The following is a 57,363-nucleotide window of genomic DNA, read 5'->3' as shown; positions in this document are numbered from 1 at the left end:
TACAAGCTGCGGTGTTATCGCTGAACTGCATATTCTGGCTAAAACCCAGCGCCTGATAAAATTCGATTGCAGCAGTTAAGTTGCTGCAGGGTAAATTGACAAAAAGCATTTTGGCCATAAGCCCTCCTGTTGCTGTGTAATGGATTTATGATTCACACAGCTTAGTCGGACCGGGGGGATGAGTATCGACAACACCACGAAATTTCTTTTTTAAGCCCGCTTGTCTCTACTCAGGCCGCTGAGTTTTTTCGTGTCGATTGAATTGTGGGTAGTAAGGAAAAATCAGGCTAAAGCAGGTACCTTTACCGAGCTCTGATTCAAAGTCGATACTGCCTTGCATCATCTCCACCAGTGTTTTACTAATATTTAAACCTAAGCCTGATCCCTGATTGCTGCGACTGTCTGAGCTGTCGGCCTGAGCGAATTTCTGAAAAATCTTGCTTCTGAAGGATTCGGCTATGCCTGCACCCTGATCTGTCACCTGGATCACCAACTGCTGTTGTGTTAACTGATAACTTAAAGTGACGACCGAATGAATGGGCGAAAATTTAATGGCATTAGAGATTAAATTCGACAGAATTTGCAGCAAGCGGAATTTGTCCTGATACAAATAAACAGGCTTGGTATCTGATGGCACAACTAAATCCAGTCGTACTAAATATTTATCAGCATAAGCCTGATTTTGCTCTTTGGCTTCCTGCAATAAAGCCAGCACTTCAACCTCTGAAGGCTGCAGCTTTAACTGGCCAAATTCCAGCTTTTCTATATCCAGAATATCGTTGACCAGACGGGCCAAACGGTCGGTATTCGTTTTGGCTATTTGCACCAGTTGCTGCGCTTGTGGGGGTAATTCGCCCACTACACCTCCAGCTAATAAGCCTAAAGAGCCATTTATAGAGGTCAACGGAGTACGCAGTTCGTGACTGACTGTAGAGATAAACTCGCTTTTCATCCGGTCAATTTTTTTGCGTTCACGCAGGTCATGTAGCATCAGGGTGTATAAATGTTTATCTGCAACATCAACCCGGCTTAACCCCATTTCCAGCGGTATTTGCTGACCATCTTCGCTCAGCCCCGTGATCTCCACTGTGTGGCCTACCCACAAGTTCAACTGGTCGATAGTTAAGGGTTGTAGTAGCTGGTGATTTTTATGTTCGGGTAAATACGCCAGTAACTTGCTGACGGGCTGACGCAACAACGCAGGCATTGTGTAGCCAAACAACAAGGAGGTTTCTTTATTAACACGCTCTATGATGCCCTGCTGATCCACTATGATGATGGACTCTACTGCGTTATCAAGAATCGAACTTAACTCTTTAGTACGCTGTGCTATTAAGTGCTCAATACGGGCTGAGCGGCCGGTCAGAACCAACAGAAATATGCCTAATAAACTGCACAACACCAATCCACCACTCAGCACATACCAGCTTTGATGGCCAGAACTTGCAGCCAGTATTTTGGGGCCTGGGACCAGCTGTAACTCCATGGTCCGGCCGGCATAAGACCAGAAATTAACCCAGTTCAGCCAACTGGCACCTGATGAAGCTACTGGTGTCCCGTAGTAAAAATCTCCCGTTCCTAAATCTTTAATCTGTAACTGGAATTCTGAATTGTCATACTGGCTTAAGCTAGTTTGTATCAGCACCTTTGTCGAAAAAATACCACAGACAAAACCACGTAGTTGTTGTCTGCGCTCGGCCAGAGTTTTAGGCTCTGTACCATGTTGATACACAGGAATGAAAAACAGCACTGCATCATCCCCATTCACCAGCTTGACCGGGGCTGTCATACTGATATCACCCAGATCTCTGGCGTAGTCCATGGCCTCTTTGCGTTTAGCTTCAGCGCTTAAATCCAGGCCAATTAAATGGCGGTCGCCCGCTGCTGATGCCATATAGCGGATAATACTGTAGTTGGGTCTGAGCGCGGCAGGTCTTACTCCGGGCGTGGCATATTCCAGAAAAGGGAACTCAGATTCAAGTTCAAGCCGCCTGGCATGGCTGACTTGTTCGACCCAATCAAAATACAAGACACCAGACTCCTGCCAAGGATAATTACGCAGAAACTGCTGAAACATTGCCTCTGTAATTTCAGGTTGTGTTGCAAATAAACGCTCGAGCGACTGCATTTTTTGCAGAACTTTGCTGACCCGGAACTGAAGGGTGGCATTGATTTGGTCTGCCTGGTCAAAAAAACGTTGCTGCTGAGAGTCCTGATATTGAAAACGGGCGCGAATAGACAATGCGATTACCAAAATAGCACACACCAGCAAAGGCAAACCAACGGTCAGCCAGCGCGACCGCCATAAAGCCCTGGGTCTGGCAAACAACATAAAAGTTAAAGGCAGAAAGATCATCACGCCCAACATGTCACCTATCCACCAGGTCAGCCAATTCTGTTGGATATTGTCGACACTGAGTAAATTACCCTGCAGTAAAACCGCAGTAGATAAACCTGAGCTGACCAGGCAAGCAACAGGGCCTGCCAGAATAAATAAACCAATGATGCTGCGTTCGTGGGTCAGTGCGGTGTGAAAGTCAGCAAAACGTCGAACAGACCAGACGGCTACAGCGACAGTGAGCACAGTGATAGCCGCCATGCTAAAACAGTGCCTTAGTTGCTCCTGCCATAAGCTGCTGTCCGGCCAATCGCCGATGCTGAACACTAATACAAAAGAGCCAATGAAAGCGCCAAACAGCATGGAGTACCCCCACAGCAGAGTGGCTGCGATGGCAATACCAATAGAAGGAAACACTGCGGTGGCCAGACCCGGAGCTATGGCCTGTATCAAGGCAAGATATCCAAACGAAAAGTAACCAACAGCCAGCAAGAGGCTACGGATTAAGGCGGTACTGAAGGCTGAAAGAGAGATCAAAACTGACAATTCACCTGACTTGACTCCGGTCTGTACCGGCAAAGTTCTAGCTTACTCCGTGCCCATAAGAAAACAAATGCTCCGGTCTTTGCTTTTTGGTAAAAATTACGGTTAAATTAACTGTGTTTTCATACAGTGATTTGCCAATGAGATTGTATATTGCCGAAAAGCCCAGTATGGCCCGAGCTATCGCCGACGCCTTTGGCTCACATCAAAAACAGCAGGGGTATCTGCAGTTAGCCAATGGCGATAAAGTCAGCTGGTGTCTCGGCCATTTGTTGGAGCAGGCCGAACCTGAAGCCTATGATCCAAGCTTTAAAAGCTGGCGACTGGAGCATTTACCTATAGTGCCAGACCAATGGAAGCTGGTGGCCAAAACACAAAGCAAAGCCCAACTGAAAATTCTGACTCAACTGATTAAAGAGGCGACTGAACTGGTGCATGCTGGCGATCCGGACAGGGAGGGCCAGTTGCTGGTGGATGAGGTGCTGCAACACAGTAAAATCAGTCAAACTAAACTGAAGCAAACCAAAAGGTTGTTGCTGAACGATTTAACTCCTGCCGCTGTGCGTCTGGCCTTACAGCAGTTAAAGCAGAATTCTGAGTTTGCGCCTTTGTCGCAAAGTGCTCTGGCGCGAAGTCGGGCAGATTGGCTGTATGGTATTAACTTAACCCGGGCTTATACCTTACATGGCCAGAGGCAAGGTTATCAGGGCGTGTTATCTGTAGGGCGCGTGCAAACTCCGGTTCTGGGCTTAGTAGTGCAGCGTGATTTGCAGATCGAGAACTTCGTCAGTCGTGATTTTTATCAGGTCAAAGCGCATTTAACCGGAGCCGACTGGCCTTTTACTGCCATCTGGCAACCCAGTGAGGCTTGTGCGCCTTATCAGGATGAAGAAGGCCGGATATTGAGTCGCGAACTGGCAGAACTGGTGCAACGTAAAACCAGCCATCAAGTCGCTGTAGTAGAGCACGTGCAACAACTGCCGAAAAAACAGTATGCGCCTTTACCTTTTAGCTTGTCAGCTTTACAAATTGAAGCCGCAAAACTTTATGGCATGACAGCACAGCAAGTGCTGGATACCTGTCAGCAATTGTATGAACGCCATCAATTGATTACTTACCCTCGTTCGGATTGCCGGCATTTACCAGAGCAGCAATTTAGCCAATCTGCTGCTGTTTGTCGCGCTGTAGTGGCCAATAGCCCACAACTTGCAGAGATGCAACTGCAAGCGAATCTGAGTCTTCGTAGCAAAGCCTGGGATGACAGCAAAATTACCGCTCACCACGCTATTATTCCAACCGACAAGGCATTGAAATCAGCCAGCCTGAATAGCAGTGAAGCCAAGCTCTACTGGCTGATCGCCCGCCAGTTTTTATGGCAGTTTTTCCCACCCTTTTGTTATCTGGAGCAGCAGGCGCTGCTGAAAATTGCCGGAGGTTTATTTAAAGCTCAGGCTCGTTTGGTGCAGTCTTTGGGCTGGAAAGCTTTTTATAAGGCCAGTCAGAAAGAGGAGCAAGACGAGGATACTGATGAGCAACAAAGTTTGCCGCCTTTAACCCAAGGTCAAGAGTTACAGTCAGGCCAGTCGGAGTTAATGTCGAAACAAACCCAGCCGCCGGCTTATTTCACTGATGCGACTTTATTGGCGGCCATGACAGGGATCAGCCGTTTTGTCACTGACCCGGAATTAAAACGTATCTTAAAAGAAACCGCAGGTTTAGGCACTGAAGCGACCCGGGCTGGTATTCTGGAGCTGTTATTTAAGCGCGGTTATTTGCAGCGTCAGGGTAAACAAATTCGGGCCAGCCAGCTCGGGCGTGTTTTTATTCAAAGCTTGCCACAACGTATCACAGCACCGGATTTAACGGCGTTATGGGAAGCTCAGCTGGAGCAAATTTGTCATCAGCAACAAGACTATCCAGAGTTTATGGCGCAGTTGCAGCCAGAAATTATCAACCTAGTGCAACAGGCCCGGGTGTCCGCTGATATCGCCAAAACGGCCCCTCAACAAAAACATGCGTATAAGAAGAAAAGACGCTTTGCGGCAGCGGGAGCAACAAGCAAAAAGGTTAATAAAGTTACTTAGTTCGTTACCAATTGTAATGCAGCTGGATTGAGTTCCGGTTCTTCGATTAAAGTCTGGTCACTTTAAAATCAGAGAGCCATACCATGTTGAAAAAATCTGTACTTGCGGCGACTTTTACCGCTGCTTTAGCGGTCAGCCATAACGCCGCCGCTACTATTGTTTTGGTAGAAACCAATATGGGTGATTTTGAAATCAACCTGTTTGACCAAACCACCCCAAAAACTGTGACTAACTTCCTGACTTATGTCAGAGATGGTGCGTATAACAACTCTGTCATTCACCGATCATTAAAAGACTTTGTGATTCAAGGCGGCGGCAAGCGCTACAGCGGCAATAACTCTGCACCTTTTACCGATATTCCGGCACGTGGCCCGGTTGATAATGAACCCAAATTATCGAATGTACGTGGCACTGTGGCTATGGCAAAAATAAACAACAGTCCGAACAGCGCTACTACGAATTGGTATGTGAATATCAAAGATAACTCTGCAAACCTGGACAAAGACAATGGTGGTTATACGGTGTTTGGGGTAGTGACAGGAACAGGCATGTCTATTGTTGACAGTATCAATACTCTGTATGTACCAGGAGGCGCTTTTAGAGAAGCCCCGCTGCGTAATTACAGCCTGACGGATTGGACGAATAAGGTACCGGTAACAGCCAGTAATCTGGTAACTATTGAACGTATGACCATTATCGATGACAGCCCAACTACAGCGGCCAACCTGAATCCCAAGCCAAATACGCTGATAGGTCAGGTGACTGACAGTGGTTCAAGCAGTGGTTCAATGGGTCCTGCTTTATTACTGGTTTTGGCTGGTTTCGCCTTCTGGCGTCGTCCTAAGGTTTAACCCCTTCGTACTTGAAGTTGCAGCTCAGTTGACTGCGTGCTCTGGCTGCAACATCCATTACCTTGGGTAAAAACTATTTGGTTAATACACGCAGGTGAGCCACTAACAACTCACCAGCCTGCTGAATATGCTGCTGTAGTAAAGCTATGGCAGCCTCCAGTTGCTGAGCTCTTAATAACTCCAGCAGTTGCCAGTGTTCCTGATGGCTGGTATCTGCGTAATTCATGCTGATTTCCTGGAAACCTAAATAACGTTCCACTTGCTGGTGCAGGCTGTGCAGTAAACGCAGTAAATGTGGTGACTGGCTGGCCTGATACAACATCAGGTGAAACTGCCAATTAAGTGCGCCTCTGTCCGCTGCAGATAAATGCTGATCCTGCTCAATTCTTTGCAATAAATCTTCAGCCTGGCCTAGCAGGCTAAAACTGAGCTGGGGAAAAGCACGGCGTAGTGCCATAGGCTCCAGTTGCAAGCGGATTTGGTATAACTCTTCAGCTTCCGCTGCTGTCAAAGGCGGCACCATTAAACTGGCTTTACCTGCCATCACCACTAAAGCTTCAGCTTTAAGTTGCTGTAATGCATCCCGCACCGGAATACGACTGACCTGGTAATGCTCTGATAACTTTTGCTGATTCAGCACCGCACCCGCAGGCCAGATACCCTGACGAATATCCTGCTTTAACTGCTGATATAAACTGGCTTTGGTCATCTCAGGCCGCCTGCTTTTTTGGGAGTTTAAGTGCCAGTACACAGAGTAACCCAGCCACTAAACCCCAAAAGGCTGAAGCTATACCAAAAAAACTGACGCCTGAGACTGTCACCAGTAAGGTGATTACCGCTGCTTCTCTGTCGGGCCCTGCTTGTGTGGTCAAGGCTAAATTCGTGCCTATAGTGCCAAGCAAAGCCAGGCCAGCTAAAGCTGTGACTAAAGTGGTGGGAAAGGCAGCAAATAAAGCCACAACAGCAGCGCCTGCCAAGCCTGTTAGCAAATAAAAAATACCGGCAGCCACACCTGCGCTGTATCTTTTTGCTGGATCGGCATGGGCTTCAGGGCTGGCACAAATAGCGGCAGTAATAGCGGCTAAGTTAATAGAGAATGCCCCTAGTGGCGCCAGCACTATAGTAGTAAAAGCGCTGGTATTGATCAGGGGTGATACCGGCAGGTTGTACCCGCTGCTTTTAAACACCGCTAAACCCGGAATATTTTGCGAAGTTAAAGTGACAATAAAAAGTGGTAAGCCCACGCCAATTAATGCACTGATGGACCACTCTGGCCAAATCCAGACTGGTGCTGGCCAGTCAAAATGCACCTGCGCCAGGCTCAATTGGTCTTGCAGACTGGCATAAAGCACCGCCACCAGCAACACCAGTGGAATAGCGTAACGGGGCTGATACTGTTTGCTGATCAGGTAAGTGACACACATCAAACCCACCAGCCACAAGTCTTGCTGCAAAGAGGTAAATATCGACAAACCAAAATTAAATAAAATACCAGCCAGCATGGCGGAGGCAATTTGTAGCGGAATTTTATCGCTGAGTTTTTCAAACCAACCTGTCAGGCCCAGCACTAAACTTAAAGCTGCAGCGAAGATAAATACACCTACGGCCTCGGCTAAGCTCAGGCCTTGCAAGCTACTGACTAAAAGTGCGGCTCCGGGCGTGGACCAGGCGGTTAAGACTGGGGCTTTAAAATACAGAGACAAACCAATGCAAGTCAGGCCCATACCCAAACCTAAGGCCAAAATCCAGGAGGCCATCACGGCCTGATCGGCGCCAGCCGCAGCGGCCGCCTGAAATACAATAGCCACTGAACTGGCAAAGCCCACCAAGACAGCCACAAAACCAGCAGCTATGGCCGATACGCTAAAGTCGCGCCACATCGAAGTTCACCTGATACATAATTTTTGAATACATTAATTTAATTTGTATACAAAATCCAGTTGCTAACCCTGGTTTGTTAGCCGCAATTGTCTTTTTTTTCTCTACAGCTTGAACAAGCGGGGGAATTAGCTTAAGAAAGGAACCAGAGACAGCCAGATCTATGGAGTATGAATGGGCGCTAAAACTGTATTGCTGGTTGAGGATGATGAGCTGATTGGCAAATTGTTAGTTTTTATTCTGCAACGTGATGGTTATCAGGTGGAATGGCTGAAAGATGGTCAGCAGGCGCAGGAGTTGGTGTTATCCGGTCGCGATTTTAGTGCTGTGGTACTGGATTTAATGCTGCCATTTTTTGATGGCTTATTTTTGCTGGAGTTAATTCGCAATCAGGCAGCCATGGCTAGTGTTCCAGTGCTGATTCTGACGTCTAAAATGGGCGAAGACGATATAGCGCTAGCCTGAAAAAAGGTGCAGATGATTATTTAGTGAAGCCCTTTCAGCCGCCTGAGCTCAGTGCCCGTTTACGTCGTCTGATAGGGAAACAAGGATGATGAAAAGCTTAGTTTTAGGGCTGGTTACTCTAGCGCCTGTGTTTTGTGCGGCGACTGATAGTTATCAACTGGAAACCGGTGCTGGGTATGAACAGTTGTCGAATAGTTTTGCCGATGGCTCGTTTTATTATGCCGGATTACGCCATGCGACCACAGATTATGGCTGGGGAGCCCGCTGGCAGCGCAGTAAGCGTTTTGACTTAAAGGATCAGGAATGGCTGACGGATGGCTACTATAAAATCAGTGATAATCTGACCTGGTTGGGGCAAGCCGGTTACAGTCCGCAAAACAGAGTACGGCCTGAATTATCTATCGGTAATCAATTGGCCTGGCAATGGACTAAAGGTTGGGTGGTGACACCCGGAGTGTCGGTTGCCAATGATGACCAGCAGGACAGTCGCAGCTATAGCCTGATGAACGAACATTATCGGGGTTCATGGCGCTATGCCTATACCTTGTATCACTCCAGACCTGAAGACACAGGCTCAGCCAATACCCATCTCATTCAAGCCAGCTATTACTTTAACGATACGGATTCACTGACTGCTTTGCTGGTCAAAGGTAAAGAACTGGAACGTTTGCCAAACCGTGTATTGGTGATGGATGTCACTCGTATTGGCTTATTTGGTCAATTTTCTTTTACGACCGACTGGAGCTTGTTATACAACCTGAGCTGGTCTGAACAAGATGTGTTATACGAAAAAACCGAGGTGGGCTTAGGTGTCCGATACACACTCTGATGTGATAGTACAGTTGGTGTGGTACAGCAGCGCTGTGTTGTTACTGATGACACTGGCGCTGTTACTGTTGACGCTTTTTATGCATTACGAAAGGCGGCAGCGCGAAAAAAGCCGCCTGCAGGCCACTGAACAGTGGACTCCAATTCTGTTTTCCTGGATTTATTCACCGGAAGAAAATACGGGGCCTTTACCCCAGCTCAATGCGGAAGGTTTTGGTTTTGTGGTGCAATTATGGTTGCAGCTTGAACAAACGGTCCGCGGCAGTGCATCCAGTCGTTTGGCCGAACTGGCTCAGCGCTTACATCTGATCCCGGTAATGAAACAGTGGCTGCATGGTTACAGTACAGATAAAAAACTAACCGCCATTATGGCGCTTGGCATAGTGCAGGAGAAATCGGCTTTTGCTGAGCTGCTGCCTCATGTACTGGATAAACGAACGATTTTTTCTTTGGTGGCAGCCCGGGCTTTGTTGTCGATAGATGCCAAACTGGGTTTACCTGTCATTTTAAGTCAAATTTACCGGGACGATTGGTCTGTTAGCCGGGTCGCTGGTTTGTTGGTGCGTTTGCCTCACGACCTTATAGTCCGGTCTATTACAGAATGTGCCGAAAAAGCCACAGCCAAAGAGCTAAGGCGTTTAATTAAGCTGATGTATATTTTATCGCCCATCGACAGTCAGCCTTTGATCCAGCACGCTTTAGTGCATTACCCGGATGAAATGGAACTCTTGACCACAGCTTTTGCCTGCGCAGTATCTCCCGACTTATTGCCGTTGTTACGCCAGCAGGTTACTAACCCGCAATGGGAAGTTCGGGTACAGCTCGCTAAGGCATTAGCGCGGTTAGGCGATAGTTCTGATGCGCCTTTATTAGTAAAAATGCTGTCAGACCCTAACTGGTGGGTACGTTATCGTTCAGCACAAAGCCTGATTTCATTACCAGGCATTGACGATGCTCAGCTGCAACTCTGGCAACAACAACTGACAGACCCTTTTGCGCTGGCGATTTTGTTGCAAGTGAAAGAAGAACAACAACGTCAGCAACAAGGGAGAACCTGATGGCATATGACTGGTTACAGCAGTTCACAGAGCTGACGCATCAGTGGATACAACAACTGGATTTAGCGCCATGGCTGGTGCCTTTGCAATGGCTATTGGTGGGTTATTTTGTCTGTTTGTCAGTTGGTTATCTGACACTGAATTTAGTGGCTTTACTGGTGATGCGTAGCCATATTCAATCCGCTCGTACCGAATTGTTACCTGCCAGCTATGCCAGCTTTTTAACTCCCATTTCTGTGCTGGTGCCTGCCTACAATGAGCAGGAAACCATTGCCAGTTCAGTGTTGTCCTTATTACAACTGACTTATCCTGAGTACGAAGTGATCGTGATCAACGACGGCTCAAAAGATGACACCCTGCAGGTACTGAAAGACAGTTTTGCTTTGACTTTATCATCAGCCACTTGCCCTATTCGTTTACCTTGCCAACAAATTCGCGGTATTTATCAGTCCAGCCGTTACCCGAATTTAAAAGTAATAGACAAAGCCAATGGCGGTAAAGCCGATGCTTTAAATGCTGGCGTGAATTTATCGCGTTTTCCACTGTTTTGTGGTGTGGATGCCGACTCTATTTTGCAACGCGACAGTTTGCTACGCATTATCCGGCCTTTTCTGGAGGATCCGGACGCCATAGCCGCGGGAGGTACAGTACGTATCGCCAATGGCTGCCAGGTCAAAGATGGTTTGTTACTCAAAGCTGCCTTACCGAATAAACTATTGCCGCAATTGCAAATAGTAGAGTATCTGCGCGGTTTCTTGTTTGGACGGTTAGGCTGGTCGTCTTTAAATGCCTTATTAATCATCAGTGGTGCTTTTGGTTTGTTTAAAAAAGATCTGGTGATTGAAGTGGGTGGTTACCGGCATAAAACCATAGGCGAAGATATGGAGCTGGTAGTGCGGATGCATAAACATATGCGACTGCATAAACGAAAGTACCGCATTTATTTTATTCCTGACCCTGTCTGCTGGACTGAAGCACCGGAAGATTTAGCTACACTTGCGCAGCAGCGCGTGCGTTGGCAACGAGGTTTACTGGAAAGCTTAAGCGCTAATATGTCGTTATTATTCCATCCTAAATCCGGAGCTGTTGGCTGGCTGGCTTTTCCTTTTGCTTTGTTATTTGAGGCTCTGGGTCCGGCGCTGGAAGTCATGGGTTATTTATTTATGTTATTTACCTGGCTTGCCGGTTGGTTAGACCCGGCCGCTTTATTGGCCTTTTTAGTAGTGACCATAGGTTTTGGCATATTGATTTCTGTCGTGGCGCTGGTGTTGGAAGAAATGTCGTATCCGGTCTATCCGGGCGGGCGCAGCATCATGCGGTTGTTTTTCATGGCGGTGCTGGAAAATTTTGGCTATCGCCAACTGAATTCCTGGTGGCGGTTAAAAGGCTTGTGGCTTTGGGCGCGCAACAGCAAAAGCAGCTGGGGTACAATGAAACGTTCGGGCAAATGGCAAAACAGCAAATAAATCATGCAGGTGTAAACTGCTGCACCGATGTTGTGTGTTGTTGAAAACGCGCTAAGCAGTCTCTACAAATACAGCTGTTTTGATCCGGCGCCTGAGCCAAGAGCTCCGCCGGAAATTGCTGCGCCATACACCAACACTGGTTTTGTTCCGCAGTGCCAGCTTTGCATAAATTGTTTTGCTGGCATAAAGGGCATAATTGCTCTGACATAAAAACCTCGGTCTGGACAGTCTTTTACTATACCTCAGCAAGCCGATTCCGGCTGAAATCATTAAGTGTTCAGTGCTGATTTTTGGTATGCTCTTGGCCATTAAATTTCGCTGAGGAAGTGCAACGCATGAGCCAGATAGGAACCCCAGGCGCGGCCAACGCCACTAAAGTACTGCTATTGGGCAGCGGTGAGCTGGGCAAAGAAGTATGTATAGAACTCAAACGTCTTGGCTGCGAAGTGATAGCGGTTGACCGCTACGCCAATGCGCCTGCCATGCAGGTGGCGGACCGTTGTTACGTCATCTCCATGCTGGACGGCGCGGCTTTGCGTCAAATCGTGATCAAAGAAAAACCTGCTTTGATAGTGCCAGAGCTGGAAGCCATAGCCACCAGCACGCTGGTAGAGCTGGAGCTGCAGGGTTTTACCGTGATCCCAAGCGCTAAAGCTGCCAACTTAACCATGAACCGCGAAGGCATCCGCCGTTTAGCGGCAGAAGAGTTACAACTTCCTACTTCGCCTTTCCGTTTTGCCGATGACAAAGCCAGCTATTTAGCCGCTGTGGCGCATATTGGTTACCCTTGTGTGGTGAAACCTATTATGTCGTCCTCCGGCAAAGGCCAGTCTGTGCTGAAATCCGACGCCGATTTAGAAGCCGCCTGGGCTTATGCTCAGGAAGGTGGTCGAGCTGGTAAAGGCCGGGTGATAGTCGAAGGTTTTATCGACTTCGATTACGAAATCACTTTATTAACAGTGCGCTCTGTGTGCGGCACTCAGTACTGCGAACCAGTCGGTCATAGGCAGGAAAAAGGCGATTACCGCGAATCATGGCAGCCTCAGGCCATGTCAGCTGCAGCTTTAGAAAAAGCCCAGCATTACGCAGCTAAAGTAACTGAAGCTTTGGGTGGTTTTGGATTATTTGGCGTCGAGCTTTTTGTCAAAGGCGACGAAGTCTGGTTTAGTGAAGTATCACCCCGGCCACACGACACCGGCATGGTGACCATGATTTCACAAAACTACTCTGAATTTGCTTTGCATGCCCGCGCCATTTTAGGTTTGCCTATTCCGCTCATTCGCCAATACGGCCCGGCCGCTTCAGCTGTCTTACTGGTACCGGGTAACTCGCAGCACATCAGTTATGGCAACTTAGCTCAGGCGTTAATGCAACCCGACACCGACCTGAGACTCTTTGGTAAACCCGAAGTGCAAGGTGAACGCCGTATGGGGGTGGCCTTGGCTTTAGGCGACAATGTCGAACAGGCCAAACAAAAAGCACTGGATGTCATAGCCAAAATTAAAGTGGAGCTGCTGTAGGCTTTTTAACCTGCCAATTTATTTTTGAATGTAAAAACAAGGGCCTGCAGGCCCTTTTTACGTTTGTGGTCTTATAAAATCAGCTGCTTAGATTAAAATTTGCCTGAAAATTAAGCTGGTGAATTTTTCTACAAAAAAGTTATATAGATCATGATCTTATATTAGTGTTTCATAATTTAGTCCGTAATTAAAAACCCTTTAAATTCACTTATTTAGGTAATAAGTTAGCTTTTTAGGTAAAAAAGTGTTTGAAGTGTTTTTTTGTTAATGTAAGTTCTGGTTAAGCAACTTATTTACCTATATTGGTTTGTCTTTTTGTTGCAGTGGAGTGGTTGTGTCACAGGGATTGTTTCGTCAGCAAGCTATTAAGCATCAGTCTGCCCGCCTCGATGGCGAGGTGGTGATTGCTCAGCCCGTATCGTCCAGTTTGTTAACAGGTGCTTTAGTGCTGGTGGTGACTGCGCTGGTGGTTTTTTTAGTCTGGGCTTCATTCGACCGCAAAGAAACTGTCTCTGGTTATTTAAAACCTAACCGTGGTTTAGCCAAAATTACTGCTCCCCGTTCTGGCGTGGTGAGCGAAATTTATATCGAAGATGGCCAGCAGGTGACCGCAGGTCAAAAGCTGTTAAAAATCTCCGTACAAGACCAACTGGCTCAGGGCCAAAGCCTGACGTTGAGTTTAACTGCAGCTTTGGATAAACAAGCAGTGTTGCTGGAGCAACGGCTGCAGCAAAGCAACCTGCAGTATCAACAACAACAAGCTGAACTGAATTCCCGTTTAGTGTCCAGCCAACAACTGATCAGCGAAATCACCAAACAACAGCAAATGCTGCAACAACGGCTGCAGTTAAATCAAAAACGTTATGCCGATTATCAGGGGTTAAGCCAGCAAGGAGCTGTCACTCAGGACGAGCTGGATAACCAAAAAGAGTTGCTGCTTAACCTGCAGCAATTGCTGGCCGAACAAAAAGCCAGTGAGCAGGCGCAGCTAAATCAGGTGCAACAAATACAAGGCCAGTTAGCGCGATTGCCTATGGAGCAGCAGCAACAGCAAGCCATTCTGGCCACTGAGTTATCGCAGTTGCAGCAGCAAAAAACTGAATTACAGGGCCGTGGTGAGCTGGTGTTAACAGCTCCGGTAGCGGGGCGTGTGACTAATTTAGTGGCAGAATTGGGCAATAGCATAGCGGCCGCTTTACCACTGCTGACCATCATGCCGGAACAGGCTGAATTACTGGCAGTGTTATTAGTACCAACCCGTGCTTATGGTTTTGTCCAGCCTGGGCAACAGGCTCGGTTACGTTTTGATGCCTTTCCGTACCAGCGTTTTGGTAGTTACCAGGGGCAAGTCATAAAAACGGCGCAGGCTATCGTACTTCCAAATGAAGTCGATATGCCTGTCGCCGTGCAGGAACCAGTGTACCGTGTTGAGGTGCAACTGGAGTCGCAACAAATCCGCGCTTTTAACAACAATGTTCCGCTGCAATCGGGCATGTTGTTAAGCGCAGATATAGTGCTGGAACAACGCAGCCTGATGGCCTGGTTGTTTGAGCCGATCTTAAGCCTGAAAGGCAGGCTGTAATCTTTAATCATCTCAAGGAGAGATAGTATGCAAGAGTTAACTTTTGAGCAAGTGGAAGATGTGAGTGGTGGTATAGATCTTGATTGGGGCTCGATCTGGGTTGAAGTAGGTCAAGGCGCTTTAGGTGGATCTGGCGGATTCGTAGGGCTAGCTGTAGCCGTAGGATCTAAAGCCGGCCCTGGCGGGGCAATATTATTTGGTACAATAGGTGCTGCATACGGAGGTTATTCAGAAGTGATGAGACAATTAGAGGATCATCAAAAGCCGAAAGAGAAAAATGCTGCTTAAGTCTTATATTTCAATAGGTGTACGGTGATTTCACCGTGCACCTCGGTGAAGAGAAAATGAAAATATTTGTTTTAATCATAATAATCTATTGTTTATCAGTATCCATCTGGAAGTTTTTCTATGGCAGTACACTATGGATTGAAACCTACGGTGTATCGAAGATGATGCTTTATGAGCATCAATGGTATAGATTGCTACTGGGGCCTTTTGCACATGCCTCTTTGTTACATCTTTGGTTGAATCTATACGCGTTATATTATTTGTTTTGGAATCTGAAATATTCTTCTGATGGCAGAAGAATGTATCTTGTATCTACTTTTGTCCTGTCAGTTCCTGTGGCTGCAATATCATTCAGTTTTTTTTCTGTGTCTGGCTATTCGGTTGGTATATCTGGAGGCGTTATCTCTGTTTTGAGCTTTTTGCTTGTTGTTGATAAATCACGCGAAATATTTCATGGCTTAATTTTGATTTTCGTCGCCGGAGCTGTGATGCCAAACCTTATTGATAATATTAGTCATGTTACAGGCTTTGTTTTTGGTTCTGTTTTAGGTCTTTATTATGTTTATGGTGTGCATAAAAAATTTGGTACAAAAGCTAGAGCTGGGACTTTAGATTGAAGCTAATCTATCAATCCGAAGCCGCTGAATGTGGTTTAGCCTGTGTGGCTATGGTGGCCAATTTCCATGGACACCAGCTTGATCTGACGACGTTGCGTAACCGTTATAGCGTATCGCTAAAAGGCGCTAATTTGCAGCAGTTAATGCAACTTGCGGGTCAACTGGGTATGGCGCCTCGTGCCTTAAAACTTGATTTAGCCGATTTAAAAAACCTGCGCCTGCCCTGCATTTTACATTGGGATATGAACCATTTTGTGGTGCTGAAAAAAGTTAGCAACAAAGGCATTACCATTCTTGACCCTGCTATGGGTGAGCGTGTTGTGGCATTAGCTGATGTGGATAAATCTTTTACTGGCGTGGCACTGGAGCTTAGCCCTGGTACTGAATTTCAGAAAATTGATGAACGAGTCAAACTGGGCCTTACCGCCTTTTGGAGCAAGGTGCAGGGCCTGGTGCCGTCCCTTGTTAAGTTGTTTATTTTGTCTTTGTTGTTACAGCTTTTTGTACTGGCTGCACCTTATTACACTCAATTGGTGGTGGATGAAGTTTTAGTCAGCCACGACACGCCGCTGTTGGTAGTGCTGGCTTTAGGTTTTGGTTTATTGATGCTGGTACAAACCCTGACCCAAACCTTAAGAGGTTGGGTTGTGTTGCACTTAGGCTCTGTGATGAGCCTGCAAATGGCCACCAACTTATTCCGCCATTTATTGCATTTACCGCTGGGCTTTTTTGAAAAACGCCATATGGGCGATATTGTCTCGCGTTTTGGGTCATTGAATTCAGTGCGCGAGCTATTAACCACCAGTTTAGTGGAAGGCGTAATAGATGGCATGATGGCTATTACTGTATTAGTGATGATGTATTTGTACAGCCCACAGTTGAGTATGGTGGTGCTGGCCGCAGTTGCGATTTACGCCCTTATTCGCGCCATGTTGTACCGGCCTTTGCGGCAACTTACTGAAGCCAGCATAGTGGCCAGTGCCAAAGAGCAAAGTAACTTTATGGAAACAGTGCGCGGCATGCAAAGCATTAAGTTGTTTGGTCAGCAAAGCCAGCGCTTAAATATCTGGCAAAACCGTTATGCCGATGCGATAAATCAGGGGTATAAATTAGGCAAATGGCAAATCTCTTACAGCACTATTAACCAGTTATTGTTTGGTATTGAAAACACGCTCGTAGTGTATTTGGCGGCATGGGCTGTTTTGGATGGCAATATCAGCGTAGGTATGTTGTTCGCTTTTATGGCTTACAAAAACCAGTTCACCAGCCGTATGGCTGCGCTGATTGATAAAGTGATTGCAATTAAAATGACCCGCCTGCATTTGGACAGGTTAGCGGATATAGCGCTGACTGAAAAAGAGCAGGAAGGCGAAACTGCGCAGCAACGTGATATCAGTGGTGCTTTTAGTTTAAAAGACGTGGCCTTTCGTTATGCCAGTAACGACCCTTTATTATTTACCGGCTTAAATCTTGAGGTTAAAGCTGGCGAAAGTGTGGCTATTATTGGCCCTTCCGGCACAGGCAAAACCACGTTGTTAAAACTGATGTTGGGTTTATTGCCATTAGAAGCAGGCAAAGTAGAAGCCGATGGTGTGGATATCAAGCATTTGGGCTTGCGGCATTATCGCCAGCAAATAGCAGCTGTGATGCAGGAAGACGCTTTGATGTCGGGCACACTGGCAGAAAATATCAGCTTTTTCGATAGCCAAATGGATATGCAAAAATTGATGGCCTGCGCACAATTGGCTGGCATCCATCAGGATATAGCAGCTATGCAAATGGGCTACAACGCTTTAATTGGTGATATGGGCAGCAGCTTATCTGGTGGCCAGAAACAACGGGTGTTATTAGCCAGGGCCTTATACCGCCAGCCCAAAATACTGTTTATGGACGAAGCAACCAGTCATTTGGATATTCAGCTGGAACATTATGTCAACGAGGCTATTAGTAAGCTGCCGATGACCCGCATTATTATTGCCCACAGGCCACAAACCATTTTAAATGCCGACCGCATAATTCAGTTGCATCAGGGCGAGTTAACCGATGTCACCGAAGCCTATAAACAGCAAATGATTCCTACAAAGACGGCTTGATGGTGATACAACTGCCGTGACGCGCCGGGCACCTAAGAATGGATCGGGATTGTGGATTTAAGCGTTTTATTTAGTTAAGAATAATTGTATGTCACAGCAAGCTACTGAAACCTTGGATAAATTACACAGGGTACAAGACTTTTGCATAACCATTGCTGCTTTGTGCCTGATGTTACATTTGGATACATGGGTGACGGAGTTGAGGCAAACTCAGGTATCCGCTTTGCTGGGTTTTGTGCTGAATTGTGCTCCCAATCTGATAGATGCGGCTTTGGGTCCTTTTGTCTTTTTTGCGTTTTTTTACCCGTGCCGAATTATATGAAACCAGTTTGAGTTTTGGGCTGGGGCTGATGTTGTATGAGTGTGGTCAGCTGTTTATTTCCTGGGCGGTGTTTGACTGGTGGGATCTGGTTGCAACACTAGCGGGTATCTTATTGTCTTTGGCTTTAATTCGCGTGTTGTCTCGTGCTTAGCAATTTCACACTCAGGTTCTGAATCTTATTCATTTTTAAACTCTTCCAGCTTCGGGTACTGCTTCAACACATCACAGGCTCTTTGCATGGCATCACCAAATAAAGCCGGATGAAAATCACCGTTTTGGCAGTAGTCGCGGCGAAATTGCAGCAGGCTGTTGATGTCCAGCGCTGCTTTCGCTAAAGCCTCTTGTTGGCCTGTACCGTAATCCTGACCTATCGCATAAAAAGCGTTCTGAATTTTGCGGGTGATTACTGAATCCGACTGAACTCCAGGCAATGAAATATGTTCAGCCAGCCAGTCCAGCACGGGTTCTGAGTAAGGCAGAATTCGTGGGTGGTCATAAAAAGTCAGGGTGCTGACAATCAGCAAACATAACAGCAAAAAATTGCGCATCACCTGTTACCTCAGCTGCGACTTGATTGGTTATCACACAGTGTGTCCGGCCTGCCACTGTCAACCAGACAGTCAGAACTGCCTTGGGTGTCAACCAGGTTGACAGAATAAAACTGAGCCTAAGATTAAAATTCAATATGGATCAGAGTGTTATATACTATAGACCTTTGGTTCAATTATTGCAGACAGTTCATTGGGTTAAAACACAAAGCAGCCAGGATAAGCCGCCAGCTGGAGCAAATTACCGATCGCAGACAGGTAAGTTGCTTTAGGTTTCGTCAGAACAAGGCTTGGTTTGTCCTGCATCAACAAGCTGCAATAAACAGCCTGCTACACTGAGTATCAGAGAGCAGCACGAGGTATGGGCGTGGATAATAAGATAGATATCAAAAATATTCCGGTTGAGGTGCACAAACCCGATCCGGACAAAAAAGCCAAATACAACCCAAGAGATCGCATCTATGTGCGTGCGGTGAAGGGTTTGCATCAAACCTTAAGGCGTAATATTGGCTTTATATTTATGGCGGCTTTTATGCTGTTACCCTGGCTGCAATTTAACGGACAGCAAGCCATTTTGCTCGATATAGTCGAGCAGAAGTTTTACATCTTCGGTATGACCTTATGGCCGCAGGATTTCACTATTCTGGCCTGGATTTTTGTGATTGGCGCTTTTGCCTTATTTTTTGTGACAACTTTCTACGGCCGGGTTTGGTGTGGTTATTTATGCCCACAAACCGTCTGGACTTTTATTTTTATGTGGTTTGAAGAGAAACTCCAGGGCACCCGTAATCAGCGTATGAAGCTGGATCAGGAACCCTGGAGCTTCAATAAGCTATGGAGAAAAGGCCTGACTCATTTCAGCTGGCTGGCCTTTTCTGTGCTTACCGCGCTGATTTTTGTTGGTTATTTTACTCCTGTCGATCAGCTGTTTATTCAGTTTTTTACCTTCGAAGCCAGCTTCTGGGCTGCAGTATCGGTCTGGTTTTTTGCCTTCTGTACCTACGGTAACGCCGGTTGGATGCGCGAAATTATGTGTACTCATATTTGCCCTTATGCGCGCTTCCAGTCGGCCATGTTTGATAAAGACACTTTCACTGTGACTTACGATGCCAAGCGCGGTGAGAATCGTGGCCCACGCGCCCGTAAAGATACAGACTACAAAGCCAAAGGTTTAGGCGATTGTATCGACTGTAATTTATGTGTGCATGTTTGTCCTACCGGCATCGACATTCGTAATGGTCTGCAGTACGAGTGCATTAACTGCGGTGCCTGTATCGACGCCTGCGACGATACTATGGATAAAATGGGTTATGCCAAAGGCTCATCAGCTACACCACAGAACATAGTCTTGAAGGCAAAACTACTAAAGTAATACGGGGTAAATTAGTCGGTTACTTTATGGTACTGGTGGCTGTTTGTGCTGCCTTTGCCTGGACCTTAGTAGTGCGTAAGCCTGTGGTGATGGACATAGTGCGTGACCGCGGTGCCTTGTACCGTGAAACCGACGAAGGGTTAATTGAAAACACTTACACCTTAAAGGTGATTAACAAGTCGCAGTTGGAACAAACCTATCGGTTGTCGGTACAAGGTTTGGACGAAGCGCAGTGGCTTGGCGAGAAGGAGTTGACCGTAAAAGGCGGGGAAACTGCTAATTTGCCGATCAGCTTATCGCTGGATCCTGTGGATGCAAAAAGACCTGTACTGGAAATTGAGTTTGTACTGCAGGACAGCGACGAGCCGGACATCCGCTTAACTCAGGGCAGTAAGTTCTTTTCCGCCCGTTAAATCTGTAAAAGCGTTAGACTAGGGAGCTTCGGCTCCCTATTTTTTTAGGGCAATGGGCTGCACTGACCAAACGGAATTCCATGAGCACTTTTGATTTTTCTACCCTAAGTCCGGATTTAATGCTGGATGCCTTGTTTCATTATGGCTTTGATGTCAGCTCTGGTTTATTGCAACTGAACAGCTTTGAAAACAGAGTCTGCCAGTTTAGAGACGATGATCGCAAAAGCTGGGTGGTGAAGTTTTACCGGCCGGAACGCTGGAGCTTAGAACAACTGAACGAAGAGCATCAGTTTGTGCGTGAACTGGCAGAGATTGAAGTGCCGGTGGCTGAAGCTGTAGAGCGGGATGGCCAGCAAGTCTTATCCTTCGGTGGCTTTTATTTATCCGTATTCCCAAGCCGGGGGGGACGCACTTTAGAGCCTGACAACGAAAATCAGATGCTGCAGCTGGGGCGTTTTTTAGGCATGGTGCACCAGGTGGGCGCTGCCCGGCCTTTTCTGCACAGACCCACCATCAATCATCAAACGTTTTTACTGGATAGTCAGCAAAGCTTGTTGCAGTCGGGCCTTATTCCACCCTCGTTAGAAAAAGATTATCAGACCATGATGCAACAATTGTGCGACAAGGTCGGTCCTTTGTATAAGCCTGAAAAAATCAGGCGAGTGCATGGCGATTGTCATATAGGCAATTTGCTGTGGCATGATGACAGACCTTTGTTGCTCGACTTTGACGACAGCCGCAATGGACCTGCAGTGCAGGACTTGTGGTTATTGCTCAATGGTGATCGGCTAGAGCAAACTTACCAATTGTCGATATTACTGGAAGAGTATGAACAGTACTGCGACTTTGATCATAAAGAACTGCGTTTAATAGAACCACTGCGGGCTATGCGGATTTTGTCTTATATGGCCTGGATAGCAAAAAGGTGGAGCGATCCGGCTTTCCCGAAGAACTTTCCATGGTTCAGTACAGACCAATACTGGCAGCAACAATTGCGGGCGCTGGATGAACAGCTGAAATTCTGTGACCAGAGCCCACTTTCTCTGATGCCTCAGTGGTAAGTTTTTGTTAGAGTAGTGACAGTTTTATTCCAAGGAACATTCGAATAATGAAAAAGTTAACAGCGTTGTTAGTAGGTGCATTGTTATTGCCATTGGCAGCTTTTGCTGCTCAGTTTGAAGAAGGTAAACACTACGAAGTCATTTCAGAACAAGTTACAGCTAAGCCTGAAGTGAAGGAATATTTCTCTTTTTATTGCCCTGCCTGTTTTGGTTTTGAGCCCAAAGTACAGGCTTTAGCAAAGCAGTTGCCCGCAGGTGCTGAGCTGAAAAAAGTCCATGTCGACTTTTTACAGCATGCATCTGTGGAAATTCAGGTCACTTTAGCCAAAGCTTATCTGGTGGCAAAAAACCTGGGTAAAGGGGATCAGGTGGCCAGTGCTTTTTTTAATCATATCCATGTTGACCGCAAAACCTTTGCCAATGATGACGACATCAAAGCTGTGGTTGTCGCTCAGGGTATTGACGCAGACACTTACGATAAAGCCATCAAAAGTTTTACTGTTGCTGGTGGTGCCAAGCAAATGAAAAAAGAGCAGGATGCCTTGTCGTCGCGTCGAGTACTAACTGGTGTACCAACTTTCATTATCAATGGTAAATACAAAATCCTGAACCAGGGCCTGAGCCGTGAAAATCAGGATGAAGAATTTAAGCAGTTAGTGAATTTTTTACTGACTCAATCTTAATCAAAAGGCATTTTTATGTTGAAACAATTATTAGCCGCTTTGGCATTTGCCCCTGTACTGGCTTTCGCTTCTGCTGCTTCTCCTGTCAGTTTTCAGGAAGGAGTACATTACGAAGTCGTCGCAGAAAAAGCGACAGCTAAACCTGAAGTGCTGGAGTTTTTTTCCTTTTATTGCCCACATTGCAAAGCTTTTGAGCCTTTTGCTCAAAACCTGAATAAAAGTCTGCCAAAAGGTGTCAGTCTGACTAAACATCATGTCGACTTTTTACAGGTGGCACCACCTCAATTACAGCAGTCTCTGGCTAAGGCTTATGTAGTAGCAAAAAATGCCGGTCAGGGCGATCGTATTGCCGATGTGATTTTTGATTATTTGCATAATCAGCGCGCCAGCTTCAGCAACGAACAGGATATTCGTAACCTCTTGGTGGTCAACGATATTCCTGCCATGTTATTTGATTCAGGTATGGTCAGTCAGGCTGTGAATGATGAAGTTGCAGCTATGAAAAAGAGTCAGGATCACTATTCTGAAGCCAAAGTGCTCAGAGGTGTACCTACTTTATTGGTGAACGGCAAATATCTGGTGAAGTTTTCTGGTTTAAGCCAAGAGAATTTCCAGCAGGATTTAGACGCGCTGGTGGCTTTTTTGTTAGCGAAAAAAGACTAACCACATCTTTGATCTCCATTTAAAAACCACCTGTTATGCAGGTGGTTTTTACTTTTAACGAGGCCTAAAAACTACATTTGTTTACACCTGCATTCGCCAGCACATGAGCTTTCACCTCAGAGGTGGGCAGCAGAGCAAAGCTGTACGGCAGGTTGAGTACAGCGGTAGGCTGCACATTTGGGCCTGTAATCACACCTTCTGCTGGCATAGCTTGCCAGGTGGTATTGCTAAACTCATTGCCTCTGGTATCCCAGTAGCCCAAAGCGCTGGAATAAAAAGAGACGATGGGGTTAGTGGTATTTTCAAACACATTATTTTCAATGCGGATCACAGCGCCCATGCGGCTGTTAATGCCTGTGTCCTGCACATCACTGTAGTAGTTGTTGTAAATATGGCCCTGACCATAGCGGAATAACGGCAGACGCGAATTCACTCGCTGCCAGTGGTTATGATGAAAGGTAATACGACGGTTGTAATTGTCGGAATCACTATTGCCCCATAACGAGGTTTTCCAACTGTCATGCAGGTAGTTGTAGGAAATGGTGACTTTATCCACGTCTTTTTTACCGCTGACTAACTCGTCATAAAAGTCTTTATCCACATCCAGACTGTTGTAGATTTCGTTGTGATCGATCCAGATATTGCTGGCCGGTCCTTCCAGTGTAATAGCGTCTTTATCCCCGGTATTGACGTAACGCAGTTTTAAATTGCGGATAATCACGTTATTGGCGCGAAATACCTTTAGCCCTATGCCATCAAACAAAGCCGTATTACCGACTCCAATAATGCTGACATTATTCATATCTTTAATATCAAACTTACTGACGCCGCCTGAGTTTGCTGGTGTTATGGTGCCGTTGACTCTGATAGTTAGAGGCCGGTTTAAATCCCGGTTCGCCAAAGCGGCCAGAATTTCCGCCCCTGTTGTCGCTGTGACTGTCACTGCATTTGGACCTGCTCCACCAGTGGTACCACCATCCAGCGAGGCATAACCTTGTGGACTGGCGCTGCAGGAGGTCACCTCGCCTGTAGGTGGAGGCTCTGTTGGATCAACAGGGTCCGTAGGGTCAACCGGGTCTGTTGGATCCGGCGCTGTACCACCTCCGGTGGTCAGATAAACTTCAAATTCGGCGATACGGGGTGCGGAGCTGGCACTGATAATTTCCAGATTCAGCTTTTGGCTGCTGATAGTGCTTATATTTACCACCTTATTGCTGCCAATACTGCTGCCACTGGCCAGTTCTGTGCCAGTGTCGTTATTAACCAACCGCCAACTGGTGACGGCCGAACCGGATTCTTTCAGCACCACCTGATTTAGCTGGACAGCTGAACTCCATTTTACCGACACCCGCTGATTTGAGTTCGCAGAAGGTTGCCAGTAGCTTTGCAGATTAGCATCCCGGACAGACGAATAACTGATACCACTGGCTTTACTTGAACCATCGGCGCCGGCACCCGGACCTGTGATGGCCAGATTGTTAGCATGCACAGCAGCACTGACAGCGCAGCTGATTGCGAAAAGTGGGAAGAGTAAATGTTGATGTTGCATCTATGATGTCCTCAAACTGTTGTTATAAGAATTCCGGCCCTGATTCGGGTCCTGACCGGCAATGCAGAGTGTGGACTATCATTTTGGGGACAGCTATTTCACATTTGGAATTACAGCTTGATAGCGGCTGGGATAATATTTTTTGATGTTGTTGCGAACTACTCGCAATTGAAATAGTCTAGATGATATGAATTCGCAATTGGATAGCATCTATGGAACACTGGCAGCAGATCATTGCACGAGGTAATCAGGCTTTTACTGAACGACACCTAAGCGCGGCCGAAAGCTTATATCGCCAGGCTATTTCAGATGTCTGGCCTGTCTGGTATCACTGTGCTTTTGTCTGTTGTCCTCCGGAATTGAGTCGTGAAGAAGCCTCGTTACCGACTTTTTGCCTGTCCATTTCAATTCAGAATCTGGCTGAAACTTATGCACAACAGCAACGCTGGCGGCGCTGTCAGACTACATTAAGGCATGGTTTAAATTGGTTTGAGCAGATGCTACAGCGTTTGGATGGCGATCATCCTGCTAGTGTCGCGGTATTGCAGGAGTCGGCCAAACTCAGAGCCGAATATCAGGCGGCTTGCAAAAGATATAAGCAATGGCAACTATCCCGAGCTGTGCCCAAAGGGTCTTATCTGCATTAACGACTCTGTACTTCTGGTCAGAAAGAGGATTTCAAAGTAAAAACCACTTTCCTTGCTGCAGCTGCAGGCTCTGCAGCTTTTGTTCTTCTTCACCATTGTGGTAATGCAATCTGGTAAATTCGACTTTATCCGGACTGACCCAACGCACATCCAGTGGGTTCCAGGGTTGTATTCTGTTGTCATCACCACTCAATACCAGTTCGGCCTGCAGTTTGTGATTGCGGATCCGATAAATGACCAGCAGATTGGCATTTTCTTTATCGGAATGAGCTTCGGAATACACCAGTAAACGTTGATTGTCCGGCGACAGCAGCGGGAAGCCGTTGATCTGAGTTTGTAGGCCAGTTTGGGTATTCACCAGATAGACACTGCGGCCACGATATTCAAATACCCATACCACAGCCAGGTGCACAGCTTGCAAGTAGGACACCAAATAGGGCTGGGTATCTTCATCTGTTTTTCATGAAAAATAGGGAATGCTAAAGCTGCTGCCTGAGTTTGCAAATGCAAAAAGTTACTGTTGCGTTGCACCCGAAAGGGGACTGTAGCCATCAACTCCTCTTCCAGTTGCTCTGCACAAGAGCGCTCTAGCTCTATTTCAAACTCACAAGCCATTGCAGTCGTCGCAATAGAGGTGCAAAACAACCAAAATAGGGACGAGAACACTGCTTTTTGCAGTAAGCTGATGCTATACATCAGAAGTTTTCCTTTATTAAGTAGGAGCTTCATTGATTAATGTGGCTCAGTTTAGGGAATTTTGCACTTCAGTCATGACTATTTCACGTGAAAAGGCTAAAAACTAAGTCCAGTCGACATTTCCAGGAGCGGATATATGGCAAAGCAACTAAAAACAGTATTAATCACAGGAGCTAACCGCGGCATTGGTTTTGCGATAGCAAAAACATTAGTACAGCAAGGTGGCTTTCGTGTGCTGCTGGCAGCCCGTCAGCAAAAAGATGCAGAAGAGGCAGCAGCTTTGTTAGGTGCGGGTATAGCAGTTCGGCTTGATTTAACTGATCCCTTGCTGGTTGAACAAAAGGCGCTGCAAATAGAACGGCAGTATGGTCCTGTTGATGTGTTGATCAACAACGCAGCCGTGTTGCACTCTTCTGAATTACAGCACACTCAGGCGGAAGATTTACTGCTCAGTTTATCAGTCAATACAGTAGCGCCTTTTATGCTCTGCAAGGTATTGGGTCATTTGATGAAACAACGGGGTTATGGCCGTATTGTAAATGTGTCATCCAGTTGGGGAAATTTCTCTGAAGGTTTGGAAGGCCCTGCCTGCTATGCCATCAGTAAGGCTGCACTGAATGCTGTGACGGTCAGCTGCGCGCGCGAGCTGATGCCAGAGGTGAAGGTCAACGCGGCCTGCCCTGGCTGGGTTCGTACCCGAATGGGCGGTGATGCGGCAGATTTGAGTCCTGAACAAGGTGCAGAAACTCCTGTTTGGCTAGCCACGTTAGATGAGGATGGCCCAACAGGAGCATTTTTCCGCAATAAAACTCAGTTGGAGTGGTAGTGCTGTTTAGAAATCCTGCACTGTAGGACGCAGAACTATCTCGTTGATATCAACGTCTGCAGGTTGAGCTATCGCGTAAGCTACGGCTCTGGCTACTGAATCAGCCGGAATAGCGATTTGGTAGAAGTTGCCAACAAATTCAGCGCTTTGCTGATGGCTACTACCGTGTTTTAGTTCAGAATCTACAGCGCCAGGCAAAATAGTCGTAGTGCGGATAGAACCTCCTACTTCATGGCGCAAGCCTTCACTGATCGCCCTGACTGCAAATTTAGTTCCGCTGTACACAGTGCCGCCTGGACTGAACACTTTAATGCCCGCAACTGAAGAGATATTAATAAAATGACCTGATTTTTGGTGTTCAAATATCGGCAAGGCAGCGGCTATACCATATAAAACCCCTTTGATATTGATGTCGATCATCCGGTCCCATTCATCGGTTTTTAATTCACTGATAGGGGCAATAGACATTAAGCCGGCATTATTGATCATGACATCCACCTGACCAAAACGGCTCACCGCTAACTGCACCAGGGCGCTGACTTCACTGGCTTTCGTTACATCTGTTACCAGATAAGTCGCTTGTCCGCCTTTGGCTTCAATAGTGGCTACTATCTGTTGCAGCTTGTCTTCCCGCCGGGCTCCTAACACTACATTAGCGCCCAGACTGGCCAGATGATAAGCCGTAGCCTCACCCAAACCACTGCTCGCGCCTGTGATCACTACTGTTTTTCCTGAAATATTCTGACTCATGATGTGGTCCTCAGTTGAGCTATACAAAATTGATTTCGACAACAACAGTATGAAGGGATAGACAAATCCAAAAAATGGAAATATTTTGATTTTATAATTCCTAATTACGGAATAGTTGATGCTGAATAAAGTTGAATTATTGCGAATTTTTTGTACTGCGGCAGAGAGCGATAGTTTTAAGGCTGCAGCTGTACGACTTGGTATTTCACCTCAGGCGGTGACCCGGGCTGTGCAACAACTGGAGCAAAGTACCGGGGAAGTCTTGTTTCATCGGAGCACTCGCCATATCCGGTTGACTCGTTTTGCCGAAGGTTTTGCTCTTCAGGCGAAAAATAGCCTGCAGCAATTGGATGCTTTGTTTCAGCAGCATCAGGCGGTTCCCACTCATCTTATTGCCGGCTTGGTGCGGGTAGCTGCTCCAAGAGTAATCCGACCCTTACTGATGCCAGTGTTAAGTGCTCTGGTTCAGCAACATCCTGCTTTACAGCTTGATCTGCGCTTGTCCGATCAAATTGCTGATGTGGTGGATGAGCAAATTGATGTAGGAGTGCGGATTGGGCAAATACGGGATAATGGATTTATTGCCCGGAAAGTCTCGTCTGTAGGCCTGTTCCTGACAGCGAGTCCGTTGTTGTTGGCAAAGCACCCCAGCCCACAGAGTCTGGAGCAACTGGCTGAACTGCCGACCACAGCCTTGATGGATAAAGCCACAGGTCGGGCTTGGCATTGGTATTTTAAAGAGGGTCAACTATGGTCGCCCAAAAAAATCAGTTTTGTGGCGGATGATTCTGAAACGGAAGCTGATGCGACTCTGGCTGGTCTGGGTATCTCCCAGCTGGCATCTTGTATGGCTATCCCGCATTTGCGCTCTGGCGCTTTAGTTCGACTTCTACCTGAACTTGACCCAGACCCCTGGCCTTTGTCTGTTTACAGACCACAACGTGGTCCTGTGCCGGAGCGGGTTAGACTGGTGTTTGACAGGCTGATTTCGGCACTAAGTGACCCAACTATATGCCCTGAATCGCCTTAATCTGAATGTTAGAGTGAGCTTGTGCTATGCACAGACACACTACAGGTACGGGTAGAGGGCTGAACTGATTTGGTCGCTTAAATTCTTCAATTTAACCAATTTTAGCTTGTTGTTCATGCCGGCTTTAGCCACTCTTGGCAGCATTACAATAAAAAGGAAAGCCCCTATGAAAATACTTACGACCAGTATTGCCACTGTGCTGTTGTCTTATTCAGCCGTTGCCGCAGTTCCTTCCATTGAAATGAATCAGAAAGCAGAGCTTGATGCCGACACTCTGGTGTTGCTGGTCAGTCCGGAACAACTGGCGCAGTCTTCCTCAGCAGTGCTGCAGCATCAGGCTGTCAAACACGCGATTAAAACCACAGGCTTTGCAGCGAACAAAGCCGCTCAGCTGGATATTCTGGCGCCAGTTGCGGGTTACAACAGAGTGATGCTGTTAGGCACAGGTGAGCCTGCACAACTGACTGCAGCAAGCAGCAATAATCTGGGGGCAGATATTGCCGCCTGGGTCAAAAAAGATAAAGCCCGTTCTGTGACTATAGATACTGCAGCGCTGCAATCGGCGTCAGGTAATGCCGACTTTGCTGCACAGCTGGCGCATGGTATTGAGTTGCGCTCTTACAGTTTTGATCGCTATTTCAGTAAAAAAACCGCAGACGAACTGAAGAAGCTGGAAATTCTGGTGACAGATGAACAAACTGCAGAGCGTCAGTTCAGTAAGTTACAGGCCGTCACTCAGGGGGTATTTTTAGCCCGCGATTTGGTGAATGAACCTGCTGCAGCATTAACGCCTGAAAGTTTTGCCGCACAAGCAAAGGCTTTGGAAAAGTACGGGGTAAAAGTCCGGGTACTGGATGTACCTGCGATGGAAAAATTGGGTATGGGCGCTCTTTTAGCCGTAGGTAAAGGTAGCAACAGACCGCCGCGTTTAGTGGTGGCGCAGTGGCAGGGCAGCGATCAAAAGCCGCTGGCTATTGTTGGTAAAGGCATTACTTTTGATACCGGCGGTTACAACCTGAAAACAGATTCTGAATCTATAGTCCGTATGACCAGCGATATGGCGGGTGCAGCAGCTGCTTTGGGGACAGTCAAAGCATTAGCCTTACAAAAAGCTCCGGTCAATGTGGTGGCTGTGATGGCGATGGCTGAAAATATGATATCGGACAAAGCCATGCTGCCTGGCGACGTACTCAAATCAGCCGCGGGCTTAACCATTCAGGTGACCAATACCGATGCGGAAGGCCGTTTAGTGCTGGCCGATGCGCTATGGTATGCCAATAAAGAATTCCAGCCGCGCGCTATGGTCGATATTGCAACTTTAACAGGAGCCAAAGTAGGTGCTGTGGGGGCTTACTATGCCGGTTTATTTTCAGAGCAGCAGCAACTGGTGGATCAACTGACCTTAGCAGGCGAAAAAGTGAATGAACCGCTGTGGCGTTTACCTTTGGGTCCACAATTTGCGGATGAACTCAAAAGCGACATTGCCGATCTGAAAAACACCGGCAGCAGCACTGGTGCATCAACCGCAGCCTGGTTTTTAAAACAATTTACCGCTGAAACACCATGGGCTCACCTGGATATAGCAGGCAATGCGTTAAGCAGAGCAGACAAAGAGGTGAACACCAAGGGTGCTACTGGTTATGGTGTGCGCTTGCTGACCGAATGGGCTTTGCAACAACCCTGAAGCTATTCCCGATAAAGAGTTTTTTGGACTATCAGACGGGCGGGTGCAACACCCGCCCCTATGCCCGGTAGGCTGCAGCTGAGGCAGAAGCCCTGCCAGCTGCGTTTGATGACTGATCCCCGCTTTGTTATTGCCGTACACTAAAAATATCCTGACATACAGCTACAGAAATGATCTGATGACTTTGTTTTGGCGACTATTTTTCTCAATTTTATTCGTGCTCTTTTTCACTGGCTCCGCTCAGGCCCACAGCAGTGGCTGGGTTAAAGCCAGTCATTTAAAAGCAGAGTTGGTCAGTGATCATCAGGATCTTCGTCCAGGTCAACGCTTTAAACTTGCGCTGCATTTTATTCCGGATGAGCACTGGCATACCTACTGGCAGAACCCCGGAGATTCAGGTTTAGCCACCAGTATTGACTGGACTTTGCCGGACGGTGTTGAGGCAGGTGCCATTCAGTGGCCTGCTCCTATGGCGATTTCGGTGCCGCCATTGGTGAACTACGGTTTTGAAGGCCCAACTATTTTAGTCTCAGAGCTCAGCATTCCCGTCGATTTCAACGGCTCGCAACTGCAGATCAAAGCCAAAGTCGACTGGCTGGTATGCAAAGAGATTTGTATTCCGGCTGACGCCAGTTTTGAGCTGAATTTACCCGTGACCCAAACTGCGGTGTTGGCGACTGACTACCAGACACTTTTTGAAAAAGCCAGTCAGCATCAGCCCAAAGCTGTGCCACTGCGCGGGCGTTATGATGTACAAAATCAGCAGTTTTCTGCGGCCGTGCCTATGCCTGAGGATTTAAAAGTTTCTGCTTTTTTTGTCGCGGCCGCAGAACTGGTCGATCACGCCGCGCCACAACAAATTGACTGGGTTGACGGTGAATTGTTGTTACGTCAGCAGCAGAATACGTATTTTAATCAGGCTCCCGAGCAGTTTGACTTGGTGTTAAATACCGCGGCTGGACCTGTATTGCTGCAACTGCAGCATGAAAGTGCGCCGCAACAATCTGCCATCAGTCTGGCCAGTTTTAGTTTGACCGACTGGTTGGTTATGGTCGCGCTGGCTGCCGTCGGCGGTTTGATCCTGAATCTGATGCCCTGTGTGTTTCCTGTGTTGTCATTAAAAGCCTTGAGTCTGGTCAACGGCCAGCAGTCTGCACAACACACCAAAGCGGAAGCTTTGTGGTACAGCGCAGGTGTAGTGCTGAGTTTTGTGCTGTTAGCGGCAATGCTGTTATTGCTCCGATCCGCAGGCGAGGCTGTGGGCTGGGGATTTCAGTTGCAAAACCCACTGGTTGTAGGGTTGCTGGCTTACTTGCTGTTTGTATTGGCGTTAAGTTTGTCTGGAGTGGTTCAACTGGGGCTGGGTCTGATGAACTCAGGTCAGCAACTGACAGAAAAGCCCGGCGCTAGAGGATCGTTTTTTACCGGAGTATTGGCCGTAGTTGTCGCCAGTCCTTGCACCGCGCCTTTTATGGGCACGGCTTTAGGCTATGCTGCCACACAGCCTGCTTTAGCGGCTTTGGCTATTTTTGCGGCTTTGGGTGTAGGTATGGCTTTACCTTTTCTGCTGTTAGCCTGGTCGCCGGGTTTTGCGGCGCTGTTACCTAAACCCGGACTCTGGATGGAAAAGCTAAAACAATGGCTGGCTTATCCGTTGTATTTAAGCGCGGTTTGGCTGCTTTGGGTGTATGGTCGTCAGCAGGGCATAGACGCTCTGGCTTTGGCTCTGGTTGGGCTGGTGTTCGTAGCGGCGGCCTGTTGGTTGTGGGGCCTGCTTCAACTGCAACAGGCAGGCAAGGCCAGTGCAGTGATGGCTGTGCTGCTATTTGCCGGTGCAGTGGCTTTATTGTGGTATCCGCAGCCTGCAACGCAGCAATCAGCAAAAACCGATCACGCCGAAGTCTGGTCAGAACAACGCTTAAAACAACTACTGCAGGATGGAAAGCCGGTGTTGGTCAATATGACAGCCGACTGGTGCATTACCTGTTTAGTGAATGAACGGGTTGCCCTGGATACCGATAGCAGTAAAGCCGCTATGGCGTTGTATAACCTGACGTATTTAAAGGGGGACTGGACCAATAAAGACCCAGCTATCAGTGCCTATTTACGCCAGTTTCAGCGCGACGGTGTGCCTTTGTACGTGTTGTATTGGCCGGGGCAGCCGCCAGAAGTGTTGCCACAAATTTTAACGCCGGATTCGTTACGTCAGGCGTTAGAGCAATTGAGCAGTAAACAACCCTTAATTACTAATCAATAGTCACAGGAGTTAACCCATGAAACTCAAATTTGCTTTAAGTTTATCCGCCTTATTTTTTGCTGGCTCTTTGTTTGCCGCCCCGCAAGTAGGCCAGGCAGCGCCCGCTTTTACCCTGACTGACAGTAAAGGTCAAAGTCACTCACTGGCTGATTTCGCTGGCAAAACAGTAGTGCTGGAGTGGACCAATCATGAATGTCCTTTTGTGGTGAAACACTACAGCGGCAATATGCAGAGTTTACAAAAACAATTTGGTACAGAGGATGTGGTCTGGTTGACTGTGATTTCCTCAGCTCCAGGCAAGCAAGGTCATGTCACTGGCGTCAAAGCTGATGAATTGACTTCAAGCCGCAATGCAATGCCGGATGCTGTGCTGTTTGATGAAACAGGTGTTACGGGCAAAGCTTATGACGCCAAAACTACCCCTCATATGTATGTAATTGATAAAAAAGGGGTATTGCAATATATGGGAGGTATCGACAGCATTCCGTCTGCCAAAGTGGATGACATCGCCAAGGCTACGCCTTATTTTGCTGACGCTGTAACTGCTGTATTGGCAGGTAACCCGGCCAATCCTGCGGTGACTAAACCCTATGGTTGCAGCATTAAGTACTAGCCGCCTTTGTTCTTGAAGCCGCAGCTTTGTTGACGGCGTTCTCTCGCCCCAGTCGCATAGGCAGCTATGCTGCTGGGGGTTCGTTCGCTTGTCGTCGCGCTGCAACTCCAATTACTTTGGTGTGTTTAGAGTATTTTAAGCAGCGGCTCTTTCTTTGCCTTGATAAAAATCCTGATTTACTCTTTTACCCCTGCGTTAAACAAGGTATAAGTGCGCAATGAAAACTCCAAAACGCATTCAGCCGCTGATCGACGAAGGTCTGGTGGATGAAGTACTCAGGCCACTGATGAGTGGCAAAGAAGCCTCTGTCTACGTAGTTCGCTGCGGGGACCATATTCGCTGCGCCAAAGTTTATAAAGACGCCAGTCAGCGTAGTTTCAAAAAGGCAGTGCAGTATCAGGAAGGTCGAAAAGTACGCAGCTCCAGACGAGCCAGGGCTATGGAAAAAGGCTCAAGTTATGGCCGTGAGCAGGCAGAAGAAAGCTGGCAAAACGCTGAAGTAGACGCTTTGTATAAACTGGCCGATGCGGGAGTGCGGGTGCCGCAACCTTATGGCTGTTTTGATGGTATTTTGCTGATGGAACTGATTTTAGATGAGGACGGTGATGTAGCCCCTCGTCTGAATGATATTCAACTGACAGCAGAACAAGCCCGCCGTGACCACAAAACTATGATGCAGCATATTTTACGTATGTTGGCCGTAGGGTTAGTGCACGGCGACTTATCCGAATTTAACGTACTGCAGGACCCACAAGGCCCTGTCATTATCGACTTACCGCAAGCCGTCGACGCTGCTGCCAACAATAATGCGCAGTGGATGCTGGAGCGGGATGTCAATAACATCACCCAATATTATGCTCAGTTTGCGCCTGAACTTGCAGCTACCAAATATGCCAAAGAGATCTGGGCTTTATTTGAAGCCGGTAATTTAAATCCAAATACCGAACTGACAGGCGAATTTACCGAAGCAGAGCAAGCTGCTGATATCAATGCTGTGCTGGATGAGATCAATGCCGCTTTTGCTGAAATGCAGGAACGTAAAGAACGGCAACAGGCGGCTAATGAACAGGATTAGAGCATGTTAGTGAAGCAAAGTGAAAGCTTGGTTCTGCTGATTGATATGCAGGAAAAGCTGGCTCCGGCTATCGAGCAAGGCAAAGAGGTTGAACAAGCTGCTGCCTGGGTGCTACAAATTGCTGTGCAACTGGATGTGCCTGTGCTGGCAACGGAGCAGTATCCACAAGGTTTAGGTGTCACTTTGCCCGCTTTGGCCGAGTTAGTGCCTGAAGATTGTGTGATGGAGAAAATCCATTTCAGTGCTTTGCGTGAACCTCTGATCGCTGAACGTCTAAAGCTAAGCGGCAAAACGCAGCTGGTGATCATAGGTACTGAAACTCATGTTTGTGTATTGCAAACCGCGATGGATGCCTTAGCCGCCGGTTATCAGGTATTTATTGTCGAAGAAGCTGTAGGCTCCCGCACTGAACAAAACCGTCAACTGGCGTTATTGCGTTTACAGCAGGCTGGTGCGCAAATTATCAGTAAAGAAATGCTGGCCTTTGAGTGGCTGGATAAAGCCGGTACAGAGAGTTTCCGTACTATCAGCAAAGGCTGGATCCGCTAGAGCGGTGACGTTGAAATGTTAAAACTAATAACAGTGACTTTCTGGCGTTTATTGGCTTGTGTCAGCTTGTTGTTCGGTTTGATCGGTGTAGTGTTACCTGGTTTACCTACAGTGCCTTTTTTGCTGGTTTCGGCCTGGTCTGCCGGCAAAGGCTGGCCACGTTTAGAAATTTGGTTATTAGCTCATCCCAGCTTTGGTCCGCCGCTCAAGCGTTGGCGTGAACAGGGTGCTGTACCCCGTAAAGCCAAATATATGGCGACTGTGATGATGTCCTTGTCGATCGTTATGTTGCTGCTCTCTGCAGCACCCCTCTGGCTCAAACTTGTGCTGCCTGCTTTTCTTTGTGCTGTAGCCATTTGGTTATGGCGCCGTCCTGAAGCCTGATTGTTCCTTTTAAATCAACAATTTAAAAATTTGACAGTTGCAAAATTACGCTCTAATTTGTTTACATAATTTTAAACAAAGGAGTGTGTGATGGAATTCACTTTAAGTCAGTTGCGGCAAAGTTTTGAACAAAGAACCAACCGCTCTATGTCGATGCCGCTGGCGGGCACTGTATTCTGGTCTGTGGTGCTGGGGCTGAGTTTTGTTTTACCTTTTAACAGCGCTTTGCTGGTGATGTTATTTGGTTCAGGCTGTATTTTTCCGCTGGCGTTGTTATTTGCCAAATGGCGCAATGAAGACTTTTTTATGAAAGGTCATGCTTTGGGCAAGTTGATGCTGACGGGTGTGATTATGGCCAACTCACTTTGGGTTTTGCATATCATTCTGCTGTTTGTTCAGCCGAAACTGGTGCCTTACAGTCTGGCTCTGGCGTTAGCTATTCATTGGCCTCTATACGGCTGGATTATTCAACACAGTTTAGGTTTGCAGCATTTATTAATGCGTGCTTTTGGCCTTTTTGCCGCTTTTATGTGGCTACCACTGAATTCTATTGCGGCCGCAGCTTTAGTCACTGTGATTTGTTATCTGATCACCTTGATACAAATGCAGCGCCGTGTGGTGGACGCCGGAAGTCCTGCCTTGTAATTTGTGCAGGCGACCATAAAGGTCGCCGTTGCAATTTTAATCAGTAATTTCCACTGCAACAGGCACCAACTGATACAAAGTGATGGCTTCAGTCACGTTGGCTGGGTCAAAAGCTTCGCCTTGCTCTTCAGCTTTATGCGCCAGATACTCACGGGTCGATTCTAAATCCATTTCAATCGGATCCAGCTTACCGCTGGCATAAGCCGTTTTGCCCTTGGCGCTGACCGGAAACACCATATCGCCGTCCTTCACTTTGATACGAAAAGTGGGTTGATTGGCATCAGCGGCGAATTGCATCCAGCAACCTTTTTTCTGACAGACGGCTTCTACAGTGCCTTTAACCGTCACTTGCTGCTGCAGATAACTTTGTGGTTTTGCCAGAATATCAGCAACCTCGACCAGCTTAGTTTTATCGACAGTACCACCAAAACTAGTGGCTGAGGCGGTAAAGGCTGTTAAAGCCAAAGCAGTGCTCAGTAGTATGTGTTGAACTAACTTCATCGTGCTCTCCTGTGCTTATGATGCTGAGCATTATGCGCTGATGACTGCAGACTGTCATCAGCCCGGCGTATAAGGCCCATGGCCTGGCAAGAGTTTCACCAAAGCCCGGCTGATCATGGACGGGAATACCGAAAGGTGATCTTCGTCGGCAATCATCTGGCTTTGAATCTGTAAGCCAGGGTAATTACGGCTTTTCAGGGTTTTCTCAAACACCAGCATATCCTCCAGTATGCTGACTCTTTTGGCGTAACGCTCACCCTGTTTTATCTGTTCAAATTCAGCGGCATAGAGCTGAACTTTGGCGGTTAAATCTGTGTGTTTGGCGGCGTACTGCTGTTCCAGTTTGAACATAAATTTATCGTCAAACCATAAAGACGGACTGCTTAAAATGTAGGTATCAAAAGTATCAGGTTGGGTGAGCAGGATGTGGGCGCCTAATAGGCCACCGTACGAATGACCAACAAATAACTTACGTTTTGGGTCTACTTTGTAGTTGCTTAGTACAAAAGGAATAACTTGTTGCTGCAGATACTCTGCATACAAAGCCGCACCGCCATAGGCTTTGGCGGTTAAATTTTTACTGCGCTTTTTGCCCTTTGCCAGAATATCAGTAGGAGTGTAATCCAGGCTGCGACTGTCGGTTGGGTTATCTGCTTTGGCGTAGGACAAACCTACAATAACAAAGTCTTCAATATTTTGACCACCAGCGCCTAAGCGGTTACGGATACTGCGGATCAGCGGAAAAGCGTAATTCGCATCCGACACAAAAAGTACCGGCAACTTCCGGTCTGTTTTACCGTAAGAGGGCGGCAGTTCTACCCAGACTTCGTAATGACGGCCGGTGTTTTTGGCTGGTAACTGATGTACTTGTGTATTGGGTAATTCCCAGGCCGGAAATTGTTCTTCAGCCACCAGGTTCAGGCTGAATAAGGCCAGTAGTGTGATAAAAAACTTCATCATTTTTCCTTGTTAAGAACTTAACACCTGTTGCCAGAACCATTTGGCTAAATCGCCTGTGATATCCGCTTCTGCATTGGTCAGCAGTACTAAACCTATGTCCTGCTCTGGTGAATAAGCGATATAAGGCCGGAACCCGTCCACCACACCACCGTGATAAAACAGTTTGTGCTCATCGTATTGGATCATCCGCCAGCCGCGGCCATACCAATTCGATACCTGTTTGTACTGTTGCCAGACCGGCCAACGGGATTTGCCGCGTAATTTCACCATAGGCTGTTGCAACTGAGCTAAGGCATCAGCCGCAAAAACTCCGGGTTTATGTCCCAACATGGCTATCAGGTATTTGGCCATATCATTAGCGCTGGCATTGACACCTGCCGCCGGATTGACCCAATAAAAGTTCGGGTCAATTTTGACCGGACGCCAGCCTTTGCCACCCCTTTTATGCGGCATGGCTTTGTTTTCAGTGGCTAAAAAGGGTGCATAACCCACAGAGGCTGTACTCATCTGCAAAGGTTTAAAAATACGCTCTGGCAGTAATTCTTCGTAGCTTTGGCCTGTACCGCGGCTTAACACCTGATCCAATAACGCGAACACAATATTCTGATAGCTGTAGCAGGTGCCGGGTTTACAGCCCGGCGATAGCTGTTGAAATTTTGGCAGAATTTGTTCTGGTGTTTGTTTCGCTTCCAGCAGGTTTTCATAAGCATGGGGCATTAACCCTGTGCTTTGGCTAAGTACCTGATCGACTTTAATTTGTCTGGTAGCAGTGGCTGTTTTTAATTTAAATTCAGGCACATAGTTAATCAGTGGCAAATCTAAGTTCACTTTGCCCTGCTGTGCTGCCAGGACGCTAATGCCACCGGTAAAAGTTTTGGAGACTGAGGCGAGGCGAAATACGGTGTCTGCATCAATTTTTTCCGGCTTGCCCATAGCACGCACACCATAACTGCCAGTAGCAATAATCTGATTGCCCCGCACTACGGCATAAGCACCGCCTGGCACTTTGGCTTTATTCAGCTGCACTCTGAACTGCAAATCCAATCCTTGCAGCAGTTCGCTTTGTTGAATTTGCGCTGAGGCTGAGAGCGCGCAGAGCAACAGGCTGCATAAAGTGGTTTTTATCAATAATTTCATTCGCTTGCCTTTACAACTTTAAAAAAGGGGCTGGGTCTTGCTGTTTGCCGTCGATCAGCAATTCAAAATGTAAATGTGGCCCTGTCACCCGGCCCGTCGAACCCACTTTGCCTATAGGCTGGCCCGGCTCAACGGTCTGACCTGCTTCGACATAAAAACCATCCAGATGGGCATACAGGGTTTGATAGCCATGGCCATGGTCAATCAACACGGCTTTGCCATATCTGTCGTTCAGGCTTTTGGCGTCAGCTATCAGCACTTTGCCTTTTTGCGCTGCTTTGACCGTAGCGCCTCGTTTGGCACCAAAATCCAGCCCTTGGTGTGGGCGGTTTTTGCGAAACGGGTGTTTTTCACCATAAAAAGAGTTGATAGGCACTTTGCCAACAGGTAATTGCCATTCTTGCGGCGGCGAGCTGAAGCTAAGCTGAGCGCAACCCACATTCAGCAGCAAAGCCGTGCTGCATAACAGTGTTGTGGCGCGCCATTTTTGCCAGTACGACAACGCTGGCGTGGGCTGAAATAACTGCTGTAATCGTTGCTGATAAAAGCTTTGGCTGGCATTGCTTTGGATAAAACCCGGCATCAGAGCAGGCATTTGCTCTGCCTGACTTTGTTTCAGGCTGCAGAGCAAGGTTTGGCCATACAGCAGCGCCTGGTCTGGCTGCTGTTGCAGCACGGCTTTGTCCACCGCCAATTCCATACTGCGAATAAAAGCCTGTTCAATCCGCCGCAATACAGGGTTAAACCAGCATAAAGCCACCAGGATGCGTAGCAGCAATAGCTGTTGTGAGTCCCGTCTTTGCAGATGCACCAGTTCATGTTCGATCAATAACTGACGCTGCTGTTCTGACATCGCTGATATGTAAGAGGGCAAGATTAAAACCATGCGGCTCCAGCCAGCCACAAAAGGCGAAATAGCGGCCTGAGTCAAACGAATTTCAAACTCTGCTGGTACAAGCTGGAGTTGGGTATTATTCAGCAGCAATGCCTTGTCTAAGGGCTGTGATTGCTGGATCAACCGCTGTACCTGCTGCCATTGTTTCACCACACGCCACAGCGATAGCAGGCTAATGATGGCAATCAAGCCCAAGGTCAGACGCCAGTAAAAAGCTGTATCAGTGGGCGGCTCCGTTAACGACGGATGCAGCGGCTGCGCTGTTAATGCCTGCACTGAGGTGACAGTATCAAGCAGCAACACCGAAGGTACAGTCCAGTACTGATACAGCTGTGGCATAGGCAATAAAGGTAAAAAACTCAACGCCAGTAAACACCAATACAAAGCAGGCCACTGCTGCAAGGCGCTGAATTTATTCAGCAAAAACCGACTGAAAACCCAAAGTAGGCCTGACCAAAGACTACAAAGCAGCAAGGATAACAGCAAGTGTTCAGCCATCTTAAGCCTCCCCGATGTTGATTGGCTTCTTTTGCTGCTGCGCTAAATCAGCCAGTAGCTTTTCCAAATCAGCCATTTCATCGGCGTTCACCAGTTTGCTGTTGGCAAACATGGCCACAGGCAAAGGACCATTCAATTCAAACACCCGGCGGGCAAAATCCTGCGCAAAAGCCGCTAGCGTTGGCATTTTGTCCAACAGCGCTTTGTAGCTGTTTTTATTGCCCAAAGTTTCGCAAGCGACAAAACCTTTTTCGCCCATCCGCTCCAGAGTTTTACGGGTAGAGGAATAACCCCAGCCCAACACAGGCTCTAGCTCGTCATGCAACTCACGCGCAGTAAGAGGTTGTTTTAACCACAATAATTTCAGAATTTCCAGCTCAGGAGCGGTAGGTTGGTGCATAAAATTGAGTCTGTGATTTCACTATGCTTTTAGAGTGCGACAAATGTCACATTAAGGTCAAGCAAAATCTGCGACATTTGTCGCGGCGGTGAGGTGTTTGTTTGGGATTGTGCGAGGGACGACCTATCTGGCTTCGGAAAGAGTGAATCCAAATTCCGTTACCGCCAAGGCCGAATCAGGTCGATAGTATCGACATATCAAGCAAACATGTTAAAAAAAACGGATTTTTTCGACACGTCTTTGAGTTATGTCGATTCGATAAACATGAGCTGGCTGTAATAAACTGATTTTGGCGTTATGCTGCTGGTGTTGGCATGACACCAGACATAGCAGCGGGTGACCATCAAGGTTACCCCTACAATTTTTAGCATTGAGAAAGGACAACTCTATGTTACCCAATGTGCTTTTTATTCATCCTTTGCGCCAGATGGCGATGCTGTTACAAAAGATTCAGCGGCATGATGCTGCTTTACTGGAGTCAGCTTTAACAGCTGAACAATTTCCGTTATGGCAACAGGCGCAAACTGCCATAGGCTTTTCGTTACGTGCTTGTTGTCCGTTGTGTGATCAGGTAAAACCAGAGTTTGGTCAACCCAAACCAGGCTGGGCTGATTTGGAGCAGCAAATCCATGCAACCATTGGCTTCTTGCAGTCGCTAAAAGCTGAGAGTTTTGCAGGTTGGCAACAAAAACGTATTGAAACTACGGCTGGTTTTGCACAACTGGAACTGACAGGGGAGCAGTTTTTGTATCTCTATGCTTTGCCGAATTTTTACTTTCACTACGGCATGGTGTACGCCATAGCCCGGGCGCAGCAAGTGCCTTTAACTAAAGGTGATTTTGATGGCTGGCATCAGTATCCGGAAGGTTTTTCTTTTCTGCGTTAGCTCTGGCATAGAAAAAAAGGGCAAATTGACTTGCCCTTTTCAGTGCTGTGAGTGACCCGTCAGCTTATTGCACTTTGACTACCAGTATAGATTTAGCTGGTAACTCAAGGCTGATCTTGCCGTTTTTACCTTTGGCGCTGAAGGCTGTTGGCTTGATGGCTTCTGGCTTGGCGAAGGTATTGTGGGTATCCATCGCATCAGCAGTCAGTAACTGGCCTGAGACGCTGTTGATCTGAATACCATCCAGATTGATCTGCGTTGTTTCGGCTTTATTTGGGTTAGCATTCACCAGCGCCAGATAGACAGAGCCATCTTTAGCTTTGGCTGCTGTGGCGCTGACTGCAGGTATAGCAAACTCACCCAGTTTATATTGCGGCACATTGCTTAGCTTCAGTGGTAAGGCGGTGGCATCCTGAAATGGCACATACATTTTAAAAGCATGATAGGTAGGAGTCAGGATCATTTTTTCCTTATCCGTCAGTATCATGGCCTGTAATACGTTCACCATCTGCGCAATATTGGTCATATGCACCCGGTCGGCATGCTTATGGAAAATATTGAAGTTCAGTGCCGCCACTATGGCGTCTCTTAAGCTGTTTTGTTGATACAAAAAGCCCGGGTTCTCGCCTTTTTCCACGTCGAACCAGGTACCCCATTCATCGACATAAAAGCCGACTTTTTTCTCAGGATCATGTTTATCCATCACCTTTTTGTTATTGGTGATAAAACCGTCCATGGCCAGAGTGCGCTGCATGGTGCTGATCCACTCGCTTTCCGGGAATTGCAGCGCCGCGCCTTTCACATCCCATTGGCCTGTTGGCAGGGTGTAGTAGTGGAAACTTACAGCGTCCATTTTTTGTTTGATATTGGCGGTCATATAGTCAGCCCAGGAGGTGTCTTCACTGTGGCTGCCGCTGGCTATCCATTTTGGCGTATTGTTGGCCGGAGTTTTCAGGAAGGTGGTGTAATGCTTATACAAATTGGTGTAGTACTCCACCGACATGTTACCGCCGCACCCCCAGGCTTCGTTGCCTACAGCAAAATAATGCACTTTAAATGGCTTATCGCGGCCATTTTTGCGGCGTAATTCAGCCAAAGTGGATTTGCCTTCGGCCGTCATATATTCCAGCCACTCGGCCATCTCCTGTGGTGTGCCTGTCCCCAGGTTGCCATTGACGTAAGCTTCGGCGCCCAGTAACTCCACCAGATCAAAAAACTCATGGGTGCCGACCGCATTATCTTCTTCTACGCCGCCCCAGTTGGTATTTACTTTCACTGGTCTTTTATCGCGTGGACCTATGCCATCACGCCAGTGGTATTCGTCGGCAAAACAACCGCCCGGCCAGCGGATCAAAGGTACATGTAAGTCTTTTAACGCGGCCAATACGTCGTTTCGAAAACCTTTGGTATTGGCGATTTTAGAATCCGGGCCTACCCAAAGGCCTTCATAAATGCCACGGCCTAAATGTTCGGCAAACTGACCGTAGATATTTTTATTGATCACAGCGCCTTTGGCACTGCTATCAAGCTGAATTTGTGTGGCAGCCAGAGCTGTAGCGCTCAGGCTAAAACCAAGGGCCAGCAATAGTGGTTTTATAACTCGCATCGAGTTCTCCCATTCATAGGTGAAGAGTTTGATTTGTGCTGTCGGTTGGGTGGTGCGGGTTTTTTATACATCCTATTGTAGGACAAAACAACCCTTATGCGCATTGAGAGAAAAAAGATGAAGTGATGCTGTGAAAAAACATAACGAGGTTTTTACCTCAGACTACTGTGAGTGCATCACAGACTTAGGTTGATTCGTTATGTAAAGAGTGGGCGAATAGTGGTGACGCAGAATAAAGAGCGGGCCATAGAGGCCCGCCTTATAAATGTGATTACACCGCAGCTTCGGCGGCTTTTATCATCATGTATAAGTCATCTTTTAAGTGCAGGCGTTGCACTTTCTGCTGTTCCAGATAGTCGTCACTGCATACCTCCGCACCTTGCTCAATGCGATGTATTTCGTGATCAATTTCGTGGTAGCGGTTAAACAGCACCGCAAAGTGGTTGTTGTGCTGCTTTAAATGATGGATCTGTTCTTTGTATTCCGGAAATTCGGCATGTAAATCGTGTTTATCTGGCATAGTTTTTCCCCGTTGGTTTTTCATACGCTGTACCGGTAAAACATGCTCCGGTGTAGACAATACAGCGTTATGCTGCTTTGTTACCGTTGTGCTGTCTGTGTGCTGATTTTCATAGTACGCCTTTGCATGGTGCTGTCTTTGATCCAGCACAAGCGGATAGCAGATTAGGATAAGACCAGTGTCGTGATTGTCGCGTTTGACGAGCTGGTCTTAACTGGCTGTAGTACTGCACTATAAAGTCATCATTATTTGTTGTGAGTTTGTGATGAAATTAATCCGTCTTTCTCTGATTGCCACAGCCGCTCTGGCGTTATTCAGCTGTACCCCTAAAGCTACGGCTCCTTTACTGGTGCTGCATAATATTCAATGGGTGGATGTCACCACAGGTCAGTTGGTGCAGGATCAACTGCTGGTGATCCAACAAGATCGTATTCAGGCGATTTTGCCTGAAGCAAAGCTGACTGATTACCCACAAGCACAGCAACTGGATGGCGGTGGCCGCTATTTAATTCCGGGTTTATGGGATATGCATGTACATTTTGAAGGCCGCGATTTAGTGGAAGACAACAAGCTGTTGTTGCCTGTGTATCTGGCTTACGGTATTACCGGCGTGCGTGAAGCGGCCAGCAATCTGGCACCTGTGGTGCTGAACTGGCGTGATCAGGTGAACCAGCAAAAGTTACTTGGGCCTAAAATATTTACTGCTGGTCAGAAGTTTGAAGGCATGAACTCCTTATGGGATGGCGACTTAGAAATTGGCAGTGAAGCCGACATGCTCGCAGGTATGGATAAGTTGCAGCAGATGCAGGTCGACTTTATCAAGATCACTGAAAATACCCTGCAACCTGACTTGTATCTCGCGACTATTAAAGAAGCAAAAAAACGCGGCCTGTTAGTGTCCAGCCATGTGCCTTATGGCACCAGTATTGAGCAATTGGCCGAAGCGGGTTTGTCCAGTATTGAACATGCTTCTTATCTGCTGCGCTTGGGATTTACTGACGAAGCTGCTGTGGCCGCGCAAGTGCGGGCCGGAACCCTGACTAATCAACAGGCTGCAGATCACTACAAAACAGGTTTTGATCAGCAGCAGGCGCTGCAAGGTTACCGCATGTTAAAACAGCTGAATGTGGCTGTGACCCCTACTTTAATTGGTGGTCGACAACTGGCGCATTTGCATGACACCGACCATAGCCATGATGAATTTTTAAAGTACCTGACCAAAGATTTTACTTCGAACTATCAATGGCGTATCGATCGTATGGCCAATGAAACAGCAGAGCAGCAGCAACAGCGTAAAGACAAAGAACAATTGATTGCCAACCAACTGCCTTATCTGCAACAGGCCGGAATAACCTTGTTAGCAGGCAGCGACTCGGCGGCGCTGAATACTTATGTCTATCCGGCTCAGGCCTTACACGACGAACTGGAACTGTTTCAGCAGGCAGGTTTAACTCCGGCGCAAATTTTACAAACGGCCACCATCAATGGTGCGCGGTTTATGCATCAGGACAAAGACTACGGCAGCATAGCTGTCGGGAAAAAAGCTGATTTAGTGTTATTGAATCAAAACCCGCTGCTGGATATTAAAGCCAGCCGCAGTATTGATACCTTGCTGTATCAGGGCAAAGTCTATAACCGTGCAACTTTGGATCAACTGTTACATCAAGCCGAACAACGTAAGCTGGAGCTGGAGCAAAAAACCGGTTCATGATCGGTTGCCGGGATATAGAGGCCGGAGTTATCCGGTCTCATTTCAGTGTTCCATCAGCAGGCTATTGAGTCGCATTTTTATACTCAAGCTGCAGTTTTTCCAGCTCGCCTTTTAGCAATTCCGTATTGCTGTTGGGGCTTTTTAACTGTTGCTCAACAAATTTGATCTGCTCTTTAATGTCGGACTGAGTAGGTTTTCGGTTTTCCAGCGCTTTGGTTATTTCTACCATGCCGACCATAAAGGAGCATTGTTGGTGGTAATAATCTATGTCGTACAGCATTTGGTATGCGCTGTAGCTGCTTTGCGTGGTCGCTACCAGACCATTGTAAATCTGCTTTTTGACTTCACTTCTTTTTAGCTCAATAGAGCGCAGTATGGTGGTTGCCAAAGCGTTGGCATAAATTTGCTCATTAACTAAAGAGCGGCTGGAGTTTGATAAGGCTGCACCTGCGGATAATGCCGCTTTGGCACTTTCGCCACCCACTACAGTTCCCAATCCGGCCAGTACATTGGTGACTGTGCCTGTACTGATATTCCAGGTATTGGCATTAGAAATAATCAGTGACTTGTGCCGCTCACAACTTTCATCAGACAAGCTCAACAGTTCAAACGCCAAAGCTTCTTTCTTTTCTTTGGTGTTTGCTGCCGCCAAAACCTGCTGAAAACTCTGAGTATTGATTTCGGCATAAGCCTCACCCGTATCAGGGTTAAATTTGATGTAAGGTTTGAGGGTGCCTACAGGTTTTAACACTGGATCAACCCGATAATTTGCCGCTATCTGGCTACAACCGCTGAGGAGTAACAGAGTACTGAAAGCAATTAAAGAATAATGATTCATGCTGCGGTTCCTTTATCTGTTTTTTTGACAGTTGCTGTCGATAGTAAAGATCAAATCAATGCTAGTCCCCTTTCTGGATAAATCCAGTGTTGACGAAAAATTCAGACTGGTTGCTGCATCTGCAGTCTTTTACGCCCTTTTCACTTTTGTTTTGTCACTCTGCAAGCGAACCCTGAACATGGAGTAACAAAAGATGATCTCAACTTTCTTTAAAAAAACCGGGATTGCGCTGCTGGCTGTTTTGTCGCTTTTTGGCATAGCACAAGCTGAAGAAGCGGCTAAACCCAAAGTGTTACTAGTTGCCAGCAGTTATGGTGTGGCTGGTGATCCGAAGAAGCCGGGCATGGAGTTTGATGAATATGCCATGGCGTATCATTTGTTGAGCCCACAGCTTCAGCTTGAATTAGCCAGCCCCAAAGGCGGCAAAGTGGAAGTGGGTGAATACAACAAAACCAAGTCGTATAACGCTGCTGTTTTAACCCATCCTGACGCTATGGCTTTACTGACCAACAGTAAAAAACTCAGTGACGTCAAAGCCCGGGATTATCAGGCGGTGCTGGTACTGGGTGGCAAAGGCGCTATGTTTGATTTGGCTGAGCACTTGCCTTTACAGCAACTGCTCTCTGATATGGCGGCTCAGCAGAAAGTTATCGCTGCGGTATGTCATGGTCCTGCGGCATTGGTGCATGTGAAAAACGCCGACGGTTCTTTATTGCTGCAGGGCAAAAAAGTAGCGGGTTTTAGCAATCAGGAAGAAACTATGTTTGCCAAGGAGATGCTGCCGTTGTATCCGTTTTTATTGCAGGATGCTTTAACCAAAGCGGGTGCTTTGTATCAACAGACCGGCCCTATGCTGCCTTTAGTGGTGCAGGATGGCACACTGATCACGGGCCAAAACCCATATTCAACTCCGGCTTTGGTTGATGCGATATTAGCTCAGTTGCAACTGAGCACAGCCCCACGTCAGCCTTATCCGGATGAACAGGCTGTGAGCATTATTCAGCAGTTTTTAGCAGGTCAGCCGATACCAGCACAGTTGGATGAAAAGCTGGTAGATATTCCGCTACTGGCGATTTGGGGTTATTACTACCTGCAATTTGCCAAAGCAGACTCAGATCGTCAGCACGCTGTCCAGGTGATGGAGTTCGTCAGTGGCAGCTTTACCGATCCACAGTTTTTAATGGCGCTGGCACAAGGCCAATTACAACTGGGTAATACAAGCCGTGCTGTTGAACTGGCAAAAGCTGTGTTAAAACAACAACCAGACTCCAAAGCAGCACAAGAGTTGCTGAGTAAAGTGAAGGCATAAGTTGAAGCATCAAAGCCAACCTGGCCTGCGTATTCTGCTGGTGGAAGACCAGCAGGCGCTGGCTTGTAATATCATCGATTACTTAACAGCAGCCGGGCATCAGCTGGATTATGCGGCTACTGGTACCTTAGCTTTGCAGCTGGCAAAACAGCATAGCTATGACTTAGTGCTGCTGGATTTGATGCTGCCTGATACAGATGGCAGACAGCTTTGTTCCAAGCTGCGCCAGCTCTGGCTCAAAGCTGTGCCTGTACTGATGTTAACGGCTTTGGATAGTCTGGATGATAAGTTGCAGGGTTTTGCTGCTGGCGCTGATGATTACCTGACCAAGCCTTTTGAACTGGCTGAATTGGCAGTGCGCTGTCTGGCTTTAAGCCGTCGTCATTTACTGAGTATCGATCCGTTATTGCAGCTTGGGCCTTTGCAGATAGATCGCTCGCAGCAGCAAGCCAGCCGTTCTGAACAGATGCTGGATTTACATCCGCTTGGTTATCGAATTTTAGTGGTGCTGGCCGAAGCTTACCCGGCTTTGGTGAGCCGTTCTGATTTAAGTTATCAGCTGTGGGGTGACGAGCCGCCGGATTCCGATGCGTTGCGGGCTCATATTTACCTGCTGCGCCAGCAACTGGATAAACCCTTTAAAGACGCTATGTTGCAAACTGTCTACGGCATAGGTTTTAAGCTGGTATTGCCACAGGAGCAAGCCAATGCATAAACCCGCCCGCAGTTTAGGCCAACGAATTGTCTGGGCTTGTGTCATTTTGGCGCTGTTGTGTGCTTCCTTGTTCAGCTTTTTTAACGTGATTTTTGTCTACACAGTGGAAGACCAGTTCTTTCGTCATCAGTTAATGGATGAAGCAAAACGCCAGTTGCAACAGCCAGAGCTCGTTGTACCTTTATCTGCAGCTATGCAGATTTTCCTAAGCCCTCAGGATTTCCCTGCTGATTTACAGCAGCAGTTTGAACCCAATACAAGGCGCACGGAATACAGTGGTCTGGAAGGGCGGCATTATCATATCCGCTCTTTTATTCACCCCTCAGCCAAAGAGCCGGTCTGGTTAGTGGCCGAAGTCAGTTCGCAGCTGGTGGTGCGGCCGATTCGGGATGAAATGTTTTTATTGTATGGCATCAGCACTTTAATGATGGTGTTGCTGGCTGCTGCTTTGGGTTTTGCTTTAGCCCGTCGTGCGACACGGCCTTTAACTCAATTGGCTGAGCTGGTGCAAAACAATGAATTTAGTCCGGGTTTTGCGTCCGCATTTCCGGCCAATGAAATTGGTGTACTGGCTGAAGCTTTAGAGCAAAATTGGTTAAGAGTGCAGGCTTTTATTGCACGAGAACAAGCTTTTAGCCGCGATGCCAGCCACGAGCTACGCACACCTCTGGCGGTGATCCAAAGCAGCTGTGAGCTGTTATTAGCTCAGCAATGGCCAGCTGAGCAGCACCAGCGTTTAGAGCAAATCCAGCATAGCAGCAGGCAAATGAATCAGTTGATCAGCACTTTATTGGCGATGTCGCGTGAGCAGCATTTGGGCCAGACTGAAACCATCAAATTGGCGGTCTTGCTGGAGCAATTGGTGCTGGACCTATCGCCTTTACTGGAGGGAAAAAACATCGAGTTGGAGCTGCAGGTCGCGCCGGATGTGCAGCTACAGCTTAACCCTGTCTTGCTGCAGATGGTGCTGACGAATTTGCTGCAGAATGCTTTTTTGCATAGCGCCCCCGGTACTATTTTTATCAGTGCAGACTCACAGCAGTTACAGATCCAAAACCCGTTGTACGACGAAGACCAACCGACAGAGCTGACAGCTTTATTTGCCAAAGGCCGGCAAAGCAGTGGTTATGGTTTGGGGCTGGGTATAGTGCAACGGCTCTGTCAGCAAACCAGGCTGGATCTGCAGCTCCACCGCGTTGAACAACGACTGACCGTCAGCTTGATTTGGCCGCAACTTTGACGCTTTTTTCACATCTTCTCCACTATTCTGATGATGATTTATCAGATGGAGCTTCTTATGTATCGGCTATTTTCGCTGTTAAAACAAAGCACACTGACTTTGTTGGTTGTGTTGCTGCTGTGTTTTGTTGTGCTGGTTGGGTGTGTCAACTGGCCTTTACCTGATGCACCAGGTCCAGCCAGCACAGCTCCTTTGCTGCTGGATAACGTCAGTATTGTCGATGTGGAGACAGGGCAAATTCATCCGCATCAGGCGGTATGGATTGAGCATGGCCGGATTAGCAAAATTGCTGCTTCCGATCTGGTCGCTATGGATAAAAGCACAACAATGCGCACTGAAGTGATGGCCGATGGCCGCTTAAAAGTGCATGCAGGCGGGCGTTTTTTAATGCCGGGTTTGAGTGATATGCACACACATTCGTTACAACTTTCCCCTCAACTGCATCATCCGCTCTGGATAGCTGCTGGTGTCACTGCAGTGCGGGATTTATCGGGTTGTATGCTGGAACCTGATAGTTTTCAGGCCTGCACAGCAGACAGAAAAGGCTGGCAGCAGGAACAGCAGGCAGGCCAAAGAACCAGTCCAAATTATTGGTTACATAGCAGTTATCAGTTAAATGGCGGGCCTGAAGTACCAGCGAGTTATCCTGCCTTTTTTAAGTTGCAATCGGTTGCTGACGCTAAAGCTTTGGTTGCGCATTATCAGGCGCAAGGCGCTGATTTTATTAAAGTCTATGAAAAGCTTAGTCTGCAGCAATACCAGTGGTTAGTGGCAGCAGCTGATGAGGCTGATCTGACTTTGGCCGGACATCAACCCTGGCTGGTGTCTTTTACTCAGATGCTGGAAGCGAGTCAGCGTAGTGTGGAACATGGACGGGTCTTTATTTTTGAATGTGCCGATGCGATCAAAACCTATAAACAACAGCCACTTAGCCGGAGTTTTCAGCCAGAACAATGGCGTGAACTGCTACAAAGTCAAAATCCGGAGTTGTGTCAGCAATTAATGCAACAAATGGCGTTATCCAACACCTGGTGGAGCCCAACTTTATTAACACTGCAGCTGGGGGCGAAAGCCGGTGATCCAAGATTCCGGCAGGATGAACGCCTGAAGTTTGTGCCTTATCTGCTGCAGTTGCTTTGGCTGGGTGATGCTGACAGCATGTTGGAAGCAGCTTACGACACCAATGGCCTGAATGTGCATGCCGAATTGCTGCAGTTAGCGCAGCGGCAACTGAAACAAGCTCAGCAAGCTGGTGTGAAAATTTTGGCGGGCACAGATACCCCCGACTCTTTTGTGTTTGCAGGCTCGGCTTTACACGACGAGCTGGCGTTATATCTGCAAGCAGGTTTAACTCCTTTAGAAGTGATCCAGACTGCCACTCTCAACCCTGCTGTTTTTACAGGTATGGCCGCAGAAACAGGTTCAGTAGCTGTGGGTAAAACTGCTGATTTATTACTGCTAAATCAGAATCCCTTGCAGAGTTTAGCCACCATGCGCCAGCCTGAAGCTGTGGTGCTGGCGGGATTTTGGTATCCAAAAGCTTCTTTGCAACAGTTGGAGGCTTTTGCAGAAGAGCAGGCTAACAGTATCCAACTAAACCTGCGTTTATTGTGGAATGCTCTGATGAGCGCGCCGGTGCGCCAGCAGTTTGCTGACTAACACTACCCGTCGTACCTGCAGCCATAGCTTTGTTGTTTAACCAATCATATAACTCGCTTGCCCTGCTTCGCCTGAGCTGAAAACTCCCTTCAGGCCTAGCAGTTTCGCATGGGTGGAACTACTGATAATGACAAACTGGCTTTTGGCGACGCCCTGTTCAAAAGTGCCATCGTGTTTCAGCGTCAGTTGACAAGCTGTTTCACCAAAGTTACCGCTAAAAAACTCAAAGCCGTTAAAGCTGGCCTCTCCGCTGCTTTCATAGTTCAGTTGGTAGTGCACTTCGCTGCTGCCGTTGATATCACCGCTGTAGCTTTGGCTGACCAGGGCTTTGCTAAGTTTGGCTCCAGAGTCAAAAGAGTGGATGACTGTTTCTCGCCAGTTGGTAATTTGAAATGTGCCTTTAAGTTGCATTAGTTTTTCTGCCTTGCCTGATTAATTGTACTGATTTAACAGTATCATGCGGTTAACGCTTGGTATTGTAAAAACACGTCATTCTGACGGTTTGCTGTGGAGTAGGATTTTGCAAAGCAATCACAATCCAATCACCGGAGTGCTGCACCACAAGCAAAGTGCTGAGCTGTATCAGCTACGACGTTATTTCCCCGATGCTGCTCTGGCTGAACTGATTGAGCAATTTTGGCTGGTTGATTGGGACTTGCGTGGCAAACCTGCTCATATCCAACAGAATTTACCTGACCCGAATTTCCATTTCGTGATCAGCAAGGGCACTGTGACTCTGCTTGGGCCTGTCAGCAAAAGTTATAGTTATGAAATGCAAGGCAAAGGCCAGATTATTGGAGTGAAGTTTGGGTTGGGCGCTTTGGCGGCACGGCTGAATTTCAAGCCAGCTGACTTTATCGATCAGCAGATGGATGCGCAGCAGCTGTTTGACATTGATTGCAGTCAACTGCTGGCTGAATTGTCGTTAGCACATAGCGATCAGCAAATCCTTGCTATTCTGCATGCCTGTTTTCTGCCTTTTGCAGTGCGCCCCTCAGGGCAATGTACCAGAGTGCGGCAACTGGTTGGCCTGATTAAACAACAGTCTGATATCACCAGTGTTGAGCTGTTGGCAGAGCGCAGTGGTGTATCTGTGCAGACTATTCAACGCTGTTTCCGTCAGTATCTGGGCCTCAATCCAAAATGGCTGATCCGCAAGTATCGGTTGCATCAGGTCTTACTGCTGTTGGAGCAGCAATCCGTAGAGAGTGCTGATCTGGTGGAAGCCTTAGGTTATAGCGATCAGTCGCATTTGATTCGCGACTTTAAAGAGTTTTTGGGCGTAACTCCAACAGCCTATAGTCTTCATCCGCGAAGCTGAAGGCAAAACAGCTAAAATCCTTTACCATAACGGCAGTTTTTAGCGGATGAGACAACACAGTGATTGGATTAGGGGATCAAAACGCCAGCTTTCGGGTTTATGTGGAGAACAGACCCAAAATGCCACAGTACCAGCAGCTATTTGACTGCGAAGCGATGCAAAAAGGTGATATCGACCTGATTTACCAACACTGCGGTAATGGCTGGCGCAAGTTGTTTAATGTCTACGCCAAATTGCTCTGCGTTTTGGATCCAACGCGCTTTCCCTTCCCGACTCAGGCCAGCAGCTGGCAGCAGTATCGTGACCAGTTTTTATTACAAAAAGCTTCAGACACAGCTTTGTTATTTGATATGCCGCAGCTAAAACCTGCCGATACCACTATCCATTTAATTGCTGGCCGCACCCACGCTAAGCAACTGATTGAGCGGGGTTTAGCTTGTCAGCTGCATTGGCTGAACGAAGAGTTTGCGATAGACCCCAGCAACAAAGTGCTGGTGACACCTTACTTTGATTACCGCCAACTGAGTAACGAGAAGATTGAGTTTAGTGCGGGGTTATTAAAAACTTTAACCTGCTCCCTTTGTACATAAACGATTAGCTCGACAGGTACTCAGACCTACAGCGCTGATTTGTCAAGAAGTACCTTAGTGCAGTAAAGATTTTGTAATCTGCAATCAAGCACCTTTTGAAAAAAACTCAGCTAAAAGGAGGCTGTTAAACAAAAGGCCTCCTTTTTCAACGTGCAGTGATCAAGACGTTCTGAATTGCTTAACGTTGAGTTCCAGTGTTTTTGCCAGCTGCTCCAACTGTTGGCTAGCCGCAGTAATTTTAGAGGCTTCCAACTCAGCTTGAGTCGCTGCGCTGGTGATTTGGTTAAAGTTACGATTAATTTCTGCGGCAACAACGGATTGCTGTTCCGCTGCAGTCGCGATCTGAGTGTTCATATCGCTGATCAACGTCACTGACTGGTTAATAGCGCTAAGTGAATCCCCGGCTCGTGTCGCTTGGTCCACACTCAATTCAGCCTGAGTTTTGCCTTCATTCATTACGTTTACTGCTTTGAGTGAGCTGCCCTGCATTTTTTCGATCACCGTTTGGATTTGGCGGGTCGACTCTTGAGTGCGGCTGGCAAGGTTACGTACTTCATCGGCAACAACAGCAAAACCACGGCCTTGTTCGCCTGCGCGGGCTGCTTCTATGGCCGCGTTTAAGGCCAGCAAGTTAGTTTGTTCAGCTATGCCTTGAATGACGTCTAATACTGAACCAATCTGACGGCCATCTTCTGATAAATGGTTAATCACATCGGCTGCTTCAGCTACTTTATCCGCCAGTAACTTAATGCTGGCCTGAGTTTTTCGTACTTCGTTTTGGCCTGCGTTAAACTCATTCATCGCGGTATGAGCAATACCTGCGGCTTCGCTGGTGTGATTCGCAACCTCACTTACAGTGGCAGACATTTGTTGAATAGCACTGGCACCTTGTTCTGTTGCTCGTTTTTGATTGCCGATCAGATCTTCGTTGTGATGGGCGGTCTGCAATAGATTTTTTGACGCTGTCAGTAACTGCTCTGCTGCCCGCATTGAGTTTTTGGTCATTTCAGACATATGCACTGTTAAATCGCGCACTGCGCTTAAGATACTGTCAGGTGCACCTACCTGTACTTGTTTGGTCAGATCGCCTGAAGCAATGTATTTCAGCACTTGTGTCGCATACTCAGGCTCACCACCTATCAAGGTTTTTAATCTATTTACTGCTCTTATCGCTACAAAGCTGCCAATCATCATGGCGAACGCTGTTACGCTCAGCATAATCCATTGAAAGCTGTTGGTTTGTTCGCGAGCTGCGGTGACTTGTTGTTGCACCAGCGTTTCCTGGTAATCGATCAGCTTATTGATACGTTTTAGCCATTCGCTGTAGGACGGTGACACAGTCGTTAGCAGATAACTGGTGGCTTCGTCGTGGCGTTCGCTATTGATCATCTCTAATAATGTTGCGGTCAGGGCTAAAGTAGCGGTCTCAATTTGCTTGATCGATTGCAACAATACCGTTTCTTCACTGCTGTGCTTCTCTTTTCGATACATTTCATCAAGAGATGCTGCCGCTTTCTGGTAGAAATCATTCAGCCGGATAATGTCGTTTTGATGAATTTGTGAATTGGCTTTATTTTGTACCAGCACCGCATCACGTATAGAGATGGCTCTGTCGTGCACGCTGCCCCTAAAGTTAATAGCATAACGCTGCTCTACGGCGGTCTGCTCAGAAAGTTGGGTTAAGTTATTGTCTGCAATGCTTATTTTTACTAACCCAAGTAGGGTAATACCGAGCATGATGACCAATAAAATTGCGAAGCCTGCGTATAAGCGTTTAATGACGTTCATTTATTACACCTTGCCTTTTTTTATCATGGAGCAAATTATCTATGCAGTCCCAGTGTAGCAGTTGCCCTTACCTTCAACTCTGTTTATTGCCGGATAGTGAGTGCTTTAAGTTATTTATTGATGATTTGGTAAGAGAGTCATCTATCGAGCTATTGGGTACGAGCTTTTTCTGAGAGTAGACTTAGTGGTCAGTTGTTATTTGGCAAAAACCTCAGTGAGTCTAGCCGCGACATAGGTTGAGCTATGCTGCTTGGTGGTGACCGATTTAAACAACTGATGGGCGTGGGGTAATAACGCCCATCAGTGTCTTGGTTTACATCCCTAACAATGGCTTTAAATAATGCCCTGTGTAGGATTTCTCATAAGCTGCCACTTGTTCTGGCGTGCCTGCTATTAGTATTTCACCGCCGCCGCTGCCGCCTTCAGGGCCTAAATCGACCACCCAGTCTGCGGTTTTGATCACGTCGAGGTTGTGCTCAATGACGACTATGGTGTTGCCAGCATCACGCAGTTTATGCAGGACGTTCAGCAGTTGCTGGATATCAAAGAAGTGCAGGCCTGTGGTCGGCTCATCAAGGATATACAGGGTTTTGCCTGTATCGCGTTTACTCAGCTCACGCGCCAGCTTCACCCGCTGCGCTTCACCACCGGACAAGGTCGTTGCCGACTGGCCGAGGCGGATATAAGTTAAACCCACATCCATCAGAGTTTTCAGTTTACGGGCTATGGCCGGAATGCTTTCGAAAAACTCGTGGGCGTCTTCTACTGTCATTTCCAGCACTTCGTGAATATTTTTGCCTTTGTATTTCACTTCCAGTGTTTCGCGGTTGTAGCGTTTGCCTTTACAGACGTCGCATGGCACATAGACATCCGGCAGGAAGTGCATTTCTACCTTGATCATGCCATCGCCCTGACAAGCTTCACAGCGGCCACCTTTGACGTTAAAACTAAAACGGCCTACCTGATAACCCCTTGAGCGTGCTTCCTGAGTACCAGCAAATAAATCCCGCACCGCAGTAAAAATGCCGGTGTAAGTGGCCGGGTTAGAACGTGGTGTGCGGCCTATCGGGCTTTGGTCGATGTCGACACATTTATCAAAGTGTTCCATGCCTTCAATGGCTTTGTGAGGCGCAGGTTCGTCGCCCTCACCTTTGTTCAGTACACGGTGCGCGACACGAAACAAGGTGTCGTTAATTAAGGTGGATTTACCAGAACCCGACACCCCTGTGATGCAGGTCATCACGCCAAATGGAATTTCTAAATCGACGTTTTTCAGGTTGTTGCCTGTGGCACCTAACACCCGCAACTCTTTGCCTTTTACTCCAACATGGCGTTTGTCTGGCACGGCAATTTTACGTACGCCGGATAAATACTGGCCTGTTAAGGAGTCGGGCGTATTTTTAATATCCTCCAGACTGCCTTGCGCCACAATAGAGCCACCATGCACGCCAGCGCCCGGGCCTATGTCGATAATATGATCGGCGGCGCGCACTGCGTCTTCGTCGTGTTCTACTACGATGACGGTGTTACCCAAGTCGCGTAAATGCGTCAGGGTGCCAAGTAATCTGTCGTTGTCGCGTTGGTGCAAACCTATTGAAGGTTCGTCCAGCACATACATCACACCGACTAAACCTGCACCAATCTGGCTGGCTAAGCGAATGCGCTGGGCTTCACCACCTGATAAGGTTTCGGCACTGCGCGACAGGTTCAGGTAATTCAGGCCCACATTGACTAAAAACATCAGTCGGTCCTGAATTTCCTTTAACACCTTTTCAGCGATTTGCGCTTTTTGGCCTTGTAGGGTCAATTGGCGGAAAAACTCTAAACAGTCACCAATCGACAGTTCTACCACTTCTGGCAAAGTGGTTTTGCCAATAAACACATGGCGGGCTTCTTCGCGTAAACGCGAGCCATTACAGGCCGGGCAAGACTGCGAAGCTAAATATTTGGCCAGCTCTTCCCGCACAGCATTAGATTCAGTTTCGTGATAACGCCGCTCCATATTCGGCAAAATGCCTTCAAACGGATGCTTACGTTTGATGATATCGCCTCTGTCGTTCAGGTATTTAAACTCGATATCGGTTTTGCCTGTGCCGTTTAAGATCACTTGTTGATGCTGTTTGCTCAGGCTGGCAAAAGGCACTTCCAGTTCAAAACCATAATGGTCGGCTAAGGATTTCAGCATCTGGAAATAATAGAAGTTACGTTTATCCCAGCCACGAATAGCGCCGCCGGATAAACTCAGCTCGTCGCTGACAATGACCTTATTGGCATCAAAATACTGTTTAACGCCTAAGCCATCACAGCTTTGGCAAGCACCGGCCGGGTTGTTAAAGGAAAATAAGCGTGGCTCCAGCTCAGCCATCGAATAACCACAGGTTGGGCAGGCGAAGTTGGCAGAAAAAATCAGCTCCGGCGCTTTGTCATCGTCCATAGATGCGACTTTGGCGATACCACCGGACAGTTCCAGCGCGGTTTCAAAACTTTCGGCTAAACGTTGTTTAATATCGTCGCGCACTTTAATCCGGTCGATCACTACTTCGATGGTGTGTTTTTTGTGTAAATCCAGCTTTGGCGGGTCGGACAAATCACAAATTTCGCCATTAATACGGGCGCGGATATAACCCTGGGCCGCTAAGGTTTCCAGCGTTTTGACGTGTTCACCTTTACGCTCCTGCACCACTGGCGCGAGCACCATCAGTTTGGTGCCTTCAGGGAAAGCCACTACTTTATCCACCATCTCACTGATGGTTTGTGCGGCTAAAGGCAAATCATGGGTAGGGCAACGCGGCTCACCGACACGAGCAAACAATAAACGCAGGTAGTCGTAAATTTCAGTGATAGTGCCCACAGTCGAACGTGGGTTATGCGAGGTCGACTTTTGTTCGATAGAAATAGCAGGGGATAAACCTTCGATATGATCGACATCGGGTTTTTCCATCAGGCTTAAAAACTGCCGGGCATAGGCCGACAACGACTCAACATAACGACGCTGACCTTCAGCGTACAAAGTATCAAAGGCTAAAGAGGATTTACCTGAACCTGATAAACCCGTGATCACCACCAGTTTGTCGCGGGGAATTTGCAGCGAAATATTTTTCAGGTTGTGGGTGCGGGCACCCCGAATATCTATTTTATCCATAGGATTGAGTCTCTTGCCTGTTGAGTCGGCTTGGGGAAAACGAATTATCGCAAAAATTGCTATGAGGCAGTCAGTTTGACTTTAGTTGAAGCTTTATGCGGCAAAGCTTTAACCGGATCAGTAAAGCAATAATTCAATTGACGATACTGTATATAAATACATGCTTTATAGCAAGTCGGTCGCTTAGAAAAACAGCAAAGAAACAGGCCTCCCTGCTAATGCCGATCAGATAAGCATTTTTCAGATCGGTTGACCGATCCAGTGGTTGA

At 47.4% G+C, this 57,363-nt stretch carries 56 protein-coding genes (1 of these 56 only partly in view); 35 read left to right on the top strand and 21 right to left on the bottom strand.

Features of this window, described 5'->3' with window-relative positions; translation table 11 throughout:
* Both WH43_RS01965 and WH43_RS01960 read right to left on the bottom strand, forming a co-directional pair.
* On the bottom strand, positions 1-118 hold the 5' end (the start) of the coding sequence (locus WH43_RS01965) for a VOC family protein (RefSeq protein WP_053422985.1). Its footprint begins 287 nt before the window's first position; the window shows 118 of its 405 coding nt (coding positions 1-118); its start codon is at positions 116-118; the stop codon falls past the left edge of the window.
* A gap of 108 nt (positions 119-226) precedes the next feature.
* A complete protein-coding gene (locus tag WH43_RS01960) occupies positions 227-2,830 on the bottom strand; it encodes a CHASE domain-containing protein (RefSeq protein ID WP_286049402.1) in 2,604 nt (867 codons plus the stop codon).
* A gap of 191 nt (positions 2,831-3,021) precedes the next feature.
* Between WH43_RS01960 and WH43_RS01955 the strand changes: the two genes are divergently transcribed.
* A complete protein-coding gene (locus tag WH43_RS01955) occupies positions 3,022-4,965 on the top strand; it encodes a DNA topoisomerase III (RefSeq protein ID WP_053422983.1) in 1,944 nt (647 codons plus the stop codon).
* Positions 4,966-5,048: 83 nt separating this feature from the next.
* Positions 5,049-5,816 carry a peptidylprolyl isomerase gene (locus tag WH43_RS01950; RefSeq protein ID WP_053422982.1) on the top strand — a complete coding sequence of 256 codons (768 nt, stop codon included), beginning with the start codon at positions 5,049-5,051 and terminating at the stop codon, positions 5,814-5,816.
* Between the two features lie 73 nt (positions 5,817-5,889).
* On the opposite strand, the gene WH43_RS01945 is transcribed toward WH43_RS01950, so the two are convergent.
* The gene (locus WH43_RS01945; RefSeq protein WP_053422981.1) at positions 5,890-6,525 is read right to left on the bottom strand and encodes a GntR family transcriptional regulator; all 636 of its coding nucleotides are present in this window, start codon (positions 6,523-6,525) and stop codon (positions 5,890-5,892) included.
* A gap of 1 nt (position 6,526) precedes the next feature.
* Complete coding sequence (locus WH43_RS01940) at positions 6,527-7,696, bottom strand: benzoate/H(+) symporter BenE family transporter (protein ID WP_053422980.1); 1,170 nt, start codon at positions 7,694-7,696, stop codon at positions 6,527-6,529.
* A 172-nt stretch (positions 7,697-7,868) separates the two neighbouring features.
* Between WH43_RS01940 and WH43_RS01935 the strand changes: the two genes are divergently transcribed.
* The 4 genes from WH43_RS01935 to WH43_RS01920 all read left to right on the top strand — a co-directional run bounded on the left by WH43_RS01935 (position 7,869) and on the right by WH43_RS01920 (position 11,511).
* Positions 7,869-8,159, top strand: coding sequence for a response regulator transcription factor (locus WH43_RS01935; protein WP_053422979.1), 291 nt, complete (start codon positions 7,869-7,871; stop codon positions 8,157-8,159).
* 85 nt (positions 8,160-8,244) lie between these two features.
* Entirely contained in the window at positions 8,245-8,988 is a 744-nt protein-coding gene (locus tag WH43_RS01930; protein WP_082335638.1) for a YaiO family outer membrane beta-barrel protein, read from the top strand.
* Complete coding sequence (locus WH43_RS01925) at positions 8,969-10,045, top strand: HEAT repeat domain-containing protein (protein ID WP_053422977.1); 1,077 nt, start codon at positions 8,969-8,971, stop codon at positions 10,043-10,045. The genes WH43_RS01930 and WH43_RS01925 overlap by 20 nt, the downstream gene beginning before the upstream one ends.
* Positions 10,045-11,511: a glycosyltransferase family 2 protein gene (locus tag WH43_RS01920; RefSeq protein ID WP_082335637.1), complete on the top strand. Its 1,467-nt coding sequence runs from the start codon at positions 10,045-10,047 to the stop codon at positions 11,509-11,511. Before WH43_RS01925 ends, WH43_RS01920 begins: the two co-directional genes overlap by 1 nt.
* A 1-nt stretch (position 11,512) precedes the next feature.
* Here the strand turns inward: WH43_RS01920 and WH43_RS21030 are convergent, their stop codons facing one another.
* Positions 11,513-11,719 carry a cysteine-rich CWC family protein gene (locus tag WH43_RS21030; RefSeq protein WP_053422976.1) on the bottom strand — a complete coding sequence of 69 codons (207 nt, stop codon included), beginning with the start codon at positions 11,717-11,719 and terminating at the stop codon, positions 11,513-11,515.
* Positions 11,720-11,846: 127 nt separating this feature from the next.
* Between WH43_RS21030 and purT the strand changes: the two genes are divergently transcribed.
* From purT to WH43_RS20200, 6 genes are all read left to right on the top strand, one after another.
* Positions 11,847-13,031, top strand: a complete 1,185-nt coding sequence (purT, locus tag WH43_RS01910) for a formate-dependent phosphoribosylglycinamide formyltransferase (RefSeq protein WP_053422975.1) — start codon at positions 11,847-11,849, stop codon at positions 13,029-13,031.
* 334 nt (positions 13,032-13,365) lie between these two features.
* Entirely contained in the window at positions 13,366-14,613 is a 1,248-nt protein-coding gene (locus tag WH43_RS01905; protein WP_053422974.1) for an HlyD family secretion protein, read from the top strand.
* A 27-nt stretch (positions 14,614-14,640) separates the two neighbouring features.
* Entirely contained in the window at positions 14,641-14,901 is a 261-nt protein-coding gene (locus WH43_RS01900) for a hypothetical protein (RefSeq protein ID WP_053422973.1), read from the top strand.
* A gap of 161 nt (positions 14,902-15,062) precedes the next feature.
* Positions 15,063-15,518, top strand: coding sequence for a rhomboid family intramembrane serine protease (locus WH43_RS01895; protein ID WP_286049395.1), 456 nt, complete (start codon positions 15,063-15,065; stop codon positions 15,516-15,518).
* The gene (locus WH43_RS01890) at positions 15,515-17,611 is read left to right on the top strand and encodes a peptidase domain-containing ABC transporter (RefSeq protein ID WP_082335636.1); all 2,097 of its coding nucleotides are present in this window, start codon (positions 15,515-15,517) and stop codon (positions 17,609-17,611) included. Before WH43_RS01895 ends, WH43_RS01890 begins: the two co-directional genes overlap by 4 nt.
* Before the next feature lie 329 nt (positions 17,612-17,940).
* Complete coding sequence (locus WH43_RS20200; RefSeq protein ID WP_286049394.1) at positions 17,941-18,084, top strand: hypothetical protein; 144 nt, start codon at positions 17,941-17,943, stop codon at positions 18,082-18,084.
* A 25-nt stretch (positions 18,085-18,109) separates the two neighbouring features.
* Here the strand turns inward: WH43_RS20200 and WH43_RS01880 are convergent, their stop codons facing one another.
* Positions 18,110-18,481, bottom strand: coding sequence for a hypothetical protein (locus tag WH43_RS01880; protein WP_053422970.1), 372 nt, complete (start codon positions 18,479-18,481; stop codon positions 18,110-18,112).
* Positions 18,482-18,848: 367 nt separating this feature from the next.
* Here WH43_RS01880 and ccoG point away from each other — a divergent pair, with 367 nt between their 5' ends.
* The 5 genes from ccoG to WH43_RS01860 all read left to right on the top strand — a co-directional run bounded on the left by ccoG (position 18,849) and on the right by WH43_RS01860 (position 22,673).
* Positions 18,849-19,853 carry a cytochrome c oxidase accessory protein CcoG gene (ccoG, locus tag WH43_RS01875; protein ID WP_286049393.1) on the top strand — a complete coding sequence of 335 codons (1,005 nt, stop codon included), beginning with the start codon at positions 18,849-18,851 and terminating at the stop codon, positions 19,851-19,853.
* A 26-nt stretch (positions 19,854-19,879) separates the two neighbouring features.
* Positions 19,880-20,266: a FixG Ig-like domain-containing protein gene (locus WH43_RS20195; protein ID WP_286049392.1), complete on the top strand. Its 387-nt coding sequence runs from the start codon at positions 19,880-19,882 to the stop codon at positions 20,264-20,266.
* A gap of 80 nt (positions 20,267-20,346) precedes the next feature.
* Positions 20,347-21,327 carry a serine/threonine protein kinase gene (locus tag WH43_RS01870; protein WP_053422969.1) on the top strand — a complete coding sequence of 327 codons (981 nt, stop codon included), beginning with the start codon at positions 20,347-20,349 and terminating at the stop codon, positions 21,325-21,327.
* Between the two features lie 47 nt (positions 21,328-21,374).
* Entirely contained in the window at positions 21,375-22,010 is a 636-nt protein-coding gene (locus WH43_RS01865; protein ID WP_053422968.1) for a thiol:disulfide interchange protein DsbA/DsbL, read from the top strand.
* Between the two features lie 15 nt (positions 22,011-22,025).
* A complete protein-coding gene (locus tag WH43_RS01860; protein WP_082335635.1) occupies positions 22,026-22,673 on the top strand; it encodes a thiol:disulfide interchange protein DsbA/DsbL in 648 nt (215 codons plus the stop codon).
* A gap of 64 nt (positions 22,674-22,737) precedes the next feature.
* Here WH43_RS01860 and WH43_RS01855 read toward each other — a convergent pair whose 3' ends face one another.
* Entirely contained in the window at positions 22,738-24,222 is a 1,485-nt protein-coding gene (locus WH43_RS01855) for a pectate lyase family protein (protein WP_053422967.1), read from the bottom strand.
* Positions 24,223-24,434: 212 nt separating this feature from the next.
* Here WH43_RS01855 and WH43_RS01850 point away from each other — a divergent pair, with 212 nt between their 5' ends.
* The gene (locus WH43_RS01850; protein WP_053422966.1) at positions 24,435-24,869 is read left to right on the top strand and encodes a hypothetical protein; all 435 of its coding nucleotides are present in this window, start codon (positions 24,435-24,437) and stop codon (positions 24,867-24,869) included.
* A gap of 31 nt (positions 24,870-24,900) precedes the next feature.
* Here WH43_RS01850 and WH43_RS01845 read toward each other — a convergent pair whose 3' ends face one another.
* Positions 24,901-25,290: a hypothetical protein gene (locus WH43_RS01845; protein ID WP_152342760.1), complete on the bottom strand. Its 390-nt coding sequence runs from the start codon at positions 25,288-25,290 to the stop codon at positions 24,901-24,903.
* Positions 25,224-25,565, bottom strand: a complete 342-nt coding sequence (locus tag WH43_RS01840; protein WP_053422964.1) for a hypothetical protein — start codon at positions 25,563-25,565, stop codon at positions 25,224-25,226. Before WH43_RS01840 ends, WH43_RS01845 begins: the two co-directional genes overlap by 67 nt.
* A gap of 136 nt (positions 25,566-25,701) precedes the next feature.
* Here WH43_RS01840 and WH43_RS01835 point away from each other — a divergent pair, with 136 nt between their 5' ends.
* Positions 25,702-26,391 (top strand): SDR family NAD(P)-dependent oxidoreductase, encoded by a 690-nt coding sequence (locus WH43_RS01835; protein WP_053422963.1) that lies wholly within the window; start codon positions 25,702-25,704, stop codon positions 26,389-26,391.
* Positions 26,392-26,397: 6 nt separating this feature from the next.
* Here the strand turns inward: WH43_RS01835 and WH43_RS01830 are convergent, their stop codons facing one another.
* Positions 26,398-27,141: an SDR family oxidoreductase gene (locus WH43_RS01830; protein WP_053422962.1), complete on the bottom strand. Its 744-nt coding sequence runs from the start codon at positions 27,139-27,141 to the stop codon at positions 26,398-26,400.
* Between the two features lie 118 nt (positions 27,142-27,259).
* On the opposite strand from WH43_RS01830, the gene WH43_RS01825 reads away from it, so the two are divergent.
* The 8 genes from WH43_RS01825 (at position 27,260) to WH43_RS01790 (ending at position 35,378) form a co-directional block, all read left to right on the top strand.
* Positions 27,260-28,171 (top strand): LysR family transcriptional regulator, encoded by a 912-nt coding sequence (locus tag WH43_RS01825; protein WP_053422961.1) that lies wholly within the window; start codon positions 27,260-27,262, stop codon positions 28,169-28,171.
* 166 nt (positions 28,172-28,337) lie between these two features.
* On the top strand, positions 28,338-29,855 hold the full coding sequence (locus WH43_RS01820; protein WP_053422960.1) for a leucyl aminopeptidase: 1,518 nt from the start codon (positions 28,338-28,340) through the stop codon (positions 29,853-29,855).
* A gap of 178 nt (positions 29,856-30,033) precedes the next feature.
* Entirely contained in the window at positions 30,034-32,112 is a 2,079-nt protein-coding gene (locus WH43_RS01815; protein WP_053422959.1) for a protein-disulfide reductase DsbD family protein, read from the top strand.
* 16 nt (positions 32,113-32,128) lie between these two features.
* Positions 32,129-32,725: a thioredoxin family protein gene (locus tag WH43_RS01810; RefSeq protein WP_053422958.1), complete on the top strand. Its 597-nt coding sequence runs from the start codon at positions 32,129-32,131 to the stop codon at positions 32,723-32,725.
* Positions 32,726-32,942: 217 nt separating this feature from the next.
* Positions 32,943-33,800, top strand: a complete 858-nt coding sequence (locus WH43_RS01805) for a PA4780 family RIO1-like protein kinase (RefSeq protein WP_053422957.1) — start codon at positions 32,943-32,945, stop codon at positions 33,798-33,800.
* A 3-nt stretch (positions 33,801-33,803) separates the two neighbouring features.
* Positions 33,804-34,349, top strand: a complete 546-nt coding sequence (locus WH43_RS01800) for a hydrolase (protein WP_053422956.1) — start codon at positions 33,804-33,806, stop codon at positions 34,347-34,349.
* Positions 34,350-34,364: 15 nt separating this feature from the next.
* Positions 34,365-34,733 carry a YbaN family protein gene (locus WH43_RS01795; protein ID WP_053422955.1) on the top strand — a complete coding sequence of 123 codons (369 nt, stop codon included), beginning with the start codon at positions 34,365-34,367 and terminating at the stop codon, positions 34,731-34,733.
* Positions 34,734-34,823: 90 nt separating this feature from the next.
* A complete protein-coding gene (locus WH43_RS01790) occupies positions 34,824-35,378 on the top strand; it encodes a DUF7010 family protein (protein ID WP_053422954.1) in 555 nt (184 codons plus the stop codon).
* A 36-nt stretch (positions 35,379-35,414) separates the two neighbouring features.
* Here the strand turns inward: WH43_RS01790 and WH43_RS01785 are convergent, their stop codons facing one another.
* From WH43_RS01785 to WH43_RS01765, 5 genes are read right to left on the bottom strand one after another with little or no spacing between them, the layout of a single operon-like run.
* The gene (locus WH43_RS01785) at positions 35,415-35,879 is read right to left on the bottom strand and encodes a DUF4920 domain-containing protein (RefSeq protein WP_053422953.1); all 465 of its coding nucleotides are present in this window, start codon (positions 35,877-35,879) and stop codon (positions 35,415-35,417) included.
* A 57-nt stretch (positions 35,880-35,936) separates the two neighbouring features.
* Positions 35,937-36,836 (bottom strand): alpha/beta hydrolase, encoded by a 900-nt coding sequence (locus tag WH43_RS01780; RefSeq protein ID WP_053422952.1) that lies wholly within the window; start codon positions 36,834-36,836, stop codon positions 35,937-35,939.
* A 12-nt stretch (positions 36,837-36,848) separates the two neighbouring features.
* A complete protein-coding gene (locus WH43_RS01775; RefSeq protein ID WP_053422951.1) occupies positions 36,849-37,976 on the bottom strand; it encodes a serine hydrolase domain-containing protein in 1,128 nt (375 codons plus the stop codon).
* Between the two features lie 10 nt (positions 37,977-37,986).
* Positions 37,987-39,369 carry a M23/M56 family metallopeptidase gene (locus WH43_RS01770; RefSeq protein ID WP_053422950.1) on the bottom strand — a complete coding sequence of 461 codons (1,383 nt, stop codon included), beginning with the start codon at positions 39,367-39,369 and terminating at the stop codon, positions 37,987-37,989.
* A gap of 1 nt (position 39,370) precedes the next feature.
* Entirely contained in the window at positions 39,371-39,769 is a 399-nt protein-coding gene (locus WH43_RS01765; RefSeq protein ID WP_053422949.1) for a BlaI/MecI/CopY family transcriptional regulator, read from the bottom strand.
* Positions 39,770-40,157: 388 nt separating this feature from the next.
* Between WH43_RS01765 and WH43_RS01760 the strand changes: the two genes are divergently transcribed.
* Entirely contained in the window at positions 40,158-40,655 is a 498-nt protein-coding gene (locus WH43_RS01760; RefSeq protein ID WP_053422948.1) for a DUF1993 family protein, read from the top strand.
* A gap of 64 nt (positions 40,656-40,719) precedes the next feature.
* Here the strand turns inward: WH43_RS01760 and WH43_RS01755 are convergent, their stop codons facing one another.
* Both WH43_RS01755 and WH43_RS01750 read right to left on the bottom strand, forming a co-directional pair.
* Positions 40,720-42,261, bottom strand: a complete 1,542-nt coding sequence (locus tag WH43_RS01755) for an alpha-N-arabinofuranosidase (protein WP_053422947.1) — start codon at positions 42,259-42,261, stop codon at positions 40,720-40,722.
* A 271-nt stretch (positions 42,262-42,532) separates the two neighbouring features.
* Positions 42,533-42,805, bottom strand: coding sequence for an HP1242/YdcH family protein (locus WH43_RS01750; protein WP_286049391.1), 273 nt, complete (start codon positions 42,803-42,805; stop codon positions 42,533-42,535).
* A 241-nt stretch (positions 42,806-43,046) separates the two neighbouring features.
* Between WH43_RS01750 and WH43_RS01745 the strand changes: the two genes are divergently transcribed.
* Complete coding sequence (locus tag WH43_RS01745; protein WP_053422946.1) at positions 43,047-44,492, top strand: amidohydrolase family protein; 1,446 nt, start codon at positions 43,047-43,049, stop codon at positions 44,490-44,492.
* A 61-nt stretch (positions 44,493-44,553) separates the two neighbouring features.
* Here WH43_RS01745 and WH43_RS01740 read toward each other — a convergent pair whose 3' ends face one another.
* Positions 44,554-45,330, bottom strand: coding sequence for a hypothetical protein (locus tag WH43_RS01740; RefSeq protein ID WP_053422945.1), 777 nt, complete (start codon positions 45,328-45,330; stop codon positions 44,554-44,556).
* Between the two features lie 193 nt (positions 45,331-45,523).
* On the opposite strand from WH43_RS01740, the gene WH43_RS01735 reads away from it, so the two are divergent.
* The 4 genes from WH43_RS01735 to WH43_RS01720 are packed head-to-tail and all read left to right on the top strand — an operon-like array spanning position 45,524 to position 50,253.
* On the top strand, positions 45,524-46,639 hold the full coding sequence (locus WH43_RS01735) for a type 1 glutamine amidotransferase domain-containing protein (RefSeq protein ID WP_053422944.1): 1,116 nt from the start codon (positions 45,524-45,526) through the stop codon (positions 46,637-46,639).
* 1 nt (position 46,640) lies between these two features.
* Complete coding sequence (locus WH43_RS01730; protein WP_053422943.1) at positions 46,641-47,354, top strand: response regulator transcription factor; 714 nt, start codon at positions 46,641-46,643, stop codon at positions 47,352-47,354.
* Positions 47,347-48,594 carry a sensor histidine kinase gene (locus tag WH43_RS01725; protein ID WP_053422942.1) on the top strand — a complete coding sequence of 416 codons (1,248 nt, stop codon included), beginning with the start codon at positions 47,347-47,349 and terminating at the stop codon, positions 48,592-48,594. The genes WH43_RS01730 and WH43_RS01725 overlap by 8 nt, the downstream gene beginning before the upstream one ends.
* Before the next feature lie 57 nt (positions 48,595-48,651).
* Complete coding sequence (locus tag WH43_RS01720; RefSeq protein WP_053422941.1) at positions 48,652-50,253, top strand: amidohydrolase family protein; 1,602 nt, start codon at positions 48,652-48,654, stop codon at positions 50,251-50,253.
* A gap of 36 nt (positions 50,254-50,289) precedes the next feature.
* Here the strand turns inward: WH43_RS01720 and WH43_RS01715 are convergent, their stop codons facing one another.
* On the bottom strand, positions 50,290-50,664 hold the full coding sequence (locus WH43_RS01715; RefSeq protein ID WP_053422940.1) for a DUF3224 domain-containing protein: 375 nt from the start codon (positions 50,662-50,664) through the stop codon (positions 50,290-50,292).
* Positions 50,665-50,773: 109 nt separating this feature from the next.
* Between WH43_RS01715 and WH43_RS01710 the strand changes: the two genes are divergently transcribed.
* Entirely contained in the window at positions 50,774-51,574 is an 801-nt protein-coding gene (locus WH43_RS01710) for a helix-turn-helix domain-containing protein (RefSeq protein ID WP_286049390.1), read from the top strand.
* A 59-nt stretch (positions 51,575-51,633) separates the two neighbouring features.
* Entirely contained in the window at positions 51,634-52,164 is a 531-nt protein-coding gene (locus WH43_RS01705) for a DUF6942 family protein (RefSeq protein ID WP_053422938.1), read from the top strand.
* Positions 52,165-52,323: 159 nt separating this feature from the next.
* On the opposite strand, the gene WH43_RS01700 is transcribed toward WH43_RS01705, so the two are convergent.
* Positions 52,324-53,952, bottom strand: coding sequence for a methyl-accepting chemotaxis protein (locus WH43_RS01700; RefSeq protein ID WP_053422937.1), 1,629 nt, complete (start codon positions 53,950-53,952; stop codon positions 52,324-52,326).
* Between the two features lie 313 nt (positions 53,953-54,265).
* Positions 54,266-57,094 (bottom strand): excinuclease ABC subunit UvrA, encoded by a 2,829-nt coding sequence (gene uvrA, locus WH43_RS01695; protein WP_053422936.1) that lies wholly within the window; start codon positions 57,092-57,094, stop codon positions 54,266-54,268.
* Between the last annotated feature and the right edge of the window lie 269 nt (positions 57,095-57,363).

This window comes from Rheinheimera sp. KL1 (assembly GCF_001275035.1).
Classification (GTDB): Bacteria; Pseudomonadota; Gammaproteobacteria; order Enterobacterales; family Alteromonadaceae; genus Pararheinheimera; species Pararheinheimera tangshanensis.
This window is presented reverse-complemented; position numbering and strand designations above follow the sequence as displayed.

Excerpts from the sequence above, each read along its gene's own strand:
- WH43_RS01850 (WP_053422966.1), top strand. The coding sequence starts at position 24,435 with ATGGAACACTGGCAGCAGATCATTGCACGAGGTAATCAGGCTTTTACT.
- WH43_RS01820 (WP_053422960.1), top strand. The coding sequence starts at position 28,338 with ATGAAAATACTTACGACCAGTATTGCCACTGTGCTGTTGTCTTATTCA.
- WH43_RS01955 (WP_053422983.1), top strand. The coding sequence starts at position 3,022 with ATGAGATTGTATATTGCCGAAAAGCCCAGTATGGCCCGAGCTATCGCC.
- WH43_RS20195 (WP_286049392.1), top strand. The coding sequence starts at position 19,880 with ATGGTACTGGTGGCTGTTTGTGCTGCCTTTGCCTGGACCTTAGTAGTG.
- WH43_RS01935 (WP_053422979.1), top strand. The coding sequence starts at position 7,869 with ATGGGCGCTAAAACTGTATTGCTGGTTGAGGATGATGAGCTGATTGGC.
- WH43_RS01740 (WP_053422945.1), bottom strand. The coding sequence starts at position 45,330 with ATGAATCATTATTCTTTAATTGCTTTCAGTACTCTGTTACTCCTCAGC.
- WH43_RS01790 (WP_053422954.1), top strand. The coding sequence starts at position 34,824 with ATGGAATTCACTTTAAGTCAGTTGCGGCAAAGTTTTGAACAAAGAACC.
- WH43_RS01945 (WP_053422981.1), bottom strand. The coding sequence starts at position 6,525 with ATGACCAAAGCCAGTTTATATCAGCAGTTAAAGCAGGATATTCGTCAG.
- WH43_RS01920 (WP_082335637.1), top strand. The coding sequence starts at position 10,045 with ATGGCATATGACTGGTTACAGCAGTTCACAGAGCTGACGCATCAGTGG.
- WH43_RS01950 (WP_053422982.1), top strand. The coding sequence starts at position 5,049 with ATGTTGAAAAAATCTGTACTTGCGGCGACTTTTACCGCTGCTTTAGCG.
- WH43_RS01715 (WP_053422940.1), bottom strand. The coding sequence starts at position 50,664 with ATGCAACTTAAAGGCACATTTCAAATTACCAACTGGCGAGAAACAGTC.
- WH43_RS01725 (WP_053422942.1), top strand. The coding sequence starts at position 47,347 with ATGCATAAACCCGCCCGCAGTTTAGGCCAACGAATTGTCTGGGCTTGT.
- WH43_RS01765 (WP_053422949.1), bottom strand. The coding sequence starts at position 39,769 with ATGCACCAACCTACCGCTCCTGAGCTGGAAATTCTGAAATTATTGTGG.
- WH43_RS01940 (WP_053422980.1), bottom strand. The coding sequence starts at position 7,696 with ATGTGGCGCGACTTTAGCGTATCGGCCATAGCTGCTGGTTTTGTGGCT.
- WH43_RS01700 (WP_053422937.1), bottom strand. The coding sequence starts at position 53,952 with ATGAACGTCATTAAACGCTTATACGCAGGCTTCGCAATTTTATTGGTC.
- WH43_RS01810 (WP_053422958.1), top strand. The coding sequence starts at position 32,129 with ATGAAACTCAAATTTGCTTTAAGTTTATCCGCCTTATTTTTTGCTGGC.
- WH43_RS01775 (WP_053422951.1), bottom strand. The coding sequence starts at position 37,976 with ATGAAATTATTGATAAAAACCACTTTATGCAGCCTGTTGCTCTGCGCG.
- WH43_RS01815 (WP_053422959.1), top strand. The coding sequence starts at position 30,034 with ATGACTTTGTTTTGGCGACTATTTTTCTCAATTTTATTCGTGCTCTTT.
- WH43_RS01840 (WP_053422964.1), bottom strand. The coding sequence starts at position 25,565 with ATGTATAGCATCAGCTTACTGCAAAAAGCAGTGTTCTCGTCCCTATTT.
- WH43_RS01830 (WP_053422962.1), bottom strand. The coding sequence starts at position 27,141 with ATGAGTCAGAATATTTCAGGAAAAACAGTAGTGATCACAGGCGCGAGC.
- WH43_RS01865 (WP_053422968.1), top strand. The coding sequence starts at position 21,375 with ATGAAAAAGTTAACAGCGTTGTTAGTAGGTGCATTGTTATTGCCATTG.
- WH43_RS01780 (WP_053422952.1), bottom strand. The coding sequence starts at position 36,836 with ATGAAGTTTTTTATCACACTACTGGCCTTATTCAGCCTGAACCTGGTG.
- WH43_RS01825 (WP_053422961.1), top strand. The coding sequence starts at position 27,260 with ATGCTGAATAAAGTTGAATTATTGCGAATTTTTTGTACTGCGGCAGAG.
- WH43_RS01795 (WP_053422955.1), top strand. The coding sequence starts at position 34,365 with ATGTTAAAACTAATAACAGTGACTTTCTGGCGTTTATTGGCTTGTGTC.
- WH43_RS01870 (WP_053422969.1), top strand. The coding sequence starts at position 20,347 with ATGAGCACTTTTGATTTTTCTACCCTAAGTCCGGATTTAATGCTGGAT.
- WH43_RS01745 (WP_053422946.1), top strand. The coding sequence starts at position 43,047 with ATGAAATTAATCCGTCTTTCTCTGATTGCCACAGCCGCTCTGGCGTTA.
- WH43_RS01720 (WP_053422941.1), top strand. The coding sequence starts at position 48,652 with ATGTATCGGCTATTTTCGCTGTTAAAACAAAGCACACTGACTTTGTTG.
- WH43_RS01855 (WP_053422967.1), bottom strand. The coding sequence starts at position 24,222 with ATGCAACATCAACATTTACTCTTCCCACTTTTCGCAATCAGCTGCGCT.
- WH43_RS01785 (WP_053422953.1), bottom strand. The coding sequence starts at position 35,879 with ATGAAGTTAGTTCAACACATACTACTGAGCACTGCTTTGGCTTTAACA.
- WH43_RS21030 (WP_053422976.1), bottom strand. The coding sequence starts at position 11,719 with ATGTCAGAGCAATTATGCCCTTTATGCCAGCAAAACAATTTATGCAAA.
- WH43_RS01835 (WP_053422963.1), top strand. The coding sequence starts at position 25,702 with ATGGCAAAGCAACTAAAAACAGTATTAATCACAGGAGCTAACCGCGGC.
- WH43_RS01755 (WP_053422947.1), bottom strand. The coding sequence starts at position 42,261 with ATGCGAGTTATAAAACCACTATTGCTGGCCCTTGGTTTTAGCCTGAGC.
- WH43_RS01760 (WP_053422948.1), top strand. The coding sequence starts at position 40,158 with ATGTTACCCAATGTGCTTTTTATTCATCCTTTGCGCCAGATGGCGATG.
- WH43_RS01750 (WP_286049391.1), bottom strand. The coding sequence starts at position 42,805 with ATGAAAAACCAACGGGGAAAAACTATGCCAGATAAACACGATTTACAT.
- uvrA (WP_053422936.1), bottom strand. The coding sequence starts at position 57,094 with ATGGATAAAATAGATATTCGGGGTGCCCGCACCCACAACCTGAAAAAT.
- WH43_RS01805 (WP_053422957.1), top strand. The coding sequence starts at position 32,943 with ATGAAAACTCCAAAACGCATTCAGCCGCTGATCGACGAAGGTCTGGTG.
- WH43_RS01800 (WP_053422956.1), top strand. The coding sequence starts at position 33,804 with ATGTTAGTGAAGCAAAGTGAAAGCTTGGTTCTGCTGATTGATATGCAG.
- WH43_RS01895 (WP_286049395.1), top strand. The coding sequence starts at position 15,063 with ATGATGCTTTATGAGCATCAATGGTATAGATTGCTACTGGGGCCTTTT.
- purT (WP_053422975.1), top strand. The coding sequence starts at position 11,847 with ATGAGCCAGATAGGAACCCCAGGCGCGGCCAACGCCACTAAAGTACTG.
- WH43_RS01860 (WP_082335635.1), top strand. The coding sequence starts at position 22,026 with ATGTTGAAACAATTATTAGCCGCTTTGGCATTTGCCCCTGTACTGGCT.
- WH43_RS01930 (WP_082335638.1), top strand. The coding sequence starts at position 8,245 with ATGATGAAAAGCTTAGTTTTAGGGCTGGTTACTCTAGCGCCTGTGTTT.
- WH43_RS01900 (WP_053422973.1), top strand. The coding sequence starts at position 14,641 with ATGCAAGAGTTAACTTTTGAGCAAGTGGAAGATGTGAGTGGTGGTATA.
- WH43_RS01735 (WP_053422944.1), top strand. The coding sequence starts at position 45,524 with ATGATCTCAACTTTCTTTAAAAAAACCGGGATTGCGCTGCTGGCTGTT.
- WH43_RS01880 (WP_053422970.1), bottom strand. The coding sequence starts at position 18,481 with ATGCGCAATTTTTTGCTGTTATGTTTGCTGATTGTCAGCACCCTGACT.
- WH43_RS01770 (WP_053422950.1), bottom strand. The coding sequence starts at position 39,369 with ATGGCTGAACACTTGCTGTTATCCTTGCTGCTTTGTAGTCTTTGGTCA.